Annotated in this window: 32 protein-coding genes and 1 pseudogene; 17 read left to right on the top strand and 16 right to left on the bottom strand. The window is 73.8% G+C overall.

The window, feature by feature from the left end:
* Nucleotides 1–747, top strand: a 747-nt coding sequence (locus tag C1I92_RS33935) for a hypothetical protein (RefSeq protein ID WP_158564209.1), incomplete at its 5' end; no start/stop codon positions are given.
* Nucleotides 747–1,400 carry a hypothetical protein gene (locus tag C1I92_RS19770; protein WP_111256365.1) on the top strand — a complete coding sequence of 218 codons (654 nt, stop codon included), beginning with the start codon at nucleotides 747–749 and terminating at the stop codon, nucleotides 1,398–1,400. The genes C1I92_RS33935 and C1I92_RS19770, both read left to right, overlap by 1 nt.
* A gap of 3 nt (nucleotides 1,401–1,403) precedes the next feature.
* On the opposite strand, the gene C1I92_RS19765 is transcribed toward C1I92_RS19770, so the two are convergent.
* The 3 genes from C1I92_RS19765 to C1I92_RS19755 all read right to left on the bottom strand — a co-directional run bounded on the left by C1I92_RS19765 (nucleotide 1,404) and on the right by C1I92_RS19755 (nucleotide 4,110).
* The gene (locus tag C1I92_RS19765; protein WP_111256364.1) at nucleotides 1,404–2,348 is read right to left on the bottom strand and encodes a cation diffusion facilitator family transporter; all 945 of its coding nucleotides are present in this window, start codon (nucleotides 2,346–2,348) and stop codon (nucleotides 1,404–1,406) included.
* Between the two features lie 37 nt (nucleotides 2,349–2,385).
* Nucleotides 2,386–3,552, bottom strand: a complete 1,167-nt coding sequence (gene manA, locus C1I92_RS19760) for a mannose-6-phosphate isomerase, class I (RefSeq protein ID WP_199521401.1) — start codon at nucleotides 3,550–3,552, stop codon at nucleotides 2,386–2,388.
* Nucleotides 3,553–3,618: 66 nt separating this feature from the next.
* Nucleotides 3,619–4,110 (bottom strand): Imm26 family immunity protein, encoded by a 492-nt coding sequence (locus C1I92_RS19755; protein WP_111256363.1) that lies wholly within the window; start codon nucleotides 4,108–4,110, stop codon nucleotides 3,619–3,621.
* 41 nt (nucleotides 4,111–4,151) lie between these two features.
* On the opposite strand from C1I92_RS19755, the gene C1I92_RS19750 reads away from it, so the two are divergent.
* Both C1I92_RS19750 and C1I92_RS19745 read left to right on the top strand, forming a co-directional pair.
* Nucleotides 4,152–4,415, top strand: a complete 264-nt coding sequence (locus tag C1I92_RS19750; protein ID WP_199521400.1) for an AbrB/MazE/SpoVT family DNA-binding domain-containing protein — start codon at nucleotides 4,152–4,154, stop codon at nucleotides 4,413–4,415.
* On the top strand, nucleotides 4,412–4,789 hold the full coding sequence (locus C1I92_RS19745) for a type II toxin-antitoxin system VapC family toxin (protein ID WP_111256362.1): 378 nt from the start codon (nucleotides 4,412–4,414) through the stop codon (nucleotides 4,787–4,789). The genes C1I92_RS19750 and C1I92_RS19745 overlap by 4 nt, the downstream gene beginning before the upstream one ends.
* Nucleotides 4,790–4,793: 4 nt before the next feature.
* On the opposite strand, the gene C1I92_RS19740 is transcribed toward C1I92_RS19745, so the two are convergent.
* From C1I92_RS19740 to C1I92_RS19710, 7 genes and pseudogenes are all read right to left on the bottom strand, one after another.
* A complete protein-coding gene (locus C1I92_RS19740; protein ID WP_111256361.1) occupies nucleotides 4,794–5,810 on the bottom strand; it encodes an SIS domain-containing protein in 1,017 nt (338 codons plus the stop codon).
* A gap of 5 nt (nucleotides 5,811–5,815) precedes the next feature.
* Nucleotides 5,816–5,992: a Trm112 family protein gene (locus tag C1I92_RS19735; RefSeq protein WP_199521399.1), complete on the bottom strand. Its 177-nt coding sequence runs from the start codon at nucleotides 5,990–5,992 to the stop codon at nucleotides 5,816–5,818.
* Nucleotides 5,989–7,368: a phosphomannomutase/phosphoglucomutase gene (locus tag C1I92_RS19730; protein WP_111256360.1), complete on the bottom strand. Its 1,380-nt coding sequence runs from the start codon at nucleotides 7,366–7,368 to the stop codon at nucleotides 5,989–5,991. Before C1I92_RS19730 ends, C1I92_RS19735 begins: the two co-directional genes overlap by 4 nt.
* 62 nt (nucleotides 7,369–7,430) lie before the next feature.
* A complete protein-coding gene (locus tag C1I92_RS19725; protein WP_199521398.1) occupies nucleotides 7,431–8,003 on the bottom strand; it encodes a mycothiol transferase in 573 nt (190 codons plus the stop codon).
* Nucleotides 8,004–8,130: 127 nt separating this feature from the next.
* Complete coding sequence (locus C1I92_RS19720; protein WP_111256358.1) at nucleotides 8,131–20,355, bottom strand: right-handed parallel beta-helix repeat-containing protein; 12,225 nt, start codon at nucleotides 20,353–20,355, stop codon at nucleotides 8,131–8,133.
* Between the two features lie 173 nt (nucleotides 20,356–20,528).
* Nucleotides 20,529–21,129: pseudogene (locus C1I92_RS35665) on the bottom strand (response regulator transcription factor).
* Entirely contained in the window at nucleotides 21,126–21,836 is a 711-nt protein-coding gene (locus C1I92_RS19710; RefSeq protein WP_111256357.1) for a sensor histidine kinase, read from the bottom strand. The pseudogene C1I92_RS35665 and the gene C1I92_RS19710 overlap by 4 nt, the downstream one beginning before the upstream one ends.
* 61 nt (nucleotides 21,837–21,897) lie before the next feature.
* Between C1I92_RS19710 and C1I92_RS19705 the strand changes: the two genes are divergently transcribed.
* Nucleotides 21,898–22,614: a hypothetical protein gene (locus C1I92_RS19705; protein ID WP_111256356.1), complete on the top strand. Its 717-nt coding sequence runs from the start codon at nucleotides 21,898–21,900 to the stop codon at nucleotides 22,612–22,614.
* A gap of 176 nt (nucleotides 22,615–22,790) precedes the next feature.
* Here the strand turns inward: C1I92_RS19705 and C1I92_RS19700 are convergent, their stop codons facing one another.
* On the bottom strand, nucleotides 22,791–23,150 hold the full coding sequence (locus C1I92_RS19700) for a DUF3499 domain-containing protein (protein ID WP_369124122.1): 360 nt from the start codon (nucleotides 23,148–23,150) through the stop codon (nucleotides 22,791–22,793).
* A gap of 68 nt (nucleotides 23,151–23,218) precedes the next feature.
* Here C1I92_RS19700 and C1I92_RS19695 point away from each other — a divergent pair, with 68 nt between their 5' ends.
* Nucleotides 23,219–23,677, top strand: a complete 459-nt coding sequence (locus tag C1I92_RS19695) for a metallopeptidase family protein (RefSeq protein ID WP_111256354.1) — start codon at nucleotides 23,219–23,221, stop codon at nucleotides 23,675–23,677.
* Nucleotides 23,678–23,693: 16 nt separating this feature from the next.
* On the opposite strand, the gene C1I92_RS19690 is transcribed toward C1I92_RS19695, so the two are convergent.
* The 3 genes from C1I92_RS19690 to C1I92_RS19680 all read right to left on the bottom strand — a co-directional run bounded on the left by C1I92_RS19690 (nucleotide 23,694) and on the right by C1I92_RS19680 (nucleotide 29,596).
* Nucleotides 23,694–25,211: a DUF5719 family protein gene (locus C1I92_RS19690; protein ID WP_146605207.1), complete on the bottom strand. Its 1,518-nt coding sequence runs from the start codon at nucleotides 25,209–25,211 to the stop codon at nucleotides 23,694–23,696.
* Nucleotides 25,208–29,155, bottom strand: a complete 3,948-nt coding sequence (locus C1I92_RS19685) for a glycosyltransferase (RefSeq protein WP_158564206.1) — start codon at nucleotides 29,153–29,155, stop codon at nucleotides 25,208–25,210. Before C1I92_RS19685 ends, C1I92_RS19690 begins: the two co-directional genes overlap by 4 nt.
* A 177-nt stretch (nucleotides 29,156–29,332) precedes the next feature.
* On the bottom strand, nucleotides 29,333–29,596 hold the full coding sequence (locus C1I92_RS19680) for a WhiB family transcriptional regulator (protein WP_111256351.1): 264 nt from the start codon (nucleotides 29,594–29,596) through the stop codon (nucleotides 29,333–29,335).
* 787 nt (nucleotides 29,597–30,383) lie between these two features.
* Between C1I92_RS19680 and cofD the strand changes: the two genes are divergently transcribed.
* Genes cofD through C1I92_RS19665 form a run of 3 tightly spaced genes read left to right on the top strand, consistent with a single transcriptional unit; the run spans nucleotide 30,384 to nucleotide 33,063 of the window.
* On the top strand, nucleotides 30,384–31,343 hold the full coding sequence (gene cofD, locus C1I92_RS19675) for a 2-phospho-L-lactate transferase (protein ID WP_111256369.1): 960 nt from the start codon (nucleotides 30,384–30,386) through the stop codon (nucleotides 31,341–31,343).
* Complete coding sequence (locus C1I92_RS19670; protein ID WP_199521397.1) at nucleotides 31,340–32,560, top strand: coenzyme F420-0:L-glutamate ligase; 1,221 nt, start codon at nucleotides 31,340–31,342, stop codon at nucleotides 32,558–32,560. The genes cofD and C1I92_RS19670 overlap by 4 nt, the downstream gene beginning before the upstream one ends.
* Entirely contained in the window at nucleotides 32,557–33,063 is a 507-nt protein-coding gene (locus tag C1I92_RS19665; protein WP_199521396.1) for a GNAT family N-acetyltransferase, read from the top strand. Before C1I92_RS19670 ends, C1I92_RS19665 begins: the two co-directional genes overlap by 4 nt.
* A 7-nt stretch (nucleotides 33,064–33,070) precedes the next feature.
* Here the strand turns inward: C1I92_RS19665 and C1I92_RS19660 are convergent, their stop codons facing one another.
* Entirely contained in the window at nucleotides 33,071–33,976 is a 906-nt protein-coding gene (locus C1I92_RS19660; RefSeq protein WP_111256350.1) for a DNA-3-methyladenine glycosylase family protein, read from the bottom strand.
* A 114-nt stretch (nucleotides 33,977–34,090) separates the two neighbouring features.
* On the opposite strand from C1I92_RS19660, the gene C1I92_RS19655 reads away from it, so the two are divergent.
* From C1I92_RS19655 to C1I92_RS19635, 4 genes are all read left to right on the top strand, one after another.
* Nucleotides 34,091–34,816, top strand: coding sequence for a TIGR03089 family protein (locus C1I92_RS19655; protein ID WP_111256349.1), 726 nt, complete (start codon nucleotides 34,091–34,093; stop codon nucleotides 34,814–34,816).
* Between the two features lie 54 nt (nucleotides 34,817–34,870).
* Nucleotides 34,871–37,054: a glycosyltransferase gene (locus tag C1I92_RS34550; protein WP_199521394.1), complete on the top strand. Its 2,184-nt coding sequence runs from the start codon at nucleotides 34,871–34,873 to the stop codon at nucleotides 37,052–37,054.
* Nucleotides 37,055–37,056: 2 nt separating this feature from the next.
* Nucleotides 37,057–37,605 (top strand): hypothetical protein, encoded by a 549-nt coding sequence (locus C1I92_RS19640; protein WP_111256348.1) that lies wholly within the window; start codon nucleotides 37,057–37,059, stop codon nucleotides 37,603–37,605.
* 179 nt (nucleotides 37,606–37,784) lie between these two features.
* Complete coding sequence (locus C1I92_RS19635) at nucleotides 37,785–40,376, top strand: glycosyltransferase family 2 protein (protein WP_111256347.1); 2,592 nt, start codon at nucleotides 37,785–37,787, stop codon at nucleotides 40,374–40,376.
* Nucleotides 40,377–40,383: 7 nt separating this feature from the next.
* Here the strand turns inward: C1I92_RS19635 and C1I92_RS19630 are convergent, their stop codons facing one another.
* Nucleotides 40,384–41,115 (bottom strand): MIP/aquaporin family protein, encoded by a 732-nt coding sequence (locus C1I92_RS19630; RefSeq protein ID WP_111256346.1) that lies wholly within the window; start codon nucleotides 41,113–41,115, stop codon nucleotides 40,384–40,386.
* A gap of 129 nt (nucleotides 41,116–41,244) precedes the next feature.
* Here C1I92_RS19630 and C1I92_RS19625 point away from each other — a divergent pair, with 129 nt between their 5' ends.
* The 4 genes from C1I92_RS19625 (at nucleotide 41,245) to C1I92_RS19610 (ending at nucleotide 46,755) form a co-directional block, all read left to right on the top strand.
* A complete protein-coding gene (locus C1I92_RS19625) occupies nucleotides 41,245–43,422 on the top strand; it encodes an acyltransferase family protein (protein WP_111256345.1) in 2,178 nt (725 codons plus the stop codon).
* Nucleotides 43,423–43,499: 77 nt separating this feature from the next.
* Nucleotides 43,500–44,228 (top strand): MIP/aquaporin family protein, encoded by a 729-nt coding sequence (locus tag C1I92_RS19620; protein WP_111256344.1) that lies wholly within the window; start codon nucleotides 43,500–43,502, stop codon nucleotides 44,226–44,228.
* Between the two features lie 219 nt (nucleotides 44,229–44,447).
* Nucleotides 44,448–45,530 (top strand): glycosyltransferase, encoded by a 1,083-nt coding sequence (locus tag C1I92_RS19615; protein ID WP_111256343.1) that lies wholly within the window; start codon nucleotides 44,448–44,450, stop codon nucleotides 45,528–45,530.
* 73 nt (nucleotides 45,531–45,603) lie between these two features.
* Nucleotides 45,604–46,755: a class I SAM-dependent methyltransferase gene (locus tag C1I92_RS19610; RefSeq protein ID WP_111256342.1), complete on the top strand. Its 1,152-nt coding sequence runs from the start codon at nucleotides 45,604–45,606 to the stop codon at nucleotides 46,753–46,755.
* The last annotated feature ends 861 nt before the right edge of the window (nucleotides 46,756–47,616 follow it).

Here is a 47,616-nt window from a genome sequence, read left to right as displayed (position 1 = left end):
CCACCGGCCCCGCCGCCCACCGTCGAGACGTCAGCCGACGACGCGGCGGCCGTCCATCGAGACCTCCCTGACAGGGACGCTCACCGGCGGGCCATCAACCAGATCGTCGCCCGGTTCCCGCCGAAGCTCCAGGAGCTGGCGAAGAAGCTGCTGTTCGGGCCGACAGCGCACGCCGTCCAGCGGCACGGCCACCACCTGCGCCGCAAGCACCAGATCGCCCGCGCCCAGTGGCGCCTCGACCCGGCCGGAGTCGACGGCTGGCAGCTCGAGCCGGACGGATCCGTTCGCTCCCTGCGGAGCGACAACAAGCCGCACCAAGTCCGCGCCACCGCCGGTCAGTACACGTCGCCGGAGGCGTTCGCCAAGCCGCTGATCGCCCTCCTGCAGGCCGCCGGCCGCACCCAGGATGCGCTGGACCGATACCTGGACGGCAAGGCGAAGGGAAAGACGCGAGCGAGGATCTTCCTGCGTCCATCGGACACCGGCATCGTGCCCGGCGATGTCCTCGCCGTGCGGGGGCCGGGCACGGACACCGCACCCGGCGAGGAACTATGGCTCAGCGCCCGTGACGGCTCCATGGCCGGGCTGGGCAGCCCGCCGTGGGTTCGCGACGATGACCTCGTATCGGGTGCACAGCGCCCCGGCAGTCTGATCTTCTTCGTGCGGAAGCCCGGGCAGTCCTGGTGTCTTGTCACCGGGTACTTCCTGGACGACCGTGCCAACGACCTGAAATACACGGAGCTGTGATGGAGATCAGTGAGAACTTCCTCGAGTGGCGCCACGAGTTCAACGACGGCGGAGGCGAACTGCTCGAGTTCTACATGGAGGCGTGCGAGACCGTCCCCGAATGGCTGGAGAGCAACTTCAACGACCTCCAGGGCTTCCGCGACGAGCTGGCGGCGCACATCCGCGACTCTTCTGCCGGGCCGGCCTCGTACGAGACGCAGTGGGGGACCGACGAGAGGATGCGCAACCTCTGGTTCGACGTGTTCGGGGCCGAGCCGCCGCCGGGCGACCCCTACCCCGTCCCGCGCGAACGGTGGGGCCGGCACCGTATGACCACGTACATGCGCGATCTCCAGCCCTCGCATCTGTCGCGCCTTCGCGAGGCGACCCGGCAGTGGCTCGAGGCCAGAGGGATCACGGCCGAGGACCTGGCCGCCTACCACGAGCCCGGCGCCGAGCGGGAGTACTCGCGGCCGGAGCCGGTCGGGTTCCGCCAGCGGCTCGCCGAGCTGACGGCGGCCGGCCGGCGCAGCGGTCCGGCCGAGGGCGAGTACGCCGACCAGGCGCGAGCCGACTTGCTGGAGGCGAAGCGGGGCTACCTCGAGACCGGCCACCCCGAAGAGGCGGCCGCGGTCGACAAGCTGCTCGCCGACCGCGAACCACGCGACGAGTAGCGGCTAGGAGGCCGGCGTCCGGTCGATGTCGGGCTCGAGGAAGATGTGCCGGGCCTCCGGCAGCGCCGCCCGGATGCGTTCCTCCGCGCCGTTGATGGCCGCGGCGATCTGCTCGCCGGTCTGGTCGGTGCGGACCGCGAGCTTCGCCGCGACCAGCAACTCCTCCGGGCCGGTGTAGAGCGTGCGCAGGTGGATGACGCGGCCGATGTCGTCGCCGGCGGTCGCGGCGGCGAGGATCTTCTGGACGTTCTCCTCGGCGGCACCCTCGCCGATCAGCAGGCTGGACATCTCGATGGCCAGGACCACCGCGATGACCACCAGCAGCACGCCGATCGCGGCGGTGCCGGCGACGTCCCAGTAGGCGTTGTCGGTGAGCAGCGCCAGGCCGACGCCGATGAGGGCGAACACCAGGCCGAGCAGCGCGCCGATGTCCTCCAGCAGGATGACCGGCAACTCCGGCGACTTCGCCCGTCGCACGAACTGCACCCAGGACCGGCCGCCGCGCACGTGGTTGGACTCGATGACCGCGGTCCGCAGCGAGAACGACTCCATGATGATGGCGGCCACCAGCACGGCGATCGGCACCCACCACCAGTCGCTCTCCAGCAGCTCGTTCGGGTGGCCGGCGTGCACCTCCTCGTACTTGTGGTACGCCTCGTACAGGGCGAACAGGCCGCCGATGCTGAACAGCACGATCGACACGATGAACGCGAAGACGTAGCGGACCCGGCCGTAGCCGAACGGGTGCTCCGGTGTCGCCTTGCGCCGCGCCCGCCGGCCGCCGACCAGCAGCAGCACCTGGTTGCCGGCGTCGGCGACGGAGTGCACCGCCTCGGCCAGCATCGACGAGGCACCGGTCAGCGCGAACGCGATGAACTTGGTGATCGCGATGCCGGTGTTCGCCAGCAGGGCCGCGACGACTGCCTTGGTCCCACCTTCAGTGGCCATGGGGTTCCTTCACTCCGGAGCGTTGCGTGGTCGAGGACTATCGTGCCTGGTCGAGGGCCGTCGTGAGGGTGAACGCCACACCGTCGCCGGTGAGCGTCGCGTCCGGCTCGGCCGCCGGGACGAACGCGGCGTGCCCGCGGGCCAGCTCGACGCCGCCGGCCGTCGCCATCCCGTCGAGGACGAGGACGAGACACGGTCCGGACACGGTCGCGGTGGCGCCGGGGGTGAGCCGCACCCGGCCCAGCCTGAGCTCGTCCACCCCGGGGATGGGGTAGACGTCCAGGCCGGGGCCGCCCGGTACCGGCGGCACCGGGACCGCGCCGCCGGGCTGGTAGCGCAGGATCCGCAGCACCTCGGCGGTGTCGACGTGCTTGGGCGTCAGTCCCGCGCGCAGCGTGTTGTCGGAGCTGGCCTGCGGCTCGACGGCGACGCCGGACAGGTAGGCGTGCGGGACGCCGGCGGGGACGAACACCGCCTCGCCGGGCGCCAGCGTGTGGTGGCGCAGCAGCAGCGCGAGCAGCAGTCCGCGGTCGTGCGGGTAGGCCTCGGCCAGCCGGTGCACGAGCGCGAACCGCGGCTCCTCGCGCCGGGCCGAGGCTTCCGCCGTCAGCGCCGAGACGATCTGCGCCGCCGCGGCGTCGTCGAGGGTGAGCCAGCGGCGGACCAGCCGCTCCAGCCCGTCCTGGTCGCGCAGGACGGCGGCGGCGCCGGCGAGGTCGGTGTGCTCGCTCGGCGCCAGCACCGTCGCGACCTCGGCGGGGTCGTCGAAGCCGACGAGGGCCTCGAAGGGGGTGACGGCGACCGCCATCTCGGGCTTGTGGTTGCGGTCGTGGTACGAGCGGCGCGGGTCGTCCAGCGCGAGGCCGGCGGCGTCCTCGGCGGCGTAGCCCTCGATCGCCTGCTCGATGGTCGGGTGCACCTGGATCGACAGCGGCCGCTCGACGGCGAGCACCTTCAGCAGGAACGGCAGCCGCGGCCCGAACCGGCGCACGACGTCGTCGCCGAGCGTGGCCTCGGGGTCGGCCGCGATGACGTCGGCCAGGCTGCGCCCGTCCCCCACCACCGTCGACGGCGATCCCGGGTGCGCACCGACCCACAGTTCGGCCTCCGGCTGCCCGGACGGCGCCCGGCCGAGGAGTTCGGGGAGCACGGTCGGCGAGCCCCAGGCGTACGAACGCACCGGGTTGTCCAGAAGCACGGCCACGATCGGAGAGCCTAGTTGACCCCGGCCGCCACCCCACGACCGCCGGCGTTGTCGGCGCCGCCCCGGTCAGCCGAAGATTCGACGCTCGCTCGTCAACGGGTCGGGTCTGAGTTCGGCGTAGGCCTCGTGCCACGGCTCCAGGCCGACGTGCGCGCGCAGCGCCTTCTCGACTCGCACGGGGGCGACGATGGCACGGTTCGGCAGCGACGCTGCCTCAACGTCGGTCGCCGGGCGTCGTCTCACACCCCGCGCGTCGACGACCTCGTACGCCGGCGGAACTGCGACCATCTCCTTGTACGCGGGCAGCTCGATCGAGTCGTCGACGGGTGCGCGCCCGATCACGGTCCAGTGGCCGGCGTAGATCTTCGCATCGAATGAGAGGGCGAGGAACAGCAGCGGCCCGTGTGCCGACCCGATGGCCACAGCTGGCGCCACGTCCCGTGGAAGAGACCTGTCGAAGACAGCGAGGTACAGAGCCGCGACTCGGTAGGTGCCGACGACCTGACCCAGCCCGACCCTGTCGTCATCGAGCGGGATGGTGAAGACGTCACCCACCATTGAATCTGCCCTCGCCGGGATATGTCAGATAGGCTTGGAACATGACACACGCGACGATATCTGTCAACGAGCAGGGTCGTGTGCTCATCCCGGCCAAGTTGCGTCAGGAGCTCGAGTTCCGGCCCGGCACCGCACTCGTGGCCTACGTCGAGGACGGCCGGCTCATCCTCGAGGAACGAGCCCACCTGGCGGCCCGGCTGCAACGGGAGGCGCTGGAGTCGCGCACCACGTCGGGCAGTGTGGTCGACGAGTTGGTCGCCGATCGCCGTGCGCAGGCCGCCGCGGAGAGCGCCGACGGCCGGTGATCGTCCTCGATGCGTCGGCGCTCCTGGCCTACCTCTATGCCGAGCCCGGCCACGAGTCCGTGCCACCGCTCCTGCAGGAGTCCCACGTCAGCGCGGTCAACTGGTCGGAGACGCTGCAGCAGATCGCCTTCCACGGCGGCGACCCGGACCGCCAAGGCGCGTTGCTCATCGTCCTCGGCGTGACCGTGCAGCCGCTGACCGAGGAGGACGCGGCTCGAGCAGCCAAGCTGTACCCGGCGACCCGCGCCGCCGGGCTCTCCCTCGCGGATCGATGCTGCCTCGCCCTCGCCGGACGCCTCGGCGTGCCCGCGCTCACCGCCGATCGGGCGTGGTCGGGCCTGGACGCCGGCGCCGAGATCCGCGTGCTGCACTGAACCGTCAGGCGGGGCGGCCGAGGCCGAGCGCCAAGTAGGCGGCCGCGTACCGGCCGGTGGCGAGCAGGGCGGCGAAGCGGCCGATGTCGGGACCGTCGGTGGCGCGCACCTCCTGGACCCGCACCGAGCCGTTCTTGGCGGCCTCGTCCAGCCGCGCCCGGCCGGCCAGGGCAGCGGGCGTGTCGGCGCCGTCCTCGAGAATGACCAGCGCCGGCCGCGAGGGCGCGGCGGCGGCGTCCTCGAAGGGGTCGGCGAAGAGGTCCGGCTCGGGCGCGCCCTCCAGGATCGGGACCAGCTGGTCGGCCTCGCCGGCGACGGCGGGGCGGCCGCTGGCCGAGCGCAGCGCCTCGGCGACGCGGCGGGCGGCGCGGGCGGCCAGCACCGACCCGCCCCACACGATGGGGACGTCGTCGGCGATGGCGAGGGCGAGCTCCTTGGCCGGGTTCACGTCGGCGGGGACACTGGGGCCGCACCGCTCGGCGACGTCGTCGAGGGCGGCCGCGACGGGCTCGGCCTCGACCCGGGGGCCGAGGCCCATGATGTGCAGAGCGTGCAGGACGGGGACGGCGAGCGCGGTCGGGTCGGCGCTGCCGGCCGGCAGGAACGTCGTGCCGCGGCCGGCGGCGGCCGCCGCCATCGGGGAGTCCGACGGCGCGGCGACGAGCAGCTGGCAGCCGCGGCGGCGGGCCTCGGCGACGGCGGAGATCTCGTCGTCGCCGTGGCCGGAGCGGCACACGACGACCACGAGGTCCAGCGGGCCGGCCCAGCCGGGCAGCCCGCGGTGCGGCCAAGCGACGAACGGGACGGGGCAGACCGGCTCCAGCACGGCGCGGAACAGCCGGCCGTCGGCGCCGCCGGCGACGATCGCCCGCGGCCGGTCCCCCGCGGCGATAGAGGCCAGCACGTCCGCCGAGGCGACGTCGGCGAGGCGGACCTGGGCGCCCCAGCCGGCGATGTCGCGCAGCACCGGGTCGATGACGCTCAGCGCGTCCTGGTCGTCGAGCGAGCCGTCGAAGAACACGTGGGCTACTCCGCAGAACGGGTGCGGGCCTGGTCGGCCAGCAGCACGGGGATGTCGTCGCGCACCGGGTACGCCCGCGGGCAGCCGGTGCACAGCAGCTCGCCGGCCGCATCGTCCGGCTCAAGCGCGCCATGACAGACCGGGCACGCGATGACCTGCAGCAACGTCGGATCCAGCCTCACGAGGTTTCCTCCCCGGCCCCGCGGACCACCCGCAGGACGTCGTCGCGCACCCGTTCCATGACGGCGCGGTCGGCGCCCTCGACGTTGAGCCGCAGCAGCGGCTCGGTGTTGGACGGGCGCAGGTTGAACCACCACATCGGCGTGCCGGTGAACTCGACGGTGAGGCCGTCGAGCCGGTCGGTGACGATGTCCGGCGCCTTGCCGAACGCCTCCTCGACCCGGGCGGTGACCGCCTCGGCGTCGTCGACCGTGCTGTTGATCTCACCGGACCCGACGTACCGCTCGTACGGGACGAGCAGCTGCGACAGCGGCCGCGGATCGGCGCGCAGCGCGGCCAGCGTGTGCAGCGCCGCGAGCATGCCGGAGTCGGCCCGCCAGAAGTCGCGGAAGTAGAAGTGCCCGGAGTGCTCGCCGCCGAAGACGGCGCCGGTCTCGGCCATCGTCTGCTTGATCAGCGAGTGGCCGACGCGAGTGCGCACCGGGGTGCCGCCGTGCTCGGCGATGATCTCCGGCACGGCCTTCGAGGTGATGAGGTTGTGCACGACGCGCGCGCCGGGGTCGCGGGCCAGCTCGCGGACGGCGATCAGCGCGGTCAGCGCCGACGGCGACACGAGCTCGCCGCGCTCGTCGACGACGAAGCAGCGGTCGGCGTCGCCGTCGAAGGCCAGCCCGAGGTCGGCGCCGTGCTCGCGGACGGCGGCCTGCAGGTCGACGAGGTTGGCCGGGTCGATCGGGTTCGCCTCGTGGTTCGGGAAGGTGCCGTCCAGCTCGAAGTACAGGGGAACGACGGTGAGCCCCGGCAGGGAGAGCACGGCCGGGACGGTGTGCCCGGCCATCCCGTTGCCGGCGTCGACGACGACGGTCAGCGGGCGCCCGCCGTCGAGCGGGACGAGGTCGTGCAGGTGGGCGGCGTAGTCGGCCAGCGTGTCGCGTGCCGTGATCCGGCCGCGGGCCGCGACGGGGGTGTCGACGCCGTCGGCGATGAGCGCCCGGATATCGCTGAGGCCGGTGTCGTAGCCGACCGGGGCGGCGCCGGCCCGGCACAGCTTGATGCCGTTGTAGCGGGCCGGGTTGTGGCTGGCGGTGAACATCGCGCCGGGGAGGCCCAGCGCGCCGCTGGCGTAGTAGAGCTGGTCGGTGCTGGTCAGCCCGGCCATGACGACGTCCACGCCGGCCGCGGTGACGCCGTCGGCGAACGCCGCGGCGAGGCCGGGCGAGGTGGGCCGCATGTCGTGCCCGACGACCAGCGCGCCGCTGCCGTCGGCCAGCACATGCGCCGCCGCCCATCCGATGGCCCGCACCGTCTCGTCGTCGAGCTCGTCGGGCACCACACCACGGATGTCGTAGGCCTTGAGGATCGGGGCGAGGTCGCGCACGCTCGCGACCCTATCCTGCCCGCTCGGCGTGACGGAGACGCACGGGCGAACTCCGCCGCACGCTAGGGCTGGAACCGGCGCGCCACGTCGTCCAGCATCGACCTGTACTCCGCCCACCACCGGTCGTCGCCGGTCGAGTCGCGATCCGAGCCCGCCCGGCCGTCGATCAGTTCCCTCAGCACCTGCAGTTGTCCCGCATGCATCGCGGTGTCCGTCAATACGCGCGCCAGCAGGGCTTCCGCCGTCGTCGCCCTGGAGGCAGCGGGCCACCACGGCACCGCTGCGGCCGCGTTCAGGCCGATCTCGTCCAGTACCCGGTCCGAGTGCTCACACGAGCGCCGGTAGAGGCCGGTGATGTGATCCCGGGACTCGGTGGCGGTGGCCCACATGTCGCGATTCGGCACAGCCGCCTGCTCGTCGCCGATCCACGGCAGCGGCTCCGGAAACGGGTGGCCGAGGCATGTCCCCAGATAGCCGGCTTCGATGCCGACGAGATGCTTCACCACGCCGAGCAGGTTCGTGCCGGTCGGAGTCATCGGGCGGCGGATCTGATACTCGTCCAGGCCGTCCAACGCGCGGAGCACCTGACGGCGCGACTCCCGCAGATAGCCGCGGTCGTCGTGATGGATCGGCATGCTAGGCATGGCCGTGATGCTAGGGCGCGGCGGCGGATGACCCACGGACCGAGCCGGGGAGCTCCCTCGAACGGCGGTGGCGGTCACGGCGGGGGGCGCCGTGACCGCCACCTTCCCGGAAAGGGCGTCAGCTCGACGCCCCGAAGGTGACGACGAGCTGCGGGGTGTTCTCTCCCTTCTCCCGGCTGTGGAACGACTGCTCCGGCCCGGCGCTGGCGCCCTCGGTGGCGTCGCGCAGGACGAAGCCGTGGTTGGCGCCGGGCGCGTACATGGCCAGCACCTGCTCGGTCACCGTCCAGGTCCGCCAGCCTGTGCCGGACGGCGCGGACGCGGCCGCGCCGACGACCGAGGGCTGGGAGGCCCAGGTGATGCCGGTCTCGGTCCAGGCCGCCGCCGCGCGCTGCGCCTGCAGCGTCCGCCCGGACACCGCCGAGTCGGAGTACACCCGCAGCGTCGCGCCAGTGACCTCGCATCCGGAAGGCGGCGCCGGCAGCGCGAACCGCACCGCCGCCCGGACGTTCTGGTTCGACGACTTCGACAGCACCTTGAGTACCGAGTCCTCACCCTTGTTCGTCGACGGGCTGGCCTGCTCGAACCAGGCGTCGGCGTTGGCCGGGACGGTGATCGGCGCGCCGCAGTCGATCGGGACGGTCCACCCGACCGTCGCCGGCGACGGGTCCACGTTGCCGGCCAGATCGACCGACCGCACCGCGAACGTGTGCTCCGACCCGACCGCCAGCCCCGAGTACGTCCGGGGCGACGAGCAGGCCGCGAACGCCCCGCCGTCGAGCGAGCACTCGAACGACACGCCCTGCTCGTCGGCGATGAACTCGAACGACGGGACGCTGGCCGAGCCCGGACCGGACGTGATCGTGGTCTGCGGCGCGGTCGTGTCCGGCTCCGGCGCCGGCCCGATCGTGAGCACCAGCTGCGGCGGGTTGCTGCCCGCCTCGCGGCTGCGGAACTGCTGCTCGTGGTCGTTGTTCTCACTCGCGTCGCGGATCAGGAACCCGTGCTCGGTCCCGGCCGTGTACATGGCCGTCACCTGCGGGGTCACCGTCCACGTCCGCCAGCCGGTGCCGGAGGTGGTGGTCGCGGGCGTCCCGGCGACGGCGGGCTGGTTGGCCCACGTGACGCCGTTCTCGGTCCACGGCGCGGCCACCTGGACCGCCTGCAGGGTCCGGCCGCTGCGCGACGACGCGGCGTTGAGGCGCAACGTCGCCGACGTCACGGCGCAGCCCTCGGCCAGCTCCGGCAGGTCGAACCGGACCAGCGCCCGCAGGTTGGCGTTCGCCTTCGACATCACCTTGAGGATGGAGTCGGCGCCCTTGTTGCTCGACGGGCCGCCCTGGTCGATCCACGCGTCGGCGACGGCGGTCAGCGTGACGCTCTGCACGGTGCAGACCGGCGGCGCTGCGATCGTCCAGGTGCGCGTCGCCGGGGTCGGGTCGGTGTTGCCGGCCGCGTCCGTCGCCCGCACCAGGAACGTGTGCTCCCCCGGCGTCAGGTCATGGTGGACCGACGGTGACGTGCACGCGGCCCAGGCGCCGCCGTCGAGGAGGCACTCGAACGTCGAGCCGCCCTCGTCGGCCGTGAACTCGAACGCCGCCGTCGTGGCCGTCGTCGATCCGCTCGGGCCGGCGCCGATCGTCGTCTGCGGCGCGGTGGTGTCGGCCGGGGTGACCGTCCAGGTGCTCACCACCGGGCTGCCGTCGGGGATGCCGGCCAGGTCGACGGCGCGGACGGCGAACGTGTGCGCCCCCGCCGAGAGGCCGGTCAACTCCACCGGCGAGACGCAGGCGGCGAACGCCGCCCCGTCCAGCGCGCACTGGAACGTGCCGGGCTCGTTCGAGCTGAACGCGAACGACGCGGCCGTCGCGCTCGTCGTGGCCGGCGGCGGGTCCGACGTCAGCAGCGTCTGCGGCGGCATCGGCGGTGTCACCGTCCACTCGTGCTCGGTCCAGTCCGGCTGCACGTTGCCGTTCGCGTCCGTCGCCTGCACCGCGAACAGGTGCGTGCCGACGCTCAGGCCGGTGTAGGACGCCGGCGACGTGCACGGCGCCTCCACCCCGTCGAGGTAGCAGACGAACGTGGAGCCCGGCTCGTCGGAGACGAACTCGAACGTCGCCGACGATGCCTCCGTTGAGACCGGCGGACCCGACGTCACCGAGGCCTCCGGCGGGCCGTCGACCTCCCACGCGAACGAGGCAGGCGTCGGATCCGCGTTACCCGAGGCGTCCACGGCCCGCACCGCCAGCGAATGCGGCCCCTCCGTGACGCCCTCCAGCGTGTGCGGCGTCGGGCAGGTGTTGAACGACCCGCCGTCCAGCGCGCACTCGAACCCGGCGCCGGGATCGGGCGAGGAGAACTCGAACGTCGCGTCGACGGCGGTCGTGACCGACGGCGGCCCGCTGTCGATCGCCGTGTCCGGCGCGACCGTGTCGGCCGGCGCGTCGACGGTCCACGCGAACTCCGACGGCGACTCGTCCACGAAGCCCTCCGGGCTGACCGCGGCGACCTGGAACGCGTGGTCGCCGCCGCCGAGACCGGTGTAGGTCAGCGGCGAGTCACACGGCAGGAACGGCCCGCTGTCCAGCGCGCAGGTGAACGTCGACCCCGGCACGTCGGCCATGAAGGTGAACGTCACGTCCGCGCCCGACGGGTCGGCCGGCGTGGTCAGCAGGGTCGTCTCGGGCGGCCCCACCATCGTCCACTCGGCCGACGCCACGGCGCCCACGTTGCCGGACAGGTCCACCGCCCGCACCTGCAGCTCGTGCGCCCCGACCAGCGTCCCCTGCACCTCGAACGGCGAGGTGCACGGCTCGAACTCCGCGCCGTCGACGCTGCACTCGAACGTCGCGAACGGGTCGTTCGCGCTGAACGTGAACAGCACGTCCGGGTGCGGGGTCGTCGCCGGCGGCGTGGTCAGGATGGTGACAGACGGCGCCACGGTGTCGCCGCCGTAGATGAACGACAGCTGCGCCGGCGTCGGGTCGATGTTGTCCTCGGCGTCGATCGCCCGCACATAGAACACGTGCGCACCGGGCTCCAGCGGCTCCGGGGCGTCCGGGTTCGGGTACGACCACGGGCTCGTGCACGGCGCGAACGCGGCCTCCTCGGCGCTGTCCATGCTGCACTCGAACAGCAGGCCGGCCGGGGTGGTGACGTTGTCCGTGCCGGAGAACGTGAACGTGGCCGCGCCGGTCGGGTCCGCCGGTCCGCCCTGGATGACGGCGTTCGGCGGCACGGTGTCCAGGCTCGTGATCACCGTCCAGTCGTACTCGGTGCTCTCCAGCTGGCTGGCCCCTTCCGGGTCGGTCGCGAACACCCTGAACGAGTGCTCGCCGACGCTCAGGCCGGTGTACGTCAGCGGCGACGTGCACGGCGCGAACGGCGCGAAGTCCAGCGAGCAGTCGAACGTCGAGTCCGCGACGTTGGCCTCGAAGACGAACGTGGCCGTCGTCTCCTCGGTCTCGCCGCCGTTCGGCGGTTCGGTGCCCTGGCCGGGCTCGAACGCCGGCCCGTCGGTGATGGTCGCGAGCACGCCGGTGATGACCCACGTGTACTCGGCCGGCGTCGGGTCGGTCAGCCCCTCGGAGTCCGTGGCGCGGACCCGGAAGGTGTGCGGCCCGACCTGCGTCTCGTCGAACTCGTGCTCGACGGAGAAGAAGCACGGCTCCCACGCGGCGTCGTCGATGGCGCACTCGTAGGTGACGTCGGGCTCGTTCGAGGAGAACGTGAACAGCGCGTCGAACAGCGGTGTCTCGGCCGGCGGCTTGAGGTTGATGACGGTGTCCGGCGCGACGCCCGGCGGCAGCGGGACGTACTCCCACTCGTACACCGCGGGCGAGGCGTCGACCAGCTCGTTCTCGTCCACCGCGCGCACCTCGAACCGGTGGTCACCGGGGCTGAGGTTGGTGTACTCCTGCGGGTTCTCGCAGTCGGCCCAGGCCGCCTCGTCGGTGCTGTCCAGGCGGCACTGGAACTCCAGGTTGCCCAGCGGGGTGATGTCGTCGGTGCCGATGAACGTGAACAGCGCGTTCCTGCTGGTGCTCGGGTTCGCCGGCCTGTCGACGATCTCGGTGTCGGGCGCGCCCGGAGCCGGGCCGATGATGCACACGATCGTGAAGCACTGCGCCGGTTCGGCGTTGCCGGTGGCGTGGTTCTGCCCGCCGTCGACGGTCTGCTCGTGCGCGTAGATGCCCCAGCCGTCGTTGCTGTTCGCGACGTTGCCGGTCACCGTGTGGCCCGCGTCGGAGACGAGGATCCCGCCGCTGCCGTTGTTGCTGGCGTTGTTGGACTCGACCAGGTTGCCCTCGCCGGCCGGGGCCTGCCCGGCGACGTAGATGCCCTCGCCGTTGTTGCCGCCGGCGGTGTTGGACCTGATCACGTTGCCGAACGACTCGCTCTCCACCGAGATGCCGGCGTCGGTCGTGCCGCTGGCGTTGTTGCCCTCGATCAGGTTGCCGCCGGACTGGATCAGCGCGATGCCGCCGGAGTTGAACCGCACGTCGTTGGCGCGCAGCTGGCTGTCGTCGGCGCTGTCCAACGCGATGCCGGTGCCACTGGCCGAGCCGATCGCGTTCGCGACGAACTCGTTGCCGCTGGAGTCCACCACGCCGATGCCGGCCGCGCCGCTCACCGTCGAGGCGTTGCCCTGGACGAGGTTGTCGTCCGAGCCCGCCTCCAGCGAGATGCCGGCGCCGCTGCTGGTGCTGAGGTGGTTGTCCAGCAGCGTGTTGCCGGTGGAGCCGAGCAGCGCGATGCCGGACTCGCTGGACCCGGTGACGAGGTTGCCCTCGACCCGGCTGCCGGTGACGCCGTCGAGCCGGATGCCGTCGCCCGGGTTCAGGCTCAGCGTGTTGTCCAGCACGACCGCGCCGGTGGTGCCGCCGGACAGCACGATCCCGGCGGTGTTCTCGCCGATCGTGCTGGTGCGGACGGTGTTGCCGGCGTCGGTGCCGGCCAGCGCGATGCCGGCGTCCTGGTTGGCCGTCGCGACGATCGACGCGACGACGTTGTTCGCGACGCCGCCGCCGAGCTGGACGCCGAAGTCGAAGTCGGTGACCGAGCCGTTGACGATCGCGACGCTGTCGAAGCCGGAGTTGCGCACGCCGGCGCCCAGCCCGCTGCCCTCGAGCAGGTGCCCGCCGAGGTCAAGGGTGATGCCGGCGGCCCCGATGATCAGGCCGTCGCCCTGGCAGCCGGTGAGGTCGTTCGTCACCAGCGTGCTCTGCGTGATGGTCTGGCCGCAGCTGACGGCCGCCGCGACCGGCGCCGGGCCGATCGTCCACTGGAACTGCGCCGGTGTGGCGTCGACGTTGCCCTCGCTGTCGGTCGCGCGGACCAGCAGCGTGTGCGCGCCGACGCTCAGGCCGGTGTAGGTGGCCGGGGAGGTGCAGGCGGCGTACGGCTGCGCGTCCAGCTTGCACTGGAACGTCACGCCCTCCTCGTTCGAGGAGAAGGCGAACGTCGCCGTCGTGCTGACGGTCATCGCGTCCGGCCCGGAGTCGATCGACGTCTCCGGGGCGACGCCCGGCGGCGGCGGTTCCACCGTCCAGGCGTGCTGGGCCGGCGTCTCGTCGACGTTGCCGGACCAGTCGGTGGCGCGGACCTCGACGAGGTGCTCGCCGACGCCCAGGCCGGTGTAGGTGACGGGGTTGACGCAGGGCGCCCAGGCGCCGCCGTCGATCCGGCACTCGAACGTCACGGTCGTGGCGTTGTCGCTGCCGGTGAACGTGATCGTCGCCGACGTGCTGGTGGTCGGGTCGCTCGGGCCGGAGACGATGGACGTGTCCGGCGCCACCTGGTCCGTCGGCAGCGGCGGCCCGCCGTCGCAGTCGACGTTGTGGCACTGGATGACCTTCTGCGTCACCGGGTCGATGCCGCCGCCGACGTTGCCGGTGGCGCGGTTGCCGCCGCCGTCGACGTTGATGCCGGCGACGCTGCCGGACTCGGCGTAGATGCCCCAGCCGCCGTTGTTGTTGGCGACGTTGCCGCCGATCATGTGCCCGACGGCGGTGATGGCGATGCCGTCGGCGGCGTTGCTGTTGGCGGTGTTGCCCTGGATCAGCGTGCCGGAGCCGGGCGGCGCGAACGCGCTGACCGCGATGCCCTCGGCGTCGTTGGCGATCGCGACGTTGCCCAGCAGCACGTTGCTCAGCGACCCGTCGCCGACCTCGATGCCGACGCCGGAGGAGTCGCTGGCGTCGTTGGCCTCGACGTGGTTGCCGCTGGACCCGTGCAGCGCGATGCCGCCGGTGTTGTAGCGCACGTCGTTGTCCTGGATCAGCGAGCCGTTCGCGGTCTCCAGCGAGATGCCGAGGTCACCGTTGGTCGTCGCGGTGTTGCCGACGATCTCGGTGCCGTCGGACTCGATGACGATGACGCCGGCCTCGCTCTCGGACAGCGCGTTGCCCTCGACCCGGTTGCCGTGCGAGCCGAGCTGGATCAGCACGGCGGCGTCGGAGCTGGTCATCACCTCGTTCTCCAGCAGCGTGTTGTCGCTGGAGCCGTCCAGCTGGACGCCGGCGTTGCTGGTGCCGCTGATCTGGTTCCTCGCCAGCGTGTTGCCGCTGGAGTTCAGCAGGTGCACGCCGTACTCGGTGCTGCCGCTGATGACGTTGCCCGTGACGGACGCGGCCTGGGTCCCGGACAGCAGGGCGACGCCGATGCCGTTGCCGGCGATCTCGTTGTTGCGCACGGTGTTGCCGTGGGTGCCGTCGTCGGCGTTGCTGAGCTGGACGGCGGCGACCAGGTGCGAGTGCAGCGTCAGGCCGTCGACGATGTTCAGCGCGACGCCGGCGTTGAGCGAGACGCCCAGGTCGAACTCCTGCACGATGCCGTTGCGGACCGTGACCGAGTCGAACCCGTCGTTGCGGATGCCGGTGCCCTGGCCGATGCCGTCCACGATCCGGCCGTCGAGGTCGACGGTGATGCCGTGGGCGCCGATGACCAGGCCGTCGCCGCCACAGTCGGTGAGGTCGTTCTCCAGCAGCGTGCTCTGGGTCAGCACCTGGCCACAGCTGACGGTCGTCGGCACCGGCGCCGCGCTGACCGTCCAGACGTGCTCCGCCGGCGAGGCGTCGACATTGCCGGACGGGTCGATCGCGCGGACCTGCAGCCGGTGCTCGCCGACGGCCAGGCCGGTGTACTCGGCGGGGCTGGCGCAGGCGGCGAACGCGGCCTCGTCGAGGGCGCACTCGAACGTCGCGCCGGTCTCGTTGGACGAGAACGTGAACGTCGCGGTCGTGTTCACCGTGGTCACGTCCGGCCCGGAGTCGATCGTCGTCTCCGGCGCGGTCGTGTCGTCCGGCGGGGTGACGACGGTCCACGTGTGGGTGGCCGGCGTCGGGTCGGTGTTGCCGGCGCCGTCGGTCGCGCGCACCTCGAACGTGTGCGAGCCGAGGCTCAGCCCGGTGTACTCGGCCGGGCTGACGCAGGCCGCCCAGGCGGCGCCGTCGAGTCGGCACTGGTAGGTGAGGAACGGGCCGGGGGTCGCGTTGTCCGAGCCGCGGAAGGCGAACGTCGCCGCGTCCGACGTCGACGGGTCCTCCGGCGCCGACGAGATCGTCGTGCTCGGCGGCAAGGTGTCATCGCCCGGCGGGGCCGGGACCACGGTCCAGGTGTAGGTGGCCGGGGTCAGGTCGATGTTGTCGAACGGGTCGATCGCGCGCACCTCGAAGGTGTGCTCACCGGCCAGCAGGAACCGGTAGAGCTGCGGGCTGGAGCACTCGACCCAGTTGTCGACGTCCGGCGGCTGCGGCGGCTCGCCCGGCTCGGGGACCGGCGGCGGCGGGTCCGGCGGCGCGTCCAGCCGGCACTCGAACCGCAGCGCCGTCGCCGGTGCGACGTTGTCGGTGCCGGTGAAGGTGAACGACTGCGGCGCGAGCGAGCTGGCGCCGTTCGCGGGTGTGCTCAGGAGCTGGGTGTCCGGCGCGGTGAGGTCCGGCGGCACGACCGGCGGCGCGGCGCCGGGCGCGCAGACCACGCCCTCGCACTGCTCCGGCTCGGCGTTGCCGCTGGCCAGGTTGCCGCCACCGTCGATCGTCAGCACGTCCGCGCTGATGCCCCAGGCGGCGTTGTTGTACGCCTCGTTCGCGGTGACCTCGTGGCCGCTGCCGCCGACGGAGATGCCGTCGCCGAGGTTGCCGGTCGCCTCGTTGTCCTCGATGACGTTGCTGTCGGACGGCTCGGCGATCTCCGCGGTCACCGCGATGCCGGCGCCGCCGCCGTGGTTGGCGACGTTGCCGCTGATGACGTTGCGCAGGCTGGACTCGACGCCGATGCCCTCGGCGCCGGTGTGGCTCACCTCGTTGCCGGTGACCTCGTTGTCGTGCGAGCCGGCCAGCAGGATGCCGCCGGGGTTGAACCGCGCGTCGTTCTCGCTGACCACGCCGTGGTGCGCGTTGGACAGCGTGATGCCGGCGCCGCCGGACAGGTGCGCGACGTTGCCGGTGACGATGGCGCCGTCGGAGTCGTCCACGGAGACCGCGGAGTCGCTGCTGCGGCTGGAGGTGTTGCCCTCGACGGTGTTGCGGTGCGAGCCGGCGTGGATCGCGATCGCCGCGTCGCCGGTGTCGGTGACGGTGTTGCCGGCGACGACGTTGTCGCTGGAGCTCTCCAGGTAGATGCCGCCGTCGCTGTCCAGCAGCGGGTCGTGGGTGAGGCCGCTGACGGTGTTGCCCTCGATCCGGTTGTGCCCGGCGTCGAACAGGTACACCTGCCGGCCGACGTTGCCGCCGAGCTCGTTGTTCTCGATCAGCGCGCCCTCGGTGCCGGACACCGCGGCGACGCCGTCGCCGTTGAGGTCGATGACGTTGTCGTGGACGTGCACGCCGTAGCGGCCGTCGTCGGCGTCGTGCAGCTCGACGCCGGCCATGACGTTGCGGTTCAGCGTGAGGTCGTGGATCGAGCCGTGCTCGCCGCCGCCCAGGACGCGCACGCCGTAGCCGAACAGCTCGATGGTGCCGTTGCGGACGTCGACGTTGGCGTGGCCGGCGTTGCGGACACCGGCGAACATGCCCTCCTCAGCGCCCGGGTCGACGACCAGCGTGCTGCGCAGCGTGTGCCCGTTGAGGTCGAGCACGAGGTTCGGCGCGCCGATGACCAGGCCCTCGCCGGGGCAGCTGAGGTCGTTGGCGACGCGGGTGCTCTCGGTGATCACCTGGCCGCACGTGACGGTCTCGGCCGCGCCGGGCTCCGGCGGCGCCGGCGGCTCGGGCGTGCCGGCGTCCTGGAAGCGCAGCACCAGCTGCGGCGGGGTGGGCGGGTCGATGATCGCCTCGGTGCTGACGAACGTGGACTCCGCGCCGGTCTCGGCGCCCTCGGCGGCGTCGCGGAGCTGCCAGCCGTGGTTGGCCGCGGCGCCGTCGAGCATCGCCTGCACCTGGCCGGTCAGCGTCCACTCGCGGTAGCCCGAGCCCGATGTCGTCGGGACGGCCGCGCCGGTCGTGCCGGGCTGGGTGTTCCAGGTCAGCTGGGACTCGTCCCAGGCGGCGTCGGTGGCGACGGCCTCCAGAGTGCGGCCGGCCTCGCCCTCGCCGTGCAGCCGCAGCGTCGCCCGCTCCAGCACGCAGTCGTCCGGCACCGCGGGGAGATCGAAGCGCACGAATGACCGGGCGTTGCCGTCCGGCGCGGCCGAGCGGACCGCCAGCGCCTCCGAACCGCCGAAGTTGTCCAGCGGCAGCTCCTGCTCGACGTGCGTGTCGGCGGCCGCGGTCAGCACGATGTTGGCGGCGGTGCAGCTCGCCGCCGGCGCCACCGTCCACGTGTGCGTGGCCGGCGTCGGGTCGATGTTGCCCTCGCCGTCGATCGCCCGCACCTGCACGGTGTGCTCGCCCGGCGCCAGGTTCGAGAACACGGCCGGGTTGAAGCACTCCAGCCAGGCGTCCGGGTCGATCGTGTCGATGCGGCACTCGAACTCGAGGAACTGCGGCGCGGTGCGGTCGTCGGTGCCGGTGAACGTGAACGCCGCGGAGTTGCGGTCGCTCGGGTCCGGCGGGGTCTCCTGGAAGACGGTGTTCGGCGGCGTGCCGTCGGGCTGCAGCTCGAAGCTGCGCGAGGCCGGCGTCGGGTCGACGTTGCCGGCCCGGTCGATCGCGCGCACCTCGAAGAGGTAGACGCCGTCCTCGACCAGCTCCACCTGCCACGGGTTCGGGCAGCCGGCGAACATCTCCTCCGGGTCCAGCGGCTCGGTCGGGTCCGGCGGCTCCGGCGGCTCACCGGGCTCGAACTCCAGCAGCCGGCACTCGTAGAGCAGCTCGTCCGTCGGCGTGACGGCGTCGTGGCCGGTGAAGGTGAACAGCGAGGTGGTCTCGGTGTCCTGGACCGGGCCGGAGACGTAGGCGGTGTCCGGCGGCGTGCTGTCCGGCGGGCCGAACGGGCCGTCGAACTCGACCGCGCCGCTGTCGCACTCGGTGCTCTGCGGGCGCGCGACGCCGCGCTGGTCCACCGTCGGGCAGGGGGAGACGCCGCCGTCGACGGCCAGGCTGTCGGGCCGCGGCGCCATCGTCAGCGTCGGGCCGCCGTTGTCGGCGACCGCGTCCAGGCCGGCGGTCTCGGCGTTCTGCCGGTCCCTGGTGCCGCGGAACCAGCAGCTGTCGCCGTTCTCGATGTTGCCGCCCTCGGAGCCGACCGGGAACGAGCAGTTCGGGCCGAGCAGGTTGTCCGAGACGATGGTGTTGCGCAGGATCACGCCCTGGCTGGGCTGGATCGGGAACGTGATGACGGTGACCTCGCCGCCCAGGCCGCTGGCCTCCGGCGCGCTGTTGTGCGCGATGGTCGTGCTGGAGACGTGCACGGGCGCGTCGGCGTCGACGTAGAGGCCGCCGCCGCGCACCTGGGCGGTGTTGCCGGTGATGGTGACGTTCTCGTAGTTCGCCTCTGCGTCGCCCAGGCCGTAGATGCCGCCGCCCAGGCCGGTGTCGTCGGAGAAGCGGGCGATGGCGCGGTTGTCCCAGAACGTCGACGCCTCGACCCGCAGCGCGCCGTCGGCCTCGTTGGCCAGGCCGCCGCCGTTCTCGGCGGTGTTGCCGCGGACCGTCGTCTCGCTGATCGTGAAGTCGCCGCTGCCCTCGCTGAGGATGCCGCCGCCGTCCAGCTCGGCCTCGTTGCCCAGGACGGTCAGCCCGGTCAGCGTGACCCGGGCGGCCGCGTTGAGCAGGCCGCCGCCGGCCTCGGCGTGGTTGCCGGTCAGCTCGGAGTCGTCGATGCTGACCGAGCCGTTGTTCTCCAGCGCGATGCCCCCGCCGGCGGCGCCGGCGGTGTTCTCGGCGAACGTCGACGCCTTGACCACGACCGGGCCGCTGCCGCCGGCGAACAGGCCGCCGCCGCTGCCCTCCGTCACGCCCTCGACCTCGACGCCCGCCGCGTTGCCGGTGAACGTGACGCCGTCGACGGCGACCGGCCGCTCGACGCCGGTGAAGACGCCGCCGCCGTCGCCGGTCGCGGTGTTGCCCTCGATCGTGCCGCCGCGGATCGACAGGCTCGCCTTGGAGCCGGCCACCACGCCGCCGCCGTCGCCGTCGGTCGCGTGGTTCTCGGTGATCGTGCTGGTGGAGAGGTTGAGCGCGCCCTCGTGGTCGATGAACACGCCGCCACCGGAGGCCGCGGAGTTGCCGTCGACGGTGACGCCGCTGAGGTTCAGCCGGCTCGGCACGCCGTTGCCGCTGAGCTCGCCGGCGCCGAACACGCCTCCGCCGTTGTGCGCGGTGTTGCCGGTGATCGCGCCGCCGGTGATGGTGACGGTGCCGGTCAGCGCGTAGATGCCGCCGCCGGCGCCGATCGCGGTGCTGTCCGCGACGGTCACGCCGTTGAGGCGGACGTTGCCGCCGGAGGCGGTGTAGAGCGCGCCGCCCTCCTCGGCGGCCCAGCCCTCCCGCAGCGTGAGGCCGGTGAGCGTCACCGTCCCGGCCGTCTCGTGGATCTCCAGCACCCGGTCCAGCGCCGTCTGCTCCGGCACCGCGCCGCCCGGCACGTCGCCGCCGTCGACGATGGTCGTCGTCGCGCCGGCGCCGGTGACGGTGACCGGCGCGGTGACGTCCAGGTCGCCGGTGCCGGCGCCGTTGTCGCCGTCCGGCGCGATGGCCAGCTCGTACGTGCCGGCCGGCACCTGGACGACGTCCGGCGCCGTCGACGCGTTCGACTCCTGGATCGCGGCGCGCAGCGTGCACTCGCCGGCGCCGGTCAGACACAGCCCGTCGCCGACGTCGGCGTCGGCCGCGTCCGTCGTGCTCGTGACGGCGAAGATCTCACCCGCCTGCGCCGCCGGCGCCGTCAACGCGATGATGCCGGCCAACGTGGCCAGCGACGCGATCAGCGCGACCAGCGCACGCGTCCGCCCCTTGGACATGACAATCCACCCGCCCCCCTGCCGAGGATCTCCTCGGCATTTCCCGGACCCGCACTGGGACACCGGATTGCGGAAAAGACCCCCCGGTCGATCCGCAAACCCCACCTGGATATCGACGGTGTCAGCCTGGCGGCGGGCGATGAGACGGTTGTAAGGCGATCATGAGAGGTTCTTTACGGGGTTTTGAGCCGGTATCCCACGCCGCGGACGGTTTCGATGACGTCCGCGCCGAGCTTCTTGCGCAGCGCGTTGACGTAGACGTTCACCACGTTCGTGCCCGGATCGACAGCGAACCCCCACACCTGCGAGAGCAGCTGCTCGCGCTGCAGCACCTGGTCGGGATGGCGCAGGAACGTCTCCAGCAGGGCGAACTCGCGACTGGTGAGCTCGACGGAGCGGCCGTCCACCCAGGCCCGACGACGTGCGCAGCCGGCTGCGGATCCGGGCCAGCAGCTCCTCGAAGTGGAAGGGCTTTCTCATGTAGTCGTCGGCGCCGCTCTCCAGACAGGTCGCGGCGTCGCGCTCGGGCAGCCCCGTCAGCACGACGACCGGGACGGTGTGCCCGGCCGAGCGCAGCTCGCGCAGCACCCGCAGTCCGTCACGCTCCGGCAGGCCGAGGTCGAGCACGACGAGGTCGTGGGCGCCGGACATGCTCAGCTGCCGCGCCGTCAGCCCGTCGTCGGCGATCTCGGTCGCGTAGCCGTGCCTGCGCAGCCCCTTCTGCACGAACGCGCTGATCAGCGGGTCGTCCTCGACGATCAGGATGCTCGTCACGGCCGGTCACCGGACAGCGGGACGACGATGGTGAAGGTCGAGCCGTGGCCGGGGCGGCTGGCCAGCTCGACCCGGCCTCCGTGCGCCTGTGCGATCAGCGCGACGATGGCCAGGCCCAGCCCGGCGCCCTGGTAGGTGCGGCGTGACCCGGCGCCGCGGGCGAACCGCTCGAAGATCCGGTCGCGGTCGGCGGCGGCGACGCCGGTGCCGGTGTCGCGCACCCACAGCCGCCACTCGTCGTCGGTGCGCGAGCTGCCGACGGCGACGACCTGGTCGCCGCGGGTGTGGTTGACGGCGTTGTGCGCGAGGTTCAGCACCGCCTCGGTGAGCCGGTGCCGGTCGGCCAGGACCGTTCCGGCGCCGACGGCGTCGAGCTCCCAGCGCCGCGGCCCGAGCGCGCCGGCCTTGGCCAGCAGCTCCACCGTCAGCTCACCGAGGTCCACCGGCGCGGGCCGGACGAAGTCGGGCTGGTCTGCGTCGGCCAGCACCTGCAGGTCGTCGACGATGCGGCCGATCCGGCCCAGCTCGTCCAGCACCAGCGCGACGGTGGCCCGCTGGTCGGCCGGGTCGTCGGTGAGCAGCTCCAGGTGGCCGCGGCAGATCGTCAGCGGGTCGCGCAGCTCGTGGCTGGCGTCCTGGACGAAGATGCGCTGGCTGCGGAAGGCGGCCTCCAGGCGGTCCAGCATCGCGTTGAACGCGCGGGCCATCTCGACCGCCTCGCCGCGGCCGCGGGTCTGGATCCGGCCGGTCAGGTCGGACTCGGAGATCGTGTGCGCGGTCGCCGTCAGCGCGCAGCGGCGCCAGCACCCGGCCGGCCAGCGGCCACATCGCCAGCCCCGCGACCAGCAGCACGCCCAGCGCGATGACGAGGCTGTACGTGCGCACGTCCTCGATGTCCTCGAGGTCGCGCCGGGGCAGGTGGGCAACGACGAACGCGCCGGTCTCGCCGTTCAGCTCGACCGGCTCGACGCGGTAGCGCAGCTCGCCCTCGTCGGTGCCGATGCGGCCCGTGGTGCTGACGGCGTCGTCGGCGAGGTCGCGCCAGTGGTCGAGGACGTGCCGGGGCACCTCGCCGTCGGGCAGCCGCCCGACCGCCGTCTGGCGCACGCGGTCGCCGACGAACGCGACCATGCCCTCGCCGCTGCTGGGCACGTTGCGGGCGAAGTAGACGTCGAACAGCGCGGTCAGCGACGTGAACGGCTCGCCCGTCGTCGGGTCCTGGCCGTCGTCGACCATGCGCCGCAGCTCCAGCACCTCCTGCAGCTCCGCGCGCTGGACCCGCTGGTCCAGCCGGATGATCAGCACCTCGCTGAGCACGAGCGTGGTGACCACGGCGGAGGTCGAGAGCAGCACGACGTAGGAGCTGATCAACCGGGAGCGCAGGCTGCGGGTGCCGGCGAACCAGCGGGCCAGCCAGCGGCGAAGGCCGGCGCCGGGCGCACCGGCGGGCGCCGCAGCGGACGTGTCGTCCGGCCGCGGCGGTGACCACGTGGTCTCGACGCGCACATCGCCCCCCTGCCGTCGCAGCGGTGACGGCCGACCCGGACGGAGCCCTCCTGCGTCCGGCTGGGGTGAGCGTACGCCCGGGTCATGAGCTGATCAACGGGCCTTCGCGCCGCTGACGTGGACGTTTGGTGAACGTCGGGTGAACGAAGAGTGACTCAGGCGTCCGGGTCGGGCAGCGCGCGCAGGTGCCCGCGGCGAGCCCCGCCCTCGCCGGGCGCGGGTTGCTGGGGGGCCGGTTCCGGTCGCCGGCCCGCCTCGCGGACCGCGTCGGCCAGTGCCAGCAGGTCGTCGTTGCTCGGGCCCAGCGCCGCCGGGTCCGGTGCCAGCCGGATGACCTCCCAGCCGCGCGGCGCGACGAGGCGCTCGGAATGCTCGGCGCAGAGGTCGTAACTGTGCGGCTCGGCGTAGGTGGCCAGCGGGCCGAGCACGGCCGTGGAGTCGGCGTAGACGTAGGTCAGCGTCGCCACCGCGGTCCGCCGGCAGGCTGATCGGGAACAGCGACGCATCGGACTCACAGACGAAGGCTAGCGTCTGGCCGGTGTCGGCCGGGCACGGCACGCCAAACACGGCTAGTCTGCGCAGAATGAGCCGACGTGTGCCCGACACCGAGCCGTCCGGACTGGCCCTGCCCCGGGTCCGCCGCGACCGGCACGGACGCGGCATGCGCGGCCCGCTCGCCCCGTCCGGCTCGCCGCTGTCGGTGTCGCGGGCGCAGCGCTTCGACGACCTCGTCATCGCCGCCGTCGAGCGGCTGGACCGGCGCTGGCAGGACCAGCTGGCCAAGGTCGAGTTCGCCGTCGAGGACGTCCCCGCGCTCGACGACTGGGACCGCAGCTGGGTGCCGCTGGCCCGGGCGTACGCCGGCACGGGTGCGTTGCCCGCCCGCGTCGTTGTGTTCCGCCGCCCGGTCGAGACCCGGGCCACCGACCCGGCCAAGCTGCGCGCCCTCGTCGGCGACGTGGTCACCGAGCAGGTCGCCGAGCTCTTCGGCGTCGAGCCCGAGGAGATCGACCCCGCCTACGGCGGCCACGACCTCCCGTAACGATCGTTGCCGCCCGTCAGGGCGACTCGGCCGGCTCCGGCACGTCGGGCAGCTCCCCGACCACCTCGGGCACGTTCACCTCGACGGTCGGCGAGATCAGCGGCAGCAGATCCAGCAGCGCCCCCGCGTCGTCGGTCGCGTAGATCTGCCGCGCCGCCACCACGGACCCCGGAGACTCGGGCACCACCACGACCGTCGCGTTGGCGGCGTCGCCGGCGGCGGTCAGGGGGACCGCGACGGTCGCGCCGGCCGGCAGCTCCAGTGGCTCCTCGGTCGCGACCGTCCCGTCGGCGGCCAGGGTACGCACGGTGACCCGCGACGTCGTCGTGATGACGGAGCTGAGCAGCAGCGTGCTGGCCGGGCGGCTGAGCAGCGCCGGCGTCGGGCCGGTGAGCGGCTCGGATGCCGACGTGTAGGCGACGTCGGGCAGGCCGCCCTCCGTCGTCTGGACCACGCGGATCGACGCGGTGATCGGCTCGTCGCTCTCCAGCCGGATGCCGGCCGGGTCGACCCCGGTGTCCAGCGGGATGTCCGCGACGGTGCCGGCCGTGACGGTGATGACGTCCTGGTCCACCGGGCTGTAGGCGCCGTCGACGCCGAGGATCTGCAGGGACACGATCGCGTCGGTGTCGCCGGGCGCGACGACGCGCAGGTTGCGCTGACCGGAACCGGGCACGCCGGGGATCAGCAGCTCGCGGCGCGGCGCGACCGAGGCCGGGACGTACGTCATGCCCTGCGGCGTGATCTCGGCGGTCTCGCGCACCTCCAGCGCGGCGGTGACGCGGCCCTGGCTGGACTGCACGTGCACGGCCGTCGTCACCGCGCCGCCGGCCAGCGCGTCCACCAGCAGGATCCGCTGGCTGCGGGCCGGCACGCCGATGTCCTGGGTGCCCGGCGCGTCGACGACACCGGCCTCGTCCCACAGCTCCACGTCGACGACCGCGGGCACGTCGGTCGGGTTGGCCAGGATCAGCCGCCCGCGCCGGCCCACCTCGGCCGAGGCGCCGACGAACCAGTGCTCGCGCCGCGGTGCGGTGCACGAGGCCGTGCTGACGCCGCGCAGGTCGACCTCCTGCAGCATCAGCGACTGCTCGGCGGCCAGCCCCGGCGCCAGCGTGCCCTGCCCGGTGACGGCGTACGACGTGCCGGCCGCCGTCTCGACCGGGGTGATCGTGGGGATGCCCCGCTCGGCGATGCTGACCAGCGGCTCGGCCGCGGCCTCCGCGGCGGGATCGCCGGTGGCCTCGGGGTTCTCCGGGTCCGGCGGCAGCGCCAGCGCCTGGACGGTGATCGGCGGCTGCTCCGCGGCGGCCTCGGGCGCGTCGACGCCGGGCAGCGCCAGCACGCCCAGTTCGGCGGTGCCGGCCTCCTCGCCGTCGACGTACGGGCAGACCAGCGACGAGCGGACGACCGGCTCGCGGACCTCCGGGTGGTCGTCGACGATCGAGTCCGGCGGCCCGATGAGCGTGGCGCCGCCCACCACGACGGCCACCCCGGCGCCGGCCGCGAGTCCTGCCAAACGTGCGCTGATCACTGCTCGTCCTCCTGCCGGCGACCCTTCGCCCGCTTGCCCGCGGCGCGCTTGCCGGGGGTGCGGCGGCCGCGGCCGGTCTCCTCGGACGGCGCTTCGCCGGCGGCCTCGTCGGCCTGCCGGCCGGCCCGGCGGCCCTTGTAGGCGTCGGTGAGCGACCCGCGCGGCGCGTCGTCGTCGACGCCGGCCCGGGCGAACGGGTTCCAGTCGCCGACGTCGTGCGGCGAGGGCTCGGCGGTGCCCCGGGGCGCCGGCGCCGGCTCGGCCGAGGCCGGGTCGGTCAGCGGGCCGGCGATCGGCGGGCCGGCGATCGGCGGCTCGGCGGCGGCACGCTTGCGCCCGCGCGGCGCGGGCTCGGCGACCGGTTCCAGGATGCCCGTCTCGGCCGCCGGCTCCGGCTCGCGGGCCGGGCGCTTGCGCGTCGTCCGCTTGCGTACATCCGCCGGCGCGGGGTCGCGGCGCAGCCGCTCGCCGAGCGGGCGCTCACCAGGCAGCCACGCCGCCTCGGCGACGGTCGCGGGCTCGGGCTCGCGCGCCGGCTCGGGCACGGGAACGGGAGTGGGCTCCGGCCGCGGCGACGGCGACGGTTCGGCGCCGCGCCGGGAGCCCCGGCGACGACCGCCGCGAGCCGCGGCCGGCTCGCGGGCCGGCACCGGCTCCAGTGGCAGCTGTGGCGAGGAGTCGTCCGGGTCGAGGTCGGCGGCGTCGTCGACGGCGCCCCGGTCACGGCGGATGCCAGGCAGCGCCAGCACCAGCGCGACCACGACCGCGCCGAGCTGGAACCACAGCCAGAACGCACGCCGGTTGCCCTCGTACTCGACGGTCAGCTGGCCCGCCTGCGGCGGCAGCTCGAACGCCTGCGCCCAGCCGCCGTAGGTCGTCGGCGTCAGCTCGGCGCCGTTCAGCCGCGCCGTCCAGCCGGAGTCGGCCAGCTCGGACAGCACGACCAGCCGGCCCTCGGGGCCCTCCGGCACGCTGCCGGCGGCGCTGGACTCGTCGCTCGGGACCGTGACGACCTCGGCGTTCTCGTCGGCCAGCGGCGCCAGCTCGCCGTCCTCGGCCGGCGGCGCGGCGACCCACACCCGCGCGACCGGCTGATCGATCTGCCAGATCGCCGCGCCCTCCGGCGCGCTGCTGCGGACCAGGCCGGGGACGGTGTCGAGCGTGTCGGCGAGGTCGGGGTCGAACGGGCGCGGCAGGTAGACGTAGCGGACCGCGAACTCGGCCAGCCGGGCGCCGTCCGCGCCGCCGCGGCCGGAGACCACGTCGGCGACGACGTCGTCGAGCGGGCCGTACTCCTCCGGCGGCGGGCTGGTCTCGGCGTCGCCGAGGCGCGGGCCGGACTCGCGCAGCAGCGCGTAGGTGATGCGGCCGTCGTCGGCGCGGTTGAGCACGAGGGTGCGGACGCCCTGCGGCCCGGCCGCCTCGTCGGCGACGTAGGCGGGCAGGATCTGCGGGTCGCGACGCTCGATCGGGTCGCCGGCGCCGCGGGCGACCCACCAGCCGGCGGCGACGATCGGGGCCAGCCCGGCCGCCGCGGCGACGATGACGGCCAGCGGCTGGCGCCAGCCGAAGCTGGCCCGCGACAGCCGTTCCCGCGCGCCCTCGGCGCCGATCGCGGTCGCGACCAGCAGTCCGCCGGCCACGACGACCGTCGCGAACCCGGGCCAGCCGGCGACCGGCGTCTCCAGCGTCGGGCCGCTGACGGCGATGCGTGACAGCACGATGCCCGCGACCAGCGCGACGCCGACCACCGTCCAGGCGCTCGCGATGGCCAGCCGCCGGACCGGGCGGAACAGCGAGAACCAGGCCGCGACGACGATGCCGGCGCCGAGCCAGAGCGGGCCGCTGCCGGGGCCGCCGGGGTTCTGCAGCAGCACCGACCACGGCGCGAGCTCCGGGTCGGACAGGTCCGGCCCGGGCACGCCGGCCTCGGTCACCAGCAGCATCGGCCGGCTGATCAGGCTGCCGGTCCACGGGATCAGCACCACCGGCGCCACCGCCAGCAGCACGCCCAGCCGCAGCAGCGAGCGGCGGTCGCCGAACACCGTCGCGGCCGCGACGATCGCCAGCACCAGCGCGATGAGCCAGGCCAGCGGCACGAACGCGGAGACCACCGCGAGCAGCAGGCCGGCGCTCCAGGCGGCCCGGCCCGGTCCCGGCCGGCCCGGCGAGCCCAGCGTGCGCATGACGGCCAGCACCAGCAGCGGCGTCAGCACAGCGGCGACGGCGGTGCCCAGCCGGCCGGCCGCGATGGCGCCGGTCGTCGCGGGCAGCAGCGCGTACGACGCCGCCACCCACACCCGCAGCAGCTTCGTCGTCACTACGCGGCGGACCAGCAGGTACATCGTCAGCCCGGCCAGCGGCACGGAGCCGAGCAGCAGCAGGTCGACGGCGAGCGAGGCGTTGCGCACGATCGTCGCGACGACCGCGACGGCGCCCAGGTACGGCGGCGACGCGGACGCGCTGCCCAGGCCGGCGCCGTGCCAGGACTCGGTGTAGACGGCCCACAGCTCGCCGGCGGCGGCCGGCGACGGCAGCAGCGCGCCGCCGAACAGCCGGCCGGAGCCGATCAGGCCGCGCGCCGTCACCAGCACGATCACGATCAGCGCGGCGGTCATCAGCACGGCGGGGTGCAGCAGGAAGCGCAGGACCCAGCCGTCGTCGCCGGCCGGCGCCTCCTCCTCGTCGCCGGAGGAGGCCGCCCGCCGTCCGCCGGAGACGTCGTGTCCCGCGCCGCCGCCGGAGCCGGTGATCATGCCGAGGACGTTCTCGCCGGCGTGCCGCAGCTGCTGGCCGCGCGGCGGGAACAGGGTGCGCAGCTGCGACGGCGACTTCCGCCGGGTCCGGCGGCGGAACGCGCGGGCCCGGATCAGCCGGTCCGGCCGGCCGATGACCGAGAGCAGCGCGACCAGTTCCTCGAACGCCAGCGCCGGCTGCTTGCCGACCAGGAAGGTCAGCGACCGGCCGAGGCTCATGAACAGCACCCGGAGCAGCACGAACAGCAGCGACCGCGCTGGGGTGTTGGCCAGCAGGACGTAGATGGCGTTGCGGCGGTCGGCGAGGTGCGGCCGGTCGCGGGTGGCGCCCAGCCGGCGGCGTCCGTGCGCGGCCGCCTCCGCGTGGTAGACGATCGCCTCCGGGCAGACGACGACCGGGTAGCCGGCCTCGTTCGCGCGCCAGCCGAGGTCGAGGTCGTCGCGGAAGATCGTCAGGTTCGGGTCGAACCCGCCCAGCTCGTCCCATACGTCGCGGCGGATCAGCATGCCCGCGCTGCCGACGGCGAGGACGTTCTTGGTGGTGTCGTGCTGGCCCTGGTCGTACTCGCGGCGGTCCAGGCCGGTGTGCCGGCGGCCGCCGCCGGTCACCGTCAGGCCGATCTCCAGGAGCTGGCGACCCTCGCGCCAGTCCAGCACCTTCGGCCCGATGATGCCGGCGTCAGGGCGGCGGACGGCGGCCTCGAGCAGCCGCGACAGGGCGTCGGGCGCGGGCGCGCTGTCGTCGTGCAGCACCCAGACCCAGTGCGTCTGGTCCGATCGTCGCAGGCCGCCGGTGCCGCGCATGGCCTGCGCCATCTCGTCGCCGGCGGCGACGCCGGCCGCCACGGCCGCGCCGAACCCCGTCGAGCGGGACATCGACACGACGCTGGGCGCGCCGAGGGTGGAGGTGAGGATCTGCTCGGTCTCGTCGCGGCTGCCGGTGTCGACGGCGACGATGCGCTCGGGCATGCGGCGCAGCGCCGCGACCGCCTCCAGCGTGCGGTGCACGAACCGGTTGCCGTCGTGCGCGACGATGACCGCCGTCACGTCGTGCGTGAGCAGCGCGGTGGGGTCGACCGGCTCCGGTTCGCCGATGTCACTGGCGAACGCGTCAAGGGCGGCGTCGGCGCCGATGCCCGGGTCGGAGTAGACGCTGGGCGTCGTGCTGCCGTTGTCGATTGCGGTCAAGGGGTCCGGTGCCAATGCCTCGTCGTCGTTCCAGCGGTCGGTCTGCGAGCGCGCGGAGCGTGGCGGGCCCGGCCGAAGCATGCCTCGGCCGGGCGACCCCGTGCGCCAGCCGCCAACCTTACGCGCTGAACCTGAGAACGTCAGAGTCCAACGTCGTGGCGACCGGCCGGGCGGCGGTCAGACCGCCCGCTTCTTGAGCTTCCGCCGTTCCCGCTCGGACAGCCCGCCCCAGATGCCGAAGCGCTCGTCGTGCGCCAGCGCGTACTCCAGGCACTCTGCCTGGACCTCGCAGCCGAGGCACACTCGCTTGGCCTCTCGGGTGGACCCGCCTTTCTCAGGGAAGAACGCCTCCGGATCAGTCTGGGCACACAGCGCCCGCTCTTGCCAACTCATCTCTTCGGCTTCGCCCCAGAGCAGGTCAATCTCGTCCCACTCGGTCATGGCTCGCCTCCTTCGACCGGTTTCTCCGGCTCGAAAGCCGGCCCCCGAAGCGGCCTGGCGGTGGTCGACGCCGCCAGACCACTGAACGACACGTTCGAAATTACATGAATGCAATACGTGCGCGTCAAGCGGAACCGTGCTAAAGATCTCCGTTCGTTTGCCGGCGCCCATCGTGCCGGGCGCCCCGACCCGCCCTGCTGACGCCTCGTCACGGCAGCCGGTGGCGGTTCGACGCCGGAGCATAGGCGCTCCGCCGCGCGGCACGCCAGACGGCCGATCACCCGATACGTCCGCCCGCCGAGCGTGCCATCTGGTTGACGTCCGAGGCAGCGCGACGGTTCCGTCCGCACGACGAGGCGTTCTCCCGCTCCACCACCCATGCATGCCTGCTGAAGTGGGAAAACCCCTGGTGGGCGGCCCGGACGACGCGGCGAACGGTTGATGATCACGACCTGCCGCAGCGGCGGATCGGTGGGTAGGTCACCTGATCGTTCCGCAGAAGATGATCAGGTGACCAAGTGGACGGACCGGAGCCAGAGAGGCGGCGTACGTGGGCAAGACGCCCGGTGCGACGTGCCCAGACTCCGCCCGTCCTCCGACGGCCAACGGCAGAACGACGGCCAACGCGACCTCACCCCCGGCCAATACGACCTCGCCCCCGGCCTACGCGGCACAACCGGCCGACCCGACCCCACCAAGCCAACGCCGCACCCCAGCGCCGGGTCGCGTCTCGCGCACCGGGCGCGGGGCGGCACCCAGCGCGGCACCGGGTACGGTCGGGGCTGTGCTGAGGATCACCGCGCTGGCCGGCGGGATCGGTGGCTCCAGGTTCCTGCGGGGGCTGCTGCGGGCCGAGCCGGACGCAGAGGTCACGGTCATCGGGAACACCGCCGACGACATCACGCTGCACGGGCTGCACGTCAGCCCCGACCTCGACACGGTCATGTACACGCTCGGCGGCGGCATCGACGAGGCGCAGGGGTGGGGCCGCGCCGCCGAGACGCACACCGTGGCGGAGGAGCTGGCCGAGTACGGCGCCGAGGCCCCCTGGTTCACGCTCGGCGACCGCGACCTCGCCACGCATCTCATCCGCACCCGCATGCTCACCGCCGGCTATCCCCTCTCCGCCGTCACCGAGGCCCTCTGCGACCGCTGGCGACCCGGCGTCCGCCTCATCCCCATGACCGACGACCGGGTCGAGACCCACGTCGTCATCGGCGACGACGAGGGCGGCGAGAAGGCGATCCACTTCCAGGAGTGGTGGGTCCGCCTGCACGCCGAGGCTCCCGCCCGCCGCATCGTCCTCGTCGGCGCCGAGCAGGCGAAGCCGGCCCCCGGCGTCCTCGACGCGATCGCCGGCGCCGACGTGATCCTGCTGCCGCCGTCCAACCCGGTCGTGAGCATCGGCCCGATCCTCGCCGTCCCCGGCATCCGCGACGCCGTCCGGGCAGCAAGCGCCCCGAAGGTCGGCCTCTCACCCATCATCGGGGGTTCACCGGTGAGAGGGATGGCAGACGCCGCGTTGACGGCGATCGGCGTGCCGACGACGGCGGCCGGCGTCGCCGAGTTGTTCGCGGACCTGCTGGACGGCTGGCTGGTCGACACCGTCGACGAGGCGGCGACGCAGCAGGTCGAGGCGGCCGGGATCCGAGCCAGGGCCGTCCCGCTCTGGATGACCGACCCGGACACGACCGCCGCCATGGCCCGCGCGGCCCTCGACCTCGCCGCGGAGGTGCGGACGACGTGAGCACCCGCTACGAGGCGTTCGGCCTGCCCGGCATCCCGGAGGTCCGCCCCGGCGACGACCTCACCGAGATCCTCGCGACGGCGCTCGAGCAGGCACCGCCCGGCGACGCGCTCAGGGACGGCGACATCGTCGTCGTGACGAGCAAGATCGTCAGCAAGGCCGAGGGGCGGATCCGGACCGGCATCGACCGCGACGAGGCCATCGACGCCGAGGCGGTGCGGACGATCTCGGAGTGGACGACGCCGCGGGGGCGCACCCGCATCGTCGAGACGCGGCACGGCTTCGTCATGGCCGCCGCCGGCGTCGACGCGTCCAACGTCGAGCCCGGGTCGATCGTGCTGTTGCCGGTGGACCCCGACGCGTCGGCACGGGCGCTCCGCGACGGCCTGGAACGGCGCTACGGCGTCGGCGTCGGCGTCGTCGTCACCGACACCGCCGGCCGGGTCTGGCGCAACGGCGTGGCGGACTTCGCGGTCGGCTCGGCCGGCATCCGCGCCGTCGACGACCTGCGCGGCAGCACCGACGCGTACGGCAACGACCTCGGCGTCACCGTCGTCGCGCTGGCCGACGAGCTGGCGGCGGCGTCGGAGCTGGTCCGCGCGAAGCTGTCCGGCGTGCCCGTCGCCGTCGTCCGCGGGCTGCCGCACCTGCTGCTGGAGCCCGGCGAGGACGACCATGGCGTCGCCGCGCTGATCCGGCCCAGCGCCGAGGACCGGTTCCGCCTGGGCACGCCCGAGGCGATGCGCGCGGCCGTCACCGCCCGCCGGACCGCGTCGTCGTTCACGCCGGCGCCGGTCGACCCGGGCGTGGTCCGGCAGGCCGTCGCCGCCGCGTTCTCCGCGCCCTGGCCGATCGACACGCCGCCGTGGCGGTTCGTGCTGCTGGAGTCCGACGCGGCCCGGCGACGGCTGGCGGCGGCGCTGGACGGCGCCGGGCTGCTCGGCGCCGCGCCGTATGTCGTCGTCCCGTGCCTGGTCGACGGGTCCGACGCGCTGCTCGGGCTGGGCGCGGCGATCGAGAACCTGCTGATCGTGCTCGGCGCCGAGGGCCTCGCGTCGGCCTGGCTGTTCCCCGACCCGGCACTCTCCGCGGCGACGGCGGCACTCGACCTCCCGCCCGGCTGGACGCCGATCGGCGCGATCGCGATCGGCCACGCCGCCGAGCCTGCGGCCGACCACCCGCCCGTCGACGTCGCGATGGTGACGGTCACGCTGTGAAGTGCCGGCCGCTGGCGACCGAGCTGGAGACCGAGCGGCTCACGCTGCGCCCGATCGGCCCGGGCGACGCCGCCGAGTGGCACCACGATCTGCTCGGCGAGCGCGAGAACGCGACGCCGCGCACGCTCGACGCGGACCGGCGGCTGCTCGCGGACCTGCAGGCGTCGGAGGCCGGCAGCGGCATCGGCTTCCGCACCATCCGGCGCCGGTCCGACGGCGAGCCGCTCGGCTACACCGGGCTGCTGATCGGCCGGGCGACGCTGGACGAGCCGGAGCTGGCCTACGAGCTGCTCCGCCGGCACCACGGCCAGGGCTACGCGACGGAGGCCGCACGCGCCGTCGTCGAGGCCGCCGCGGCGACCGGGCGGACCCGGCTGTGGTCGACCGTGGGCCTGTGGAACACGCCGTCGTTCCGGGTGCTGGAGAAGCTCGGCTTCCGCCGCGATCGCGAGGGGTCCGACGAGCGCGGCGAGTTCGTCTATCTCGTCCGCGACCTGCCCTGACCGCCCGTCACATCGAGCGGTAGTCGCGCACCGGCGCCCGCGGGCCCCGTCGCGGCGGCATCGGACCGCCCCTCAGCAGCAGGACGCAGGCGCGGTGACGGTGCCCGCGGTAGGGCTCGAGCAGCTCCAGCATCAGCTCGTCGGACCCGCGCCGCTCCCCGGTCAGCGCGTACGCGACGACATGCGGCAGGCCGTAGTCGCCGACCGACAGCGCGTCGGGGTCGCCCAGCACCCGCTGCCGGACCTCGGCCGAGGTCCAGACGCCGATGCCGGGGACGGCGCGCAGCCGGCGGTCGGCCTCGGCGGTGCCGAGCGAAGCGATCTCCTCGAGCCGGGCGACGTGCCGCCCGGCCGTGACGATGGTGCGGGCGCGCTGCGGCCCGACGCCGGCGCGGTGGTACTCCCACGACGGGATGCGCGCCCACACGCCGGCCGGCGGGACGACACGCATCCGCTCCGGTGCGGGGCCCGGCGCCGGCTCGCCGTACTTGCGCAGCAGCCGCAGCCAGCCGCGGTAGGCCTCGACGCCGGTGACCTTCTGCTCCAGGATGGCCGGCACCAGCGCCTCGACGGCCAGCCCGGTGCGCCCGATGAGCGTGCCCGGGAACCGCCGGAGCGCCTCGGCCAGCACCGGGTGCCGCGGCTCGAACCCGTCGGGATCGTCGTCGGCGCCCAGCCAGGACGGGACGGCGTCCAGCGCGGCGGCCGCGCCGGGACCCCACGCGGTGGCCGTGACCTCCCCGCCGGCGGCCCGAGCCACGCACACCGTCGCCGGCTCGCCGCCGGGCCGGCAGGTGCGCCACACCCGCCCGCGGGCGTCGAGCTGGAACGCCGGATCGTGCGGGCCGCGCTGGTGCGGCGTCAGCGTCGCCAGGATGTCGACCGGGCGCGGAGGCCGCCACGTCCGCTCCATCACGTCCCCAGTGAAGCACGGACCACCGACAGCCCCAACGGCGCAGGTCGGCGGCGGGTTCGCCGGACCTGCGCCGTCAGACGACGGGTAGGGGGCGGCCGTAGGGTTGGGGGCATGAGCGAGACCCCGGCAGAACTGCTGCGCACCGCCGTCCGGCACGACGGCGCGCGGCCGTTCCTCACCTTCTACGACGACGCCACCGGCGAGCGCGTCGAGCTGTCCACCACCACGTTCGACAACTGGGTCGCCAAGACCGCCGGCTTCCTCACCGGCGGGCTGGCCGCCGAGCCCGGCGACCGCGTCGCCCTCCGGCTGCCGGCGCACTGGCAGGCACTGGCCTGGGCGGCCGCCTGCTGGTCGGCCGGGGTCTGCGTGGTCCTCGGCGACGCCGACGACGTCCAGGTCGCGGTGGCAGGCCCCGACGCCGCCGCCGCGGCGGGCAGCGCGCCGGAGGTGGTCGGGCTGGCGCTGCGCCCGCTCGGCGGCCGGTTCACCGAGCCGCTGCCGCCCGGCGTCACCGACTACGCCGTCGAGGTGCCCGGCTACCCCGACCACTTCGCGCCGCTGTTCCCGCTCGACGACGCCGAGCCGGCGCTGGACCGCTCCGGCGCCGTGCACACGCTCGGCGGGCTGGCCGACCACGCCCGGCAGCGGGCCGAGCAGCTCGGCGCCGGCCCGGGCGGCCGGTTGCTGGTCGCCACCGACGACCTCGGCACGGCGCTGGTCGACGCGCTGCTGGTGCCGCTGGTGACGGGCGGTTCGGCGGTGCTGGTGCGGCACGAGGACCCGGCCGGCCGGGCGCGGCGGATGACGGCGGAGCGGGTCACCGCCGCCGCCTGACCGGGCGAACCGCGAGTCGGCGGCGGGACCGGCGGTGTGGCACGATCTGGAACCATGCCAGCGCCCGGCACTCGCACCGTCGACGTCCTCGACGTCTCCGACCTCCGCTTCCCCGGCGGGACCTCGCACAGCATCGCCGAGGAGATCGCCGCGCAGGCCCGCTCCGGCTTCAGCACCGGCCTGATCAGCCTGAACGGGCCGCTGGTCGCGAAGGTGTCGCCGGTGAACCGGCTGATCCGCTCCGCCGTCGAGGCCGGCCGGGCCCGGCTGCTGGTCGGCCGGGCGCCGGTGCGCGCGAAGGTCGTCGTGGTGCGTCACCCCGCGGTGCTCCAGCACGCCGCGGAGCAGCTGCCGCCGGTCGAGGCCGACCACGTCGTCATCGTCGCCAACGCGGCGCCGTACGACATCGACGGGCACGAGCACTACCGGCCCGAGGCGGTGCACGAGATCGCGAAGCACCGGTTCGGCCGCGAGCCGGTGTGGGCGCCGATCGGCCCGCTGGTCCGGGCCGCCATCGAGGGCCGGGTGCCGGCCGAGGCGCTGGCCGCGGCCGACTGGGTCAACATCATCGACGTCGACGCGTGGGCCGTGGACCGGCCGGGCCCGGCCGCCGCCCGGCCCGTCGTCGGGCGGCACAGCCGGTCCTCGCCGCAGAAGTGGCCGGCCGACGCGGCCACGCTTCGCGCCGTCTACCCCGTCGACGGGTCGTGGACGGTGCGCGTGCTCGGCGGCGCCGGGCCGGTGGAACACCTGCTCGGCGAGCTGCCGGAGAGCTGGGAGGTGTTCGAGTTCGGCGCGATGCCGCCGCGCGACTTCCTCGCCTCGCTCGACTTCTTCGTCTACTTCCACAACCCGCGCTGGGTCGAGGCGTTCGGCCGGACCATCCTGGAGGCGCTGGCCACCGGCGTCCCGGCGATCCTGCCGCCGCACTTCGAGCCGGTCTTCGGCGACGCCGCCGTCTACGCCGAGCCATCCGGCGTCCGCCGCGTCGTCGAGGAGCTGTACGCCGACCGAGACGCCTACGACGCGCAGGTCGAGCGGGCCCGGCGGGCGGCGCGGGAGCGGTTCGGCCACGAGGCGCACGTCGCCCGGCTGGAGGCGCTGATCGGGCCGCCCAGCGGGCCGCCGGACCTGGAGGCGCCCGCTCCGTCCGGCGCCGCGGCGACGCGCAGCAGGCCACGTGCCCTGTTCGTCAGCAGTAATGGCGCCGGCATGGGGCACCTCACCCGGCTGCTCGCCTACGCGCAGCGCTGCGTCCCGGACCTGGAGCCGCACTTCTTCTCGTTGTCGCAGGCCGCGCCGGTCGTCGGCCGGTTCGGGCACCCGTACGAGTACGTCCCGTCGGCGACGGCGACCGGCCTGGAACCGGCCCGCTGGCACGCGTACTTCGCCACCCGGCTGTCCGCGACGATCGAGCGGATCCACCCGTCGGTCGTCGTCTTCGACGGGACCTGGCCGTACGAGGGGCTCGGGCTGGTCCGCCGCGCCTACCCCGGCATCGGCTGGGTGTGGTCGCGACGGGGCATGTGGCGGCCCGGGATGAACCGCGACCAGCTGGCCAAGGCGAGCTGGTTCGACCTGGTCATCGAGCCGGGCGAGTTCGCGGCGCCCGCCGACCAGGGCGTCACCGCGACGGCGCAGGCGGCCCGCGTCGGCCCGGTCACGCTGCTCGACCGCGACGACCTCGACAGCCGCGCCGAGGCCCGGGCGTTCCTCGGCCTGGACCCGTCGGCGCCGCTCGCGCTGGTCTCGCTCGGGGCCGGCAACATCAACGACACGAGCGGCGACCTCGGCGCCGTCGTCGCCGCGCTGCGCGCCCTCGAGGTCGAGGTGTGCGTGACGCAGCCGGAGATCGCCTCCGCCCAGGGGCGCGTCGACGACGTCCACGTCGTGCGCGACTTCCCGCTGTCGCGCCGGTACCGCGCGTTCGACCTCGCCGTGAGCGCGACCGGCTACAACAGCTTCCACGAGCTGCTGAGGTTCGGCGTGCCGACGCTGTTCGTGCCGAACCGGTCCACCGCCCTGGACGACCAGGAAGGGCGGGCCCGGTACGCGGCGGCGCAGGGCTGGGCGCACACCCTCGACGTCGTCACCGTCGACCAGGCGACGCCGCTGCTGGCCGCGCTGCTGGAGAAGGGCGAGCCGATGGTGAAGCACGTCGCCGACGCCGATCCCGGCAACGGCGCGGCCGAGGCGGCCCGCCTCCTCACCGGCCTCGTCGCCGAAGGGCAGGACTGACCATGGCCGAGCGCCGCAAGCCCCGCCGCGTCATGCGCCACGTGCGGCGCCTCCCCGGCTACCGCTACGCGCGCCGCACGGTCGTGCCGCGCATCCGCGACTCCTCCACCGCACGCGCCGTCGTACACCGGCTGTTCGCCGTCGACGCCAAGCAGCACACCCCGCTCGACGTCACCGCCGGGCGCCTGCTCGCCGGCGTCGGCGCCGAGCGCCTCCCGGTCGTCGTCGTGCTGCTGCTCGGCCTGCCCGCCGACCGCGTCCGCGACGTCATCGACGAGATCGCCGAGCTGCAGGTGCTGACCGCGGGCTTCCGCCCGGTCGTCGTCATGGACGTGCCCGAGCTGGCCGCGGCCCGCGCCTACGGCTACCCCGCCGAGCTGCTGCTGCCGGCCGGCTCCTGGCCGCACGCGCAGCCCTGGGACGACTACGTCCGCACGACGCTGGGCGCGATCTTCGCCACCTACCGCAGCACCGCCTCCATCACCGTCGGCCCGGACGGCCTAAGCCGCACCGACCGGCTGCTGCTCGCGTCCCTGGCCCCGCGACGCTGACCGACGCCTCGCTGCTCGGCAGCACGCCCGCGGCTGTGGCATCATCGAGGTGCCTAGTCGCACGGCATGAGGTCCGGCCGCCGTACGCATCCGCCGCGCACGGGCACCGTCCCCCGTCCGGTAGGCGTCACCCCCAGCGCGTCGCAGCCCGGCGACGCGGCAGAGGAGCAGAACAGCACATGAAGAACCTGGCTCGCCGGGCGTACCGCTTCACCAACGGCCGGCTCTCGGCCGACCGGAAGCAGTCGTTGAAGATCGTCGCCAAGCAGGTGCTGCCGCGCCGGGTCCGCCGGCAGCTGCGGCGGGCGGCGGCACGGATGCAGCCGGAGAAGGCCGCCGAGCGACGCGAGGCGAAGCGGCGCCAGGCGAAGCACGACCGCGTGCTCGACCGGAAGGTGAGCTCGCTCTCGCGGGCGCTGTGGATGGGCTTCACCCAGGACGCGCTGGCCGAGCTGGAGAGCCTGCGACGGGGCGAGGACGCCCACCGGCCCCCGATCGCCCGCGCGGCCGAGACGCTGGCCCGCTGGTACGCCACGCAGGGACAGGACGAGCTCGCCCTCGAGCGGCTGATCCACGCCCGGGCGATCAACGGCCTGAGCCAGTCCGAGCGGCTGCGCGTGTTCGAGCACCACCTGCTCACCCGGCTGGGCCGGCTCGACGAGGCGGACCAGCTGTTCCAGAAGTGGGGCGAGGAGTCGCCGGACCTGCGCCTGGTCCAGGCGAACCTGCTGCTGCGCCGCGCCGATGACGGCGAGCTCGCGCCGGACGAGGCCGGCCGCGAGCGGCTGGCACTGATCGACTGGATCTTCGACCGGCACGGCCTGACGCCGGTCAGCACGCTCCTCCAGGACCCCACGAACCTCGCCTACGCGGGGCTGCGCACCGAGCCGGCGCCGGTCGAGGGCGAGCCGGAGCCGCCCGTGGTCTCGATCGTGGTGCCGGCGTACAACGCCGAGACCACGCTGACGAACTCGGTCGACAGCCTGCGGGCGCAGACGCTCCGCGCGGTCGAGATCCTCATCGTCGACGACTCCAGCTCCGACAACACGTACGCGGTCGCGAAGACGCTGGCCGCTGCGGACCCGCGCGTCAAGGTCTTCCAGCACCCGCAGAACCTCGGCGCCTACGCCGCCCGCAACACCGGTCTGGCCCACGCCACCGGCGAGTACTTCACCGTCCACGACGCCGACGACTGGTCCCACCCGCAGCTGCTGGAGCGGCAGCTCGAGGCGCTGCGCACGCAGGCCGACGCGGTCGGGTCGTTCTCGCGGCTGGCCCGGGTCAGCCCGCGGCTTGAGTTCCTGTTGCGGACCTACCGCCCGATGCTCGAGCCGATCCACTGGAACTACATGTCGTTGCTGTGCCGGACCCAGGTCTACCGCGACCTCGGCGGCTGGGACACCGTGCGCGCGCACGCCGACTCCGAGTTCATCGAGCGGCTGCGCGCCCACCACGGCGCGGACGTGCTGGTCGAGGTCGACACCACGGTGCCGCTCTCGTTCTGCCTGGTCACCGGCGACAACATCACCGAGAACAAGGCCACCGGCATGCGCTCGATCGATTTCGGGTCGCGCCGGGAGTACATGGAGCAGGCGCGGTTCTGGCGGAGCCGCACGTTCGCCGAGGGTGAGCTCCCGTCGCTCGCCGGGCACCGCCGCACCGGCCTCAAGGACCCGTTCTTCAGCACCCGGCCGATGCTGAGCGGCGCCGACGCCGCCGGCCAGGCCTACGACGTGGTCATCGGCTCTGACCTGGCGCTGCTGGGCGGCACCCGGCGGTGCAACCTCGCCTACATCGACTGCGCGCGCAAGCTGGGCCTGCGGGTCGGCCTGTTCAACGCGCCCCGGTACCGCACCCGCGGCTTCGGCTCGGTCGACGCCGCCTACCGTGAGCTGCTCGAGCTCGACGGCGTCGACCTGCTCACCCCCGAGGACGACGTCACGGCGAAGGCGCTGCTCCTGCACCACCCGCCGGTCCTGCGCCGCACGTTCGACGGCTACCCGACGATCGACGCCGAGCACCGGTTCCTGCTGGTCAACCAGCTGCCGTGGCAGATGAAGAACTACACCGACGTCCAGTACGACACCTCGGCGATCCACCAGCGGTTCACCGACGCCTTCGGCGGCGAGCCGAACTGGATCTCCATCAGCCCGCGGGTGCGCCGCTACCTCGACGGCGAGCTGGCGCCGGGAGTACTGCTCGACGAGGACTGGTTCCCGATCGTGAGCTGGGCCGGGCCGTCCCCTCGCACGCGCACCGTCGGCACCGCGCCGACGCCCGTCGTCGGGCGGCAGAGCCGCGACCACGCCACGAAGTGGCCCGAGGACGCCGGCACGCTGGCCCAGGCGTACCTCGCCGGCACCCAGTACAAGGTCCAGCTGCTCGGCGGGACGGCGGCGGCAGAGGCGGTGCTCGGACACCGGCCGGAGAACTGGGTGGTCCACCCGTTCGACTCGCTGTCGGTCACCGAGTTCCTCGACGGCATCGACATCTTCGTCCACTTCCACCACAGCAACTACATCGAGGAGTTCGGCCGCAACATCGCCGAGGCGATGGCCGTCGGTGTGCCGTGCGTCCTGCCGCCGGAGTACGCGGAGATCTTCGGCGACGCCGCGGTCTACGCCGAGCCCGCCGACGTCGAGCGCACCGTCGCCGAGCTGTGGGCCGACGGCGAGCGCTACGCCGACTACTCGCGGCGCGGCGCCGCCTTCGTCGCCGAGAACTGCGGCTCCGAGGTGGGTATGCGCCGCATCTCGAGCCTGCTGGCCTGACGGCCGGTCAGGGCAGCAGCGAGTTGCCGGGCGGCGGGACCGGTTCCGGATAGCGGGAGCGACGGCGCCACCCGGCGCCGCGGGAGTCGTCGTGGGCGATGACGAACGTGTACAGCGCCCAGGCGAGCACGGCGCCGATCAGCGGGCCGGCCAGCCAGGACGCGGCCGCATCCCACTCGCCGCTCACGACGGCGGGCCCGAAGCCGCGTGCCGGGTTCAGCGCGCCGCCGGTGAGCCCCAGCAGCGCGGCACTGCCGGCGACGAGCGCGCCGCCGATGGCGAACGGGTAGATCGAGACCGGTGCCCGCTCGTCGACGACGGTGCCGAAGACGACGAGGACGAGGAACATGGTGGCGACGGCCTCGAGCGCGATGGCGCCGCCGACGTTGACCAGATCGTCGTTGAGCATGGGCGTCCCGGCGGCCACGACGTCGGTGTCGGCGACGAGCAGGACCAGCAGCGCGCCCAGCGCCCCGCCGGCGAACTGGGCGACCCAGTAGATCGTCGCGCCGATGGGGTCGATCTTCTTGGCCAGCAGCATCGCGAGGGTGATCGCCGGGTTGAAGTAGCCGCCGGAGCCGTGGCCCAGCGCGGCGACCATGCCCATGGTGACGAACCCGTAGGCCAGCACGGTCGGCGTCGCCTGCGCGACGATGCCCAGCGTCGCCACGGTCACGAAGACCACCGACAACGTGCCCACCGCCTCGGCCACCGCGTTCCGCAGCCAGCTGTCGACCATCTACCCACCCCTCGCCATCGGATCCCCGGACGTCGCCACCGGCGACCCTATCGCGGCTCGTCTACACTGACGGCCATCACCAGCGACACAGCCGGCGAACGTCGCCGGCCGGGGAACCCGACCAGACAGATGCGCCGTCCGTCCGCCGTGCCGCCACCGCCGCCCGCCGCCATGCCGCCACCGCCGCCGGCCGCGGCGCCGGACCCGCTCCCCTCCGTCGCGACGGCCTCGCGCCGGGCCGGCCCGGCGCCGTCGAGCAGCCGGCCCCGGTTCCGCGGCGACATCCAGGGCCTGCGCGCGGTCGCGGTGCTCGCGGTCATCGGCTTCCACGCCGGGCTGCCGATCATGCCGGGCGGCTTCGTCGGCGTCGACGTGTTCTTCGTGATCTCGGGGTTCCTCATCACCAGCCTCATCGACCGCGAGATCGGCCGCACCGGACGGCTGCGGATCAGCCGGTTCTGGGCCCGCCGGGTGCGCCGGCTGCTGCCGGCCACGGCCGTGGTCCTGGCGGCCGTGGCAGTGGTCACGCTGGTGGTGCTGCCGGTGACGCGCTGGTCGTCGGTGGCGTGGGACGTCGGCGCCAGCGCGCTGTACCTGGTGAACTGGCGGCTGGCCGGCCAGTCGGTCGACTACCTGGCGGCCGACGACGCGCCCAGCCCGGTCCAGCACTTCTGGTCGCTGGCCGTCGAGGAGCAGTTCTACGTCCTCTGGCCGCTGATGATCCTGCTGGTGCTGTGGCTGCAGCGCCGCTACCGGCTGCCGCTGACCAAGGCGATGCTGGCGGGGATCGCCGCCATCGGCGTGCCGTCGCTGATCTGGTCGGTGGTGCTCACCGAGACCCGGCCCGGCCCGGCGTACTTCGTGTCGACGACGCGGCTCTGGGAGCTGGCCGTGGGCGCCGCGCTGGCGGTGCTCGCCCACCGGCTCACGCGGCTGCCGGCCGGCTGGACCCACCTCCTGGGCCTCGCCGGGCTCGGCGCGATCGTCCTCGCCGTCGTCACGTTCGACCGGTCCACACCGTTCCCCGGCGTGGCGGCGCTGCTGCCCACGCTGGGCGCCGCCGCCGTCATCGCCGCGGGGCTGCCCGGGCGCCGCACGGTGACCGACGCGGTGCTCGACACCGGGATCATGCGCGATATCGGCACCCTCTCGTACTCGCTGTACCTGTGGCACTGGCCGCTGCTGGTCGGCGCCGCGGCGATGTGGGGCGAGGCCGGCGGCGAGCTGCCGGTGGCCATCGGCGTCACCGTCGCCGGGTTCGCGGTGGTGCCGGCCTGGCTGACGTACCGCCTGGTCGAGGCCCCGTTCCACCGGGCCCGCGTGTACGTCCGGCTGCCGGCCCGGGCGGCGGTCCTCGGCGTCGCCTGCACCGCGATCGGCGTCGCCGCGGCGCTGGTCGTGTCGCTGGCCGTGCCCACGGCGCCGGCCGACGACGGCGCCGAACGGGCCCAGGGCGCCGCCGTCCTGGACGACGATCCCGCCGCGGACCCCGACGGCCGGCCCACCGACACCGTCGACCACATGGTGCCGGACGTGCTGGAGGCCGCCGACGACGTGGCGAGCCTGGACGGCGACCAGTGCATCAGCGACATCGTGGGCACCGAGCTCGAGTCGTGCACGTACGGCCCGGAGGACGCCGAGGTCACGGTGGCGCTCGTCGGCGACTCCAAGATGCACCAGTGGCTCACCGCCTTCCAGCGCGTCGCCGACGAGCGCGGCTGGCGCATCGTCACCTACCTCAAGAGCGGCTGCCCGCTGGTGACCGTCGACGTCGAGCTCGACGAGGCGGCCAACGAGGACTGCGCCGAGTACAACCGGACCCGCTACGACCACCTGCGCGAGCTGGAATCCGTCGACTACGTCGTCACCTCCCAGGTCGCCTCCCAGGCGTTTCTCGGGCCCGATGCGTCGCGGAGTGAGCGGTTCGACGCCATGGTGGAGGACCTGCGCGATGTGTGGAGCGGCCTGGAGGAGGCCGGCCGCGACGTCGTGGTGATGATCGACAACCCGTGGCCGCCGCTGGACGTCATGGAGTGCGTGGCCGAGCACGGCGACGAGCTCAGCGCCTGCGCGTTCCCGCGCGAGGAGGGCGCCAGCAACGGTGGCGCACCGGCACAGCGGACGGCGCTGGAGGACGCTCCGGGCGTCGCCGCGGCGGACCTCACCGACTGGATCTGCCCCGGCGAGACCTGCCCCGCGGTCATCGGCAACGTGCTCGTCTACCGCCGCGGATCGCACCTGACCGCGACCTACGTCGACTCGCTGACGCCGCGGCTGGACGAGGCGCTGACGGCGGCCATGCGCTGACGGCCGCCCCTGGGTACGATGCTCGGCGGGGCGACCTGATCAACTGGCGCTGCCGGGGCGGAAGGGGGAGGCGACGCGTGGACAACCTGACGCGCAACGTCGTTGCCGAGGCGGTCGGCACGTTCATGCTGGTCTTCGTGACGGTCACGGTCGTCGCCGTCGGCCCGGGGATCATCCCCGCCGCGCTCGCGTACGGACTGGGCACCGCTGCGCTGATCGCCGCGCTCGGCCACGTGTCGGGCGGGCACTTCAACCCGGCCATCACGCTGGCCATGCTGCTGTCCAAGCGCATCGACACGCTCGCCGCGGTGGCGTACTGGATCGCCCAGCTCGCCGGCGCCGCGGCCGGCGCGCTCGTCGTCATGCTGTCCTCCGAGCGCGACGTCGTCCGGGCCGGCACGCCCGTCATCGCCGACGATCTGGTCAGCGTCGGCGGCGCGATCGCCGTCGAGGCCGCCGCCACGATGATCCTGGTGCTGGTCTACCTCGGCACCGTGGTCGACCAGTATGCGCCCGCGTCGGTCTATCCGCTCGCCAGCGGGCTGACCATCGCCGGCGGCTTCTTCGCCATCGCGCCGCTGACCGGCGGCGCCATCAACCCGGCGCGCGGCTTCGGCCCGTCGGTGGTCAGCGGCGAGTGGGACGGCCTGGCCGCGTGGCTGGCCGGTCCGCTCGTCGGCGCCGTCATCGCGTGGGCGCTCTACCAGTTCGTCGTCGCGCCGAACCGGGCCGAGTCCGGCGCCGGGCGGCGCACCCGGAGCAGCCGGCCGCTGCCGCCCCCGCCCGGCTCCTCGCTGCTGCCGTAGCCGACGGCGTCACCGGAGGTCCGGACCACCGGGCCTGGGGTACGATCCCCTGGGTGATGCGGCCCTGGGGCGGGCCCGGCCATGGGGGCGCGGACGAGACTGCGACGCGCGCCGTGCAACCGCACAGCGGCGTGTGGCGTCATCCAGGTGTGGCAGTGTCGACGGGAAGTCAGGGATCGAAGGTGCGAGAGCGACTGAGCGGGCGGGCCGGCTAGCGCCATGCGCATCCTCGTCCTGACCGTCGTCCACGACCCGGAAGACGCGCGTATCAGGCATCGGCAGATCGTCGCGCTGCGCGAGGCCGGGCACGAGGTGACGCTTGCGGCGCCGTTCGGCGCGACCGGCCGGCCGATCCCGGCTGACCTCGCCGCCATCGACATCCCCCGCTCGCACGGCCGGCACCGGCTGGCGTCGCTGCGGACCGCCCGGCGGCTGCTCAAGCGGCACGGCCGCGACTACGACATCGTCCTCATGCACGACCCCGAGCTGGTGCTGGCCAGCATCGGCCTGGACATCCCCGGCCTGGTGTGGGACGTGCACGAGGACACCGCCGCGGCGCTGCGGATGAAGGCGTGGCTGCCGAAGGCGGGCCGCCCGGCGGGGGCGGCGCTGATCCGGGCGATCGAGCGCAACGCCGAGCGCCGGATGCCGCTGCTGCTGGCCGAGGAGTCCTACGCCGACCGGTTCCGCAAGCAGCACACCGTCGTCCGCAACAGCGTCGCGATCCCCGACGACGTCGCGGTGCCGGTCGAGGACCGGGTCGTCTACCTGGGCCGGCTGACGGCGGCGAGGGGCGGCCTCGACCTGGTCGAACTGGGCCGGCGACTGGCGCCCGACATCGAGGTGCACCTGGTCGGGCCGGCCGACGCGGACTGCGCGGCGGCGATCGAGGCCGCGCAGGCCGACGGCGCGGTGACGTGGCACGGCTTCGTGCCGAACGACGAGGCGCTGGCCATGCTGCCGGGCGCGCTGGCCGGGCTGAGCCTGCTGCACGAGCAGCCGAACTACGCGCACTCCCGGCCCACCAAGATCGTCGAGTACATGGCGCACGGCGTGCCGGTCATCAGCACGCCGAACCCGGCGTCGGCCGAGCTGATCCGGCGGCACCGCTGCGGCACGATCGTCCCCTTCGGCGACGTCGCCGCGGCCGAGGCGGCGGTGCGCGCGCTCCGGTCCGACCCGGCCGAACGCCGTCGCATGGCCGAGGCCGGGCGGGACGCCGTCATCGCGCATTACAGCTGGGACGCCGACGCCGAGCTGTTCATCCACTCGCTGGAGAAGCTCGCGCACGCCGTGCGGTGAGACCTGGGCCGTCCTGCGCCCCGCGCAGCGATAGAGTCGTGGGCGATCAGGTGTCACCGACGACGGGAAGTACATGCTCCGCGCCGCACGTCAGTTCCTCGGCTCGAAGTGGACGGCGCTCAGCCTGTTCGGCGCGGCCCTGGCCGTCGTCGCCGCCGGCTGGGCACTCATCGACGACGGCGACGTCGTCGCGGCCATCCTGGCGCTGCTGCTGGGCCTGGCGCTCGCCGGCACGACCGTCGCGATCGCGGCCACCCACCAGGCCGACCGGCGGATCCGCTCCCTGACCGACCAGGTCGAGAGGACCGAGGCGGCGAACCGAGAGACCACCCAGGCGCTCGGCGAGCTCCGTGCGACGCTGGCCGACCCGGCCGGCGGACCGCTCGGCGCGATCCTCGGTGCGCTGCGCACCGACACCGCGCTCATGCACGATGAGTCGGCGGCGCGCACCGAACGCGTCGCCGCCGACGTCCGGACCGATCTCGCCCAGGTGCGTGCGGAGCTCGCCGCGGTCACCGCGGCGCTGACCTCTGCCGCCGGGCCCCAGGAGCGGCCCGAGCACGACGCCGGCGATCTCGACGCGATGGCGCAGGACCAGCTGAGCGAGCTCTCCGCCCTGGCCAACCTCTACTCCATGTTCGGCCCGGCCGACGAGGTGCCGGTGCTGGGCGGCTACGCGGCGACGCCCCGGACGATCCTCCGCCTGACGTCGATGGTGGGCCGGCTGCCCGGCGACGCGCTGATCGTGGAGTGCGGCAGCGGCAGCTCGACGGTCTGGCTCGCGCTGGCCTGCCAGCGGCGCGGCACCGGCCGCGTCGTCGCGCTGGAGCACCACGACCTCTACGCCGCCCGGACCCGCGAGGCGCTGGCCCGGCTCGGCCTGGACGGCGTCGCCGAGGTCCGGTCCGCGCCGCTCGAGCCGGTCACCGTCCAGGGCGAGAAGCACGACTGGTACGCCGCGCCCAGCTGGGCCGACCTGCGCGGCATCGACCTGCTGTTCGTCGACGGCCCGCCCGGAAAGGTCGGGCCGCGGTCGCGGTTCCCGGCGCTGCCCCTGCTCGCGCCGGCTCTCGCCGACGGCGCCATCGTCGCCCTCGACGACGCCCAGCGGCCCGACGAGGCCGACGTCGCCGCCGACTGGCTGAGCACGGGCGCCGACGGCATCCAGCTCGCCGATGATGGCTTGGTCGGGCGGACGCGCTTCTTCACCGCGACGCGCGCTTAGGCGGGCCGGGTTGCCGCAGTTGGCTTGAGGGGCTGCGAACGTTGGCCGTCCCCCTGCTGCCCATTCTCTTAGCCGCGCAACCGCGCCTCAAGTCCGCGGCCGCTGCTGGTGGCTGTTGTGTTGTGGCTAGGGGCCGCGTACTTGACCCGCGGTCCCGCGGCCAAGAACGGGCAGCTATCAGGGGGACGGGGGAGTGTGGCGACGGCCCGTCGGGGCTCCGCGTTGTCTGCTGGAGCGCGGGCGCCGGGTTCGCGGCGATCCGGGCTCGCTGGCCGCTCCCGGTGGCCTGACGGGCGCCGCGTGGGCAGGCAGCTCTGGTCCGTTGGCCTCTCCCGGCGACCGGTCGGGCCGGTTCGACGTGGCTTTAGTGTCGCTGGGCGTCCACGTGGTGAGATTTCGCCGCGTTTCCCGGGCCGCCCACCAGACGTACTCCCACCCCCTAGGCATGCATGGGTGGTAGAGCGGGAGAACGCCTAGTGCGAGACCAAAAGGTTGATGATCATGAGCGTCCACAGGCCGGCAAACGTCGCACAACGGGCACGCGCGGGCGACGGCAACGGCGGCCGGGGAAGGCGGCGCACGTGGGCTGATGGGTTGCGGCGTGCCCACACTCCCCCCGTCCCCCTGATAGCTGCCCGTTCTTGGCCGGGACGGCGCGGGTCAAGTACGCGCCCCGCAACCACAGATGCCATCAGCCACAGCGGGCGCGGACTTGAGGCGCGTCGGCCCGGCTAGGTGACGTCCCGTGACGTGGTGTAGGTGGTCGTCCACGTGTGTGGGTCAGCGAGTTGTGCTGATCATGCCGTGAGGAGTGCTGTTGGTGCTACCTGTTGATCGTTGGTGGTGGTGTTGAGCAGGGCC

The organism is Jiangella anatolica (genome assembly GCF_003236295.1).
GTDB lineage: Bacteria > Actinomycetota > Actinomycetes > Jiangellales > Jiangellaceae > Jiangella > Jiangella anatolica.
Note: the sequence above shows the minus strand (reverse complement) of the source record. Positions and strands in the feature narration are given on the sequence as shown.

What these genes read in the sequence shown, in the direction of transcription:
- C1I92_RS19770 (WP_111256365.1), top strand. Translation starts at nt 747, where the DNA reads ATGGAGATCAGTGAGAACTTCCTCGAGTGGCGCCACGAGTTCAACGAC.
- C1I92_RS19720 (WP_111256358.1), bottom strand. Translation starts at nt 20,355, where the DNA reads ATGTCCAAGGGGCGGACGCGTGCGCTGGTCGCGCTGATCGCGTCGCTG.
- C1I92_RS19630 (WP_111256346.1), bottom strand. Translation starts at nt 41,115, where the DNA reads ATGGTCGACAGCTGGCTGCGGAACGCGGTGGCCGAGGCGGTGGGCACG.
- C1I92_RS19625 (WP_111256345.1), top strand. Translation starts at nt 41,245, where the DNA reads ATGCGCCGTCCGTCCGCCGTGCCGCCACCGCCGCCCGCCGCCATGCCG.
- C1I92_RS19710 (WP_111256357.1), bottom strand. Translation starts at nt 21,836, where the DNA reads ATGGCCCGCGCGTTCAACGCGATGCTGGACCGCCTGGAGGCCGCCTTC.
- C1I92_RS19655 (WP_111256349.1), top strand. Translation starts at nt 34,091, where the DNA reads ATGAGCGAGACCCCGGCAGAACTGCTGCGCACCGCCGTCCGGCACGAC.
- C1I92_RS19755 (WP_111256363.1), bottom strand. Translation starts at nt 4,110, where the DNA reads ATGGTGGGTGACGTCTTCACCATCCCGCTCGATGACGACAGGGTCGGG.
- C1I92_RS19725 (WP_199521398.1), bottom strand. Translation starts at nt 8,003, where the DNA reads ATGCCGATCCATCACGACGACCGCGGCTATCTGCGGGAGTCGCGCCGT.
- C1I92_RS19635 (WP_111256347.1), top strand. Translation starts at nt 37,785, where the DNA reads ATGAAGAACCTGGCTCGCCGGGCGTACCGCTTCACCAACGGCCGGCTC.
- C1I92_RS19640 (WP_111256348.1), top strand. Translation starts at nt 37,057, where the DNA reads ATGGCCGAGCGCCGCAAGCCCCGCCGCGTCATGCGCCACGTGCGGCGC.
- C1I92_RS19680 (WP_111256351.1), bottom strand. Translation starts at nt 29,596, where the DNA reads ATGACCGAGTGGGACGAGATTGACCTGCTCTGGGGCGAAGCCGAAGAG.
- C1I92_RS19660 (WP_111256350.1), bottom strand. Translation starts at nt 33,976, where the DNA reads ATGGAGCGGACGTGGCGGCCTCCGCGCCCGGTCGACATCCTGGCGACG.
- C1I92_RS19765 (WP_111256364.1), bottom strand. Translation starts at nt 2,348, where the DNA reads ATGGCCACTGAAGGTGGGACCAAGGCAGTCGTCGCGGCCCTGCTGGCG.
- C1I92_RS19610 (WP_111256342.1), top strand. Translation starts at nt 45,604, where the DNA reads ATGCTCCGCGCCGCACGTCAGTTCCTCGGCTCGAAGTGGACGGCGCTC.
- C1I92_RS19750 (WP_199521400.1), top strand. Translation starts at nt 4,152, where the DNA reads ATGACACACGCGACGATATCTGTCAACGAGCAGGGTCGTGTGCTCATC.
- C1I92_RS19615 (WP_111256343.1), top strand. Translation starts at nt 44,448, where the DNA reads ATGCGCATCCTCGTCCTGACCGTCGTCCACGACCCGGAAGACGCGCGT.
- C1I92_RS34550 (WP_199521394.1), top strand. Translation starts at nt 34,871, where the DNA reads ATGCCAGCGCCCGGCACTCGCACCGTCGACGTCCTCGACGTCTCCGAC.
- C1I92_RS19695 (WP_111256354.1), top strand. Translation starts at nt 23,219, where the DNA reads ATGAGCCGACGTGTGCCCGACACCGAGCCGTCCGGACTGGCCCTGCCC.